Genomic DNA, 57,671 nt, shown 5'->3' with positions numbered 1-57,671 from the left:
TATTGCTGGCATGAGCTTCGCTCGCAGCCTTCGGCAAGGACTTCGTTCTTTTCTTACCTGTTCCCCAGCAGAGCCTGCTTCCTCTTGGGCTTTGAGACTAAATTAACATTTTTTGTTTTATATAACTTAAGTAAGTATAATTTCTGGGCAATATTTCCTCATTCGAGTTCCAAAATTTTGCAGTAACATCAGGCTGAATAGGTATGGGATGTTCCAACGACTATAATTTTCCCAAGTCGTTTTCCATTCAAAGAAGAGTGTTGTCTTTTCTTATTGTAAAACTGTCAGAGGATATCTTTTAGATACTTGTCTCACCGCTCAAGATAATTATAAAGAAGTTTTAAAATATTTTAAAATTCAAGACTAAATTGAAAAATATTGGAGACGATTACTTTTTCATACTATTACAGGTATCCAGACTCCTATACTTTCTATGTAATTTTCTTTAGAGTGTTCTAGGATTCCAGTTTCCTTCAATGGAATAATCTATATATTGAATTCCATGATTCGGGCTATCAGTTCTTTTTATAATTCTATAATAGATCGAAGTCAATTCGGTACGCACTGCATTCCAAATTGAGAAAGTTTTTACAATTAAGTTCTGTAAAGCCTTGATTCCGAATCTACATAATTTTATTAATTAAGTGATAAAGTTCTTGCTTAGCATTCAGGTGCTGTTCTTTCATGGTTTCAAGTGAACAAAAATTAGATGTTTTTGATGAAAAAAGCTATGGTTAATTAACTTCAACAGAAGGCCATCATATCCATTCCAAAGACACTTCAAGACCTACCAGGATTGATGATTTAAATTAATAATTATAAATCATCATTAATTTGAATCATCATGAAAAAGCATAAAGAACATAATAAGGGATCATATTCGGGCGTCAAAAAATATATTCCATCTATTGAATTAAAGAAAATTCCTCCTGAAAAAGCATTGCATTTGCTAAGAAAAGCTGGCTACGATATTAATGATGAGCAATCCGAAGAAATTATGGAATTTATATATATTATCGTAAAGCTCACCTTAAAAGAATTTTTTACATCTGACTGTTAATTTGTATCTTAGCAATATATCAGAATGATGAATTTCTATTGCATCAGTTTTGTCTTGATGCCAATCTAAAACTCAATTTTAACGAAATTATTACAACTATGGTTATTGCAGATTTGTATATAAGGGTATCGACCGATGAACAGGCTGAAAAAGGCTATTCCCAGAGAGATCAGAATGAGAGACTACGTAAATATTGTGAAAACAACAATATATTAATCAACAAGGTTATTTACGAAGATCATTCAGCTAAAAGCTTTGAACGCCCTGAATGGAAAAAATACCTCATTGAAATAAAAAAGAGAAGCCATAAAAGCAATTTAGTTTTATTTACTAAATGGGATCGGTTTAGTCGTAATACAGGGGATGCTTATCAAATGATAAGTTTGCTCCAGAAAAATCATATTATTCCTCAAGCGATTGAACAGCCTTTGGATATGTCCGTGCCTGAAAATAAATTAATGCTGGCAATTTATTTATCAACCCCTGAAGTTGAAAATGATAGAAGGGCATTGAATACCTTTCATGGAATGCGTAGAGCAAAAAAAGAGGGGCGATTGATGGGAATAGCTCCTTATGGATATGTCAACAGAAGTCACGAAGATGGTAAAAAGTATATTGCTATTAAAGAACCGGAGGCTTCAAATATTATGTGGGCATTTAATGAGATTTCCAAAGGGCATATTCCTGCTGACCATGTGAGATTGCAAATGAATAAAAGAGAAGGTGTTTCTATGTCGAGAAGTGCATTTGCCAAAGCCATGAGAAATCCGGTGTATTGCGGTAAAATTTATATAGAAGACTATAAGCAGGAGGAAGCTTATTATATTGATGGAAAACACGAAGCGTTAATTAGCGAAAGACTGTTTTATCAAGTGCAGCAGATCATGGATAAAAAAAGAAGAGTAGAAGGCCCGGCAGGACGTGTATTTGGAAATGACCGTTTTCCGCTTCGAGGTCTTTTGATCTGTCCGAGATGTGGAAAGAATCTTACTGCAAGTGGTGCCAAAGGGAAATCTAAAACCTATTATTACTATCACTGCCATTATAAGTGCGGGTTTAGATTTAACTCCGACAGATTAAATGAACTGTTTGAAAATGAAATCTCAAAATTGGAATATAATCCAATGATCAAAGATCTGATGAAAGAGATCCTTTTAGACAATTATAAACAGTTCACTTACGATATAGACGCGAAAAGAAAATCTATTTCAAAAGAGATCAGTTTGCTCAATGAAAAAATTTTTAGTGCGAGGGATAAATATCTCGCCGATAAGTTAGATGAAGATGATTATAAAGAGATAAAAATGCTCACAAAAACCCAAATCGAACAACTAGAATTGGAGCTTCAGCACATTGTCTCAGAAAGTAAAGAACTTGACATCAAGACAAAAATAGAAAAAGCTCTAGATTCAATGGAAAACCTTTCAAACCTTTACCAACGGGGTGATCTGCTTACAAAAAGAACGATAGGGTGTTTAATATTTCCTCAAAAAGTCGAATTTGACGGAAAAAGTTTTCAAACACCTAAAATGAATATTGTTGCTCAGTGTATCTATCAGTATAACAGTGGATTAGGAAATAAAAAAAACCGACATAAGAGAGTAAAAACTTCAAATGTCGGTCTAGTGACCTCGACAGGATTCAAACCTGTAACCTTCTGAGCCGTAATCAGATGCGCTATTCAGTTGCGCCACGAGGCCATTTGTTAACTTTTTGTTTAACGGTTGCAAATATACCACTTTTTTCCGTTCTTTGAAACATGAAACAGAAAATTTTACTTTTATTTACGGTCTTTTCGCTAATTGCCTGTAAAAGAGAATCAAAAATTTCGTCCGCAGACTGGACAAATATCTCCGCTCGTACCCAGTTTAAGGAGCATGATGGTACACTAGAGCTGAAATCAGGGAATTTTACTTACAATTTTAAACAAAATCAAACACCTTTCAAGAAAATAATTCTGCTGAATGCAAGTATGGCGGGCTATATTTCGGAGCTTGGGGCAGAAAATTTAATCATAGGTGTTTCTAGCCCGGAGTATATTTATTCAGATAAAATTCAGAGTCTGATTAAAGAAGGGAAAATCCAGAATGTAGGAAGTGAACAGAAATATGATGTGGAAAAAATCATCTCTATGAAACCGGATGCTATTTTTACCAATCACATTGCCAGTTTTGACAATACCTATGAACTTTTAAAAAACAACGGTATTCAGGTGATATTTCTGGATGAATACATGGAACAGAAACCTTTGGAAAAAACGGCCTATATAAAACTTTTCGGAGAATTTTTAGGAAAAGAGAAAGAAGCAGAAGTTAAATATCACGAAGTAGAGAAAAACTATAACGATCTGAAGCAGCTTGCATCAAAAGCAAAGGAAAAACCTGTTGTACTCGCCAATGAGATGTATGGGGATGTTTGGTATCTTCCGGGAGGGAATACTTCCGTAGCACATTATATTTCAGATGCCAATGCGAATTATATCATGAAAGATAATAAAGATGAAAAAGCATTGACAATGAGTTTTGAAGAAGTATATGCAAAAGCCGGAAGCGTTCAGTATTGGGTAAATGCAGGAAGCCACACTTCGAAAAAAGAGATGCTGGGCATGAATCCTTTCTATGGGAAACTGGATGTATTCAATAAAGGGAAAATTTATACCATTGTCGGAAAAGAAAAACTGAAGGCAAATGATTTCTTTGAAAGTGGTGTCGTAAGAGCAGATTTGATCCTCAAAGACTATATTAAGATCTTTCATCCTGAACTTTTACCGGATTATCAGCTTACTTATATGAAAGAATTGCAGTAACTCGTAGTATTTGCTTATTTTTGCCTTTCCTTTTTATCAAGTTATGTGGAAAAAAATTAAACAGCTTATCTTCATCATTCTTGTACTGAATGTAGTTTTTATCATCTGGGGCAGATTCTTCAATCCACCGATTACCCTTACCCAGATAGGAGGACTTTTTGAATACGGAAAACTGCACAGAGACTATATTTCCTATGACGAAATGGGAAATAATGTGAAAAAGGCGGCAATTGCTTCAGAAGATCAGAAATTTTTTGATCATGACGGTTTCGATTATAAAGCAATCGAAAAGGCTATGAAATATAATGAGAAAGGCAAAAAAATAAGAGGAGGAAGTACTATTTCCCAGCAGACGGCAAAAAATGTATTTCTATGGCAAGGCAGAAGCTGGGTGAGAAAAGGGCTGGAAGCTGTTTATACTTTCATCATCGAAAAAGTATGGACCAAAGACATCATCCTTGAAAGATACCTGAATTCCATTGAAATGGGGCAAGGCGTATTCGGAGTGGAAGCAGCCGCTCAATATTATTTCGGAAAATCTTCCAAGGATTTAAGTGTCTCAGATGCAGCATGGATTGCCGCTGTATTACCTAATCCAAAGAAGTATGATCCTAAAAATCCATCGCCGTATTTAAGAAAGAAACATAATTGGATCATGAGACAGATGAGGAATGTGAGTTTGAAATAGTATCTTTGTACTAATGAAATTCTTTAATTCCAGCACAAATTTTGAGTCAGTTCTTAAAAAATATTTTTCTTTTAAGAACGAAACTCTTTCTTTAGAGCCTTTTGCAGAGTTTTTAGAAACCATAAAAGAGGCGGACTTTACTGATGTGCTCAATTTTTTCAGAAGTAATCCCAACTTTGCTGAGAACTTTAAATACTATATTCACAATATTTTTAGAGGAAGACCTTTTAACCTTTCTCTGACAGAAGCTAATATTCTTTCAGAAAATGCCTTTTTTCCGGAACTTAAAAAGAGGATTCTGAACAAGGTTTTACCACCTGTTGAAAACGAGAAAACGGTGTGGTACATGATTGATAACGTCAGCCTTCGACCGAAAAAAGACCTGAAATACCTGCATAATCTTCCTGAAAATGAGATTAATGAATTTTTAAATATTTTAGGAGCTTCGGATTTTATTATTCGTCCTAATATTAAAAAAGAACTCATTTTCTCTATGAATATCCTTTCCTGGAGGGTTACAGGAATGGCCATGGAAGTAGAAGTGGTGAGAATGGCTCCGCAGTACAGAAATCTCGATAATCCGTTTCTGGCCCTGCAGAATGAACTGGAGACACTAGCTGAGGATCTGGCAAAAGATCCCTATGTACAGCTGCACTCCAAAGACAGCAGATATAAGCAGATCAAAATTTATACAGAACAGTGCCTTGAGTTCGTTAATATTGCTTTTAAGAATTCTGCCAAATACGGAATTTCAGGTAAGATTAACCAATCTCTTCTGAAAATCCGCCAGCAGACCGAAAGAATTTATGAGATCGTACAATTACTGGTAATCGATACTGATGAGGATGTTCTTATAAAATCTAAACAGCTGGTTTTTAATATTCTGAACTATAAATCTCATAAAAATAATATTTCAGATCTGATCAATGACAGCACGAGGCTGATCTCCCATCTTATTACCAATCATACCGCAGAAACCGGAACACACTATATCACTTCTACCCGTAAAGAATATATGACGATGTTCTATAAGGCTAGTGGTGGTGGGATTATTGTAGGAGCACTGTGCGTCCTGAAAATGCTGTATGGATATATCCCGGGAAGTGATTTTTCCCATGCTTTCTTGTACTCGATGAATTATGCGATGGGATTCGTGATGATTTATCTGATGGGCTTTACGCTCGCAACAAAACAGCCTGCGATGACAGCTGCTACCATGACAAAAGTACTGTCTGAAGAAGGAAATGCTCAAAGAAACAATACCGAATTTGCCCATCTGGTTTCCAAATTATTCAGAAGCCAGTTTATTGCCTTTGTAGGAAATGTATTGCTGGCTTTTCCCATAGCATTAGCCATCATTTACGGGCTGGATGTATTTTTCTCCCAGAATCTTGCTGTAGAAAGGTCTGATAAATTGTTAAAAGATCTTGATCCATTTAAATCCAAAGCGATTTTACACGCAAGTATTGCCGGATTTTATCTTTTTATTTCCGGGATTATTTCAGGAAATATCGGAAACAATTCCGTGTTTTACCAGATTCCGGAAAGGATTGCTAAAAATCTGTCTATCAGAAGCTTTTTCGGGAAGAAATTTGCAAAAGGATTGTCAAAATATTATGCTAAAAACTGGCCGGGAATCATTTCCAATTTCTGGTTCGGGGTTTTCCTTGGGGCAACAGCACCGGTAGGGATGTTTTTCGGGCTGGATCTTGATATCAGACATATTACCTTTGCTGCCGGCAACTTTGCATTAGGGTTGTATGGAAAGGATTTTTCGGTAGATTCCTACACCTTCTGGATATCTTTCTTAACGGTATTTCTGATTGGATTCTTCAACTTCCTGGTAAGCTTCAGTTTATCCATGTTCCTGGCATTCCGATCCAGAAAGATGAATTTCGGACAGGTAAGTGAGATCTATAAAGAAATCTTCAGATATTTTATTAAGCACCCGTTAAAATTCTTCCTGCCATTGAGTTCTGGACTGGATAAAAAGGCGGATGATCTGATGAGCAGTACGATTTCCAATAAATCAGAAGAACATTAATAAAAATAGAGTGCTGTCAATGGATAGCACTTTTTCTTTAAATATAGTAAGTTTAAAGTATTTGAAGATCTTTAAATTTATCCGACCCAAATTTATCCTGAAACTTTTTCAGATAAAAGCTTTTGCGCATCTTAAAATCATTTTTAAGTAAGGGAGAGTCAATTTTAATCACAATACATTCATTTTCAATATTGACGCTTCTGATTTCTTTGAAAAGACTTTCGTCAAGATATTCTTCAAGGAAATCTTTAATGTCAAAAGCAATAAGTTTATGTTCAAAACCATACATTCTGGCAAAAGATTTTACCAGTTCGGAGGATTGATATTCACGTTTTTTCTTCTTCATAGTTGGGATTCGAGTTTTTGGGATGCGTGATTCGGGGTTTTGGCTTTGGGATTTATTTTTTTACTGTAGATTATTTTTATTCCAATTTTCTATGACCCATTTTTTATAAATGTTGATTTTTCCGCCTAATGTGTTGTATTCATTTCTTAATGTTTCAAATTCTAAGAAAAAATTAGGATATAATATCATGATTTTTTCCAGATGGTTAATTGTTTCATCATTACTCGCATGGCTGTAAATCAGGAAGCGAATGTAGTCATTCCTATAAGTTGATCTACCATAGCCTTCAACAATATTTGTAATGACTGAGTCTGAAGATCTTCTTAATTGGCTGCCTAATTCAAACAGTTCATATTTAGGCAGAAGCAGGGAGGCTTTATGGGTTTTTAAAAATAAGTCGAAAGCTATTTTATAAATATCCAGATTTCTATAACTCATATCATTTGTGTTTTAGGATCTTAAGTTAAGACAAAAAACGATTCGATGATAAAGAATATTAGTCTTTTACTTCATATCTACATCCACACTTATTTACCTGCATTTAATACCTCGTAACTCGCATCCCGAAACTCTTACTAAACTTCAAAAATTATACTTTCCTCATTGATCTTTTTTACCACACTTTCTGTGCGTTCTCTGTGAGTATCTGTGATGAAAATCTGGCCAAAACTTTCACGATTAACCAGTTCAATCAATTGGGAAACCCTGATATCGTCAAGTTTATCAAAGATATCATCGAGTAAAAGGATAGGAGTTTTTTTTGTGAGTTCTTTTACAAGACTCATCTGAGCAAATTTTAAAGAGATCAGGAAAGATTTCTGCTGCCCCTGAGATCCGATTTTCTTAATTAAAACATGATCCATTTCGAAAAGAAGGTCATCCTTATGAATTCCTTTCGAAGTGTAGGTTAGCATGCGGTCTTTTTCAAGGCTTTCCTTTAAAAGATTTTCAAAAGAGTCTTCCAGTAAATGAGATTCATAAATCACGGATACGGTTTCTTTTCCACCGGAAATAATCTTATAGAAATTCTGAACAATAGGATTAAGCTGCTCTACAAACTCTTTTCTTTTATTAAATATTTTCGTCCCGAATCTGATAATTGGGTCATCATAGATTTCCAGCGAATCTTTGTCCCAGGCTCTGTTCTTGGCAAAATACTTGAGCAGGGCATTTCGCTGCTGAATGGTCTTCTGATACTGAATGAGGTCAAAAAGATACCCGGAATCCGTCTGGGAAATCATAGAGTCCAGAAACTTACGTCTGCTTTCCCCGGAATCCGAAATAAGATTGGAGTCGTAAGGAGAAATCATAACGCTCGGAAGATAACCGATATGATCCGCAAGCCTGTCATAGCTTTTATCATTTTTCTTAATCACCTTTTTGGCTTCCTTAGGCTGGGTAATTCTGATGAGATCTTCACTATCCTCATTCTGGATTTCAGCATCAATAGTGAAAAAATCCTCCTCTTTTTTTATATTGTTGAGATCTGTATTGCCTAAAAAGCTTTTTCCTACGGATAAATAATGCAGAGCATCCAAAATATTGGTCTTTCCCACACCGTTATTACCCACAAAACAATTGATCTGCGGGGAGAATTCAAATTTTTTCTCAGTATGGTTTTTGAAATTGTAGAGGGAAAGCTTCTTGATAATCATTCGTCAAAAATACTTCATTATTAGTAAAAATAAAAAAGGAAGTGCAGAACAAGTTTCCACCCCGAATGAAAAATAAGTGTCATCCCTTTTATTTTCAGAGAAATAAATAAGAATATAAGTTGCAATACCAGCCATAAAAAAAGCTTTGGCATATTGTAATTCAAGGAAGAAGATACCAATTATATTACTGATGAAAACGAGCGCATAGGCAATATATTTGGTGTTTTGTACCCCTATCAGCATAGGAAAGGTTTTTACGGTATCACTATCCATATCCCGGATATCAAAGGGAAGAACAAGTGCCGTAATAAAGAAAAAACTGATCAGGAAAATAGGAATGCTGAATTCCGGAAGCGTAAGCCAGCAGTTGACGAGTGCCCAGACCAGGCCTACATAAAAAACTTTCAGTAAGGGAATTTTCCGGATATAGACATCAAGAAAAAAACTGTTATAAAGCAATCCCAGCACAACAATAATGAACCATTTCAAAAGCCTTATTTCATTATGATTATGAATGATTAAAAAAGCACAAATAATCCCGGCTATGGCATTCATAACCAGTATTTTGAGGAAATGTCTGGTGTATTGATATTTGGTGTAAAGGTAACCGCTGAAATAAGTGATGAAAATAAGCAGACCAGTAGGGAAACGGAATGTGTTTTGCTCTTTCATGAAAAATACTGCAAAAAGAGTTCCCATAAGGGAGACATAGATCTGGCTGTCTATGACAGTTTTTTTCAGTACTTTTAAGATGTTCATTTATCAAAATTAATATATATGAAAAGATTTTCCAAGATTTTTCTGCTTTTGCTTGTAATGCTGAGCTTTTCAATGGTATCCGCACAGAAATATTACGATACCCAATGGAAAAAAATTGCTGAAAACAGTACAAAAGGAGCGTATAAATCTAATCTTCCCATTATTTTAGACATACAAAAACAAGCCATGAAAGAAAATAATGCCTTTGAGCTGATCCGTTCTCTGAAAGCGGAATTCAGTATTGTCAACCAAACGGTGGATGATGATCAGAATGATGCTGCTTCCCAATTTTTTAAAAAACTTAAGGATACGGAAGGAAAACTGGCAGGTGAAGGTAAATTGGTATACAAAGTCCTGCTGAACGGCTTCTTCATGGATTATTACAATCAAAACCTATGGAAAATAAACGGAAGAACCAACATCAATTCTCAGGATGTTTCTCAGATAGAAACCTGGAGTAAGCTTGATTACAAAAATTATCTTACCAAAAGTTTTCAGGAACTTGATCAGGAAAAACCTGAAATGAAAAAGATTTCACTGGAAAAATATAAGGATATCTTTTCCGGAACAAACGACATTGCCTATTTCCCGACACTGTCCGATTGGTATGCCCTTAAAAAAGTAGAATTTTTATCCGAAAACAATATTTTCACAAAAAATGAACTGACTGCCAACCGTACAGCGATCAATGCCATCTATGACGAGCTGATTGCACAGAACACGGGGAATCCAAAGTTATACTTTATGAAAGAAAAGATTACAGAGAACTGTAATTTCAATCATTGCAAAGACAGGCTTGAGCAGCTTCAGAATCTCTTAAAAACTAATGTGGAAGGAGATTATAAAGTGATGATTATGGATAATATCATGGATGAACTTGTTAACAGGAAGAAACCTAAAGAAGCCCTTGCAATAGCTGCCCAGGCAAAAAGTGAATATCCGAAATCTCCTTTTATTGAAAATATCAAAAGTAAGGAAGCGCAGATTGTGAATCCGTACCTGACGATCAAATATGAATCCCAGACTCAGAATAACCTGCCGATTCATTTTGTGGCGCAATATCAGAATGTATCAGAATTTACCCTGAACATTTATGAAGTAAAAGATGACTTCACTTCACTGCTTCAGTATGTTCAGAATTCTTACTCCGATACTTTCGGAAAGCTGAAAAAGAATCTTGTAAGAAAAGAAACATTCCAGCTTCCGGACCCTAAGGATTATCAGAGTCATAAAACTTCACTGGAAGTTAAGCCGCTTCCGTCAGGGGTGTATGTTGCAGAGTTTACAGTTGCAGGTGCTGATATGAAAGATACAGACTCAAGACAGAACTTTTATTTCCTGGTTTCCGGAAACAGGATTATTTATCAGAATAAAACGGACAGAAATCCTCTTTCTGATGAGCTGAAGCTGGTAAACAGTGAAAATGGAAAGCCGGTGACCAATGAAGGACTTAAGTTTTATGAATTTGTTTCCAATAAAACATTAAATAAAATAGATGGAACAACCAATGCAAACGGAGTGTTTAAGTTTCCTTCCACAGAAAGCAAAGACTATTACAGGACTTTTCTGATTCAGCAGCCTAAGACCAATGACTTCCAGATCATGCAGGTGTACGGAAACAGAGGCTATGATGACGATTACAATCCTAATAAACAAACCCGTTCAACGGCTCAGATCTTCATCGACAGAGGAATTTACCGTCCCGGGCAGACCGTTTATTTCAAGGTCATTAATACCAGACAGAATAAAGAGGTGGAAGCTGTTCTTTCCGGATTAAAACAGAAAATAACGTTACTGAATACCAATAATGAGGAAGTTTCTTCCCAGGAATTTACGACCAATGAGTTTGGTTCTTATCATGGAAGTTTCATCCTTCCAAAAGGAAAACTGAACGGTAACTTTTACCTGAGAATTGAAGGAGAAAGCCAGGGGTATAAAAATTTCAGGGTAGAAGAATATAAAAGACCAAAGTTTGAAGTAACCTTTGAACCTGTAAAGGACGAGTATAAATATGGCCAGACCATAGAGCTGAAAGGAAAAGCAGTGATGTTCTCCGGTGTTCCGCTGAACAATACCACGGTGAACTACGAGATCAAAAAACAGAATATCAGATGGAGATATTTCAGCTGGTATCCACAGAATGATGATAATGAAAACTCAATTCTGGGAGAAACAAAAACCAATGAAAAGGGAGAATTTGTCATTCGCCTGGAACTTAAAAAAGATGAAAAACTAGAAGGAATACAGATTGATAATTATGCCATCAATGCATCTGTAACAGATATCAATGGTGAAACGCAGACCGCGGATACCCAACTGAAAGTAGCATCGGTTTCGCATTATATTCAGGCAGAAAATATCAGCAATACTTTTGCGGATGAAAATGTAAAAGTAAAAGTTGAAACCAAAAATTATAATGAACAGAACCTTAAGAAATCCTATCAGGTTAAGCTTTCTAAGCTAAGTACTCCGGAAAGGATTTTCAGGGATAATTTTAAATCTGAGGTACAGAATCTTCCGAAATATTCAAAAGAAGAATTTATCAGTAAATTTCCTCACGATCTTTTTGATAAAAATGATGAGATCAAAAACTGGAAAACAGAAAAAGTATTACTTGAAAAACAACAGCAGCCATCTGCAGATAATGCTCAACTTGATTTAGGGAAGCTGGAAGCAGGAGACTACCTGCTGGAACTTTTCAATATCGAAGGAAAAGATACCATCAAAAGTGCTCAGAACTTTAGTGTTTGGGATAAAACAGCTTTAAAGCCAACCCAGAAAACATTCCTTACGGTTATTGCTCCGAAAGAAGAATTGTCAAGAGGAGAAAAAGCAAAAGTGTATGTGTTTTCAGCAGTTCCTGATGCTTTGGTGAATGTTTTTGTGCAGGATGGATCCGGAAAAACCGTTTCCGAAGTTCATCAGCTGAAAAAAGGGATATTGGAATATACTGCTGAAATTCCTAAAGATAAAAGTGTATCAGAACTGAACCTTCAGTTTCAACTGGTGGCATTTAATGATGTGAATACAGAATCTGTTTCCCTAAAGATCAAAGACACTGACAAACCTTTAAAGATTGAAACGGTAACCTTCAGAGATAAACTGGAGCCTAATGTTAAAGAAAAATGGACCGTAAAAGTAACCGGAAACGATAAAGAAAAGATCAATGCAGAGGTATTGGCCAATATGTATGATATGTCTCTGGATCAGTTTGCTGCCAACAGCTATAGCTGGAGAAAATTATATACCCCATTTGTGATTGTTAGTTCTTATGGCATTAACAATTACCTGCAGCAGCAAAACTATCAGAAAAGGCTGAGATATTTCGAGGATAAATATGTAACTGTTCCTCAGTTTAACTGGTTTGATGGAAGGTTTGGTATTGGATGGGATTATGATGGTGATGGTATTAGTGATAAAGATGATGCTTGTCCTACTGTTCCAGGATCCTCTCAATATAATGGTTGTCCTAAACCTAAGAGCGTAACTGCTTCAGAAGTTACAAGCTACAGATCTATGAGGGGTGCGAAAGTTGCTATGCCGGCTGCTCCCTTAGCAAAAGAAGAAGCCTTAGTAATGAAATCTGACGGAAGTGGTGCTTTAGGCAATGATGAAGCAGAAAAAGTGCTGGAAAAAGTGGCTGTCCGCCAGAATCTGAACGAAACAGCCTTCTTCTATCCGAATCTGAAAACCGATGCCGAAGGAAATGTCAACTTCGAGTTCACCTCTCCGGAAGCACTGACAAAATGGAAGCTGATGTTCCTTGCACACACAAAAGATGCAAGAGCAGCTACCCTGGAAAAAGAAGTGGTAACGCAGAAAGAATTCTCAGTGACTTCCAACTATCCGAGATTCCTGAGAGAAGGCGATGAACTGAACCTGCAGTCGAAACTTTCAAACCTTACGGATAAAAAACTGAACGGTTCTGCTGAATTACAGATTCTGGATGCCTTTACCAATGAAAATATTTCATCAAAATTCGGAATCAATTCAGCTGTGCAAAATTTCAACTTAAATGAAAACGGAAGCAGCGCATTGACATGGAAATTAAAAGTTCCGGACAATGTTTCCTCCGTTATTTTCAAAGTGGTTGCCAAAGCAGGTCAGTATTCTGACGGTGAGCAGAAGGCTATTGCTGTACTACCGAACAGAATGCTGGTGACGGACGCTGTTCCGGTTTTTGTGAAAGAAGGAGAAACCAAAACATTTGTACTTGATAATCTTAAAAATAATACCTCCACAACAGCGTCTAATGTTTCCAATACATTGGAGCTGACAACCAATCCGATCTGGGAAATCATGTTTGCCCTTCCAAGTCTGAAAAATGACCAGAATAATTCTGCGGATGTGATTTTCAATAAGTGGTTTGCAGATGTACTGGCTTCGGAAATATTCAAAGCCAATCCAAAAATGAAAACGGTTTTCGAAGAATATCAGAATAAAGGATTATTAAATTCAAATCTTGAAAAAAATCAGGAACTGAAACAGCTGTTGCTGGAAGAAACCCCTTGGGTACTGGAAAGCAAAAATGAAGGAGAACAGATGCAGAAACTGGCATTATTATTTGATGTCAATACGATGAAAAATTCAATTAATCAGGATTGGGAGGACTTCAAAAAACTGCAAAATCCGGATGGTGGCTTTTCATGGTATCCTGGTTATCCAAGTTCTAACGGAACATCATTGTACATCCTTAAAAACTTAGGGAAAATCAATTCCTGGCTGAAAGACAATGTGAAAGATTATCAAAGTGCTGATCAAAAAGCTCTTGTCGATAAACTGATTCAGTATGTAGACAATGAGGTTAACAGGTATTTTGATGTGAAAAAAGGAAATGTCTGGAACAACTGGGCAATAGACTATCTTGATACCAGAAACTATTGGGAAAAACAATATCCTTTAAAAGGAAAAGGAGCTACCCTGAAAACGCTGGTGAAACAAAAAGCCAAGACAGCTAAGATCACAGATTTTACCTTCTTCGGACTTCACCGGGCTGCATTATTAATGAATGACTATGGCCTGAAAGAGGTATCTGATAAGTTAATGACTTATCTTAAAGAAACTTCCACAGATACCAAAACACAAGGTGTTTACTGGAAACAAAATCTTAATGATTGGGGATGGTTCGGTTCTAAAGTGGTCAACCATGCTGGTGCCCTTGAAGCTTTCAATACGTTAAAACCTAATGATCAAAACTTTATTGAAGATATGAAGATTTGGCTCGTAACCCAGAAAGAAGTCAACTCGTGGGGAAGCTCAAGAGGAACAGCAGAGGTGATCTTTACTATTTTGAATTCAGGAAAATCATGGACAGGAACTGAGAGTGATAAAGCTACTATCGTTTGGGGAGGAAAAGAGTTGGTTCCTCAGACACAGGCAGCAGGTTATGTAAAATCAACTGTGAAGCCAGAAGCTATAGATAAAAGCTTAGCCTCAGTAGCCGTTACTAAACCTGGTCCCGGAATTGTTCAGGGAGGATTGTTCTGGCAGTACTACGAAGACCTTGATAAAATCAAATCTTCTGAAAATTATATCTCTGTAACGAAAGAACTTTATAAAAAAGTGAAAACGGTAAATGGAGAAGAACTTCAGAAGATCTCTTCCGAAACGCCATTGAAAGTAGGAGATAAAGTGACGGTAAGAATGATTCTGAATACAGACAGGGCAATGGAGTTTATTCACATCAAAGATATGCGCGCAGCAGGATTTGAACCGGTAGATGTATTATCCGGTTATCAGTGGAAGAATAACCTTGGATATTATCAGTCGACTAAAGATGCTTCTACCAATTTTTATATTCAATACATGCCGAAAGGAAAATATGTTTTTGAATACGATGTGGTAGCCAATGCATCCGGTAAATTTTCCAACGGAATAACAACGATGCAGAATTATTACGCACCGCAGATGAATGCACACACCAAAGGAAGCAATGTAACGATTTCAGAGTAACTGATAAGCATAAAACTGTAGTAATTTTTACTGCAGTTTTTTCTTTAACGATTTTTAGACAGGATAGAATTAAATCGAAAAATCAAACATATGTTTAATTTTGGAATGGTTTTTGAAATCAGATGAGTACAAATTAAAAAAATTATAAAGATGAAATTTTCTAAAACTTTAATTACAGGATTGGTATTGATGGCAGGGGTAAATGCTTTCGCTCAAAAGAAAGCAGAAAAGTTTGAAAAACTACAGATTGAAATGTTCCCAAAGGCAAAAGAAGGATATAAGCAGGTATATATTCAGCTTCCCGTAGCAAAAAACGAAAACGATTTAAAAGTTGAACTTTTTGTTGGGGCTGAAAAAATGTTAGACTGTAACAATTACTTCCTGATGGGAGAAATGAAAACCCAGGATCTTCAGGGTTGGGGCTATAACTATTATGAAGTAGAATCTAAAGGGGAAACTGCAGGAACCCTGATGGGCTGCCTGGATAAAAAACTGACTAAAAAGTTTGTGACCTTAAAGCCTGAAATCGTAAGATACAACAGTAAACTTCCGTTGGTATTCTATGTACCGAAAGATATCGAAGTTCGTTACAGAATTTTACGTCCGGATGCTGCGATGAAAAAAGCAGTTCAAAAATAAATCAGCTTATTATAATCATACAGAAAACTCCTCACAGTGATGTGGGGAGTTTTCGTTTATAATTCGTACTTTCTCTCGCAGATTTTGGTGATTAAGCAGGTAATTACCAAAGTTTATCCATCCAGTGTGTCATTCTGTAGGAATCCAGCTATTATATTTAATCTTTGAAAAACAATTCTGATGTTTTTGGGATAAGGTGTGCTGATCGGGAGAGTTTGAGGGGGTCGTGAATTAGGATGCTAGATATTGTTAGACTATAAATTCCTACGGAATAGACAAACTATTTGCTTTATCCATTGCATTGTCATTCTGCAGGAATCCAGATTCCAAATGATAAGTTGTTTTTTTCCAGAGAACGTTCTTTTTTTTCTTTGTTTCCTGCAAAAAGTGTCGCAAAAAGAATACAGAAAAGTAGAGTTAAAATTTTTTTCAAGTTTCTTAGTATTTAATTAACATTTAAACGCTTCGGACAAAACTTTATTTTATAAGGTTTTAAACTTAAACATATTTTAAACTTACTTTAAATTCACCACATTGTAGAATTATCTTTAAGCATTTAACCTTTTTTTGCATTATATTTGTTGTAAACATAAACCATGAAAAACAATTTATTGATTTTTACGTTTAATTTTTTTGCTTTCCCTGCTTTTGGCTGGGCACAGTCTGCGCCGGATTTTAAAGAACTTCTGGATAGTGCTATAGTTCGCGACTCGAACCTCAAAATGCAGATTACCCAAAACAAACTTACCGACCTTGATGAACATAAACTGAAAGATATCTTTCTTCCGACACTGGAACTGAGTGGTCAGGCCGGTTATCTCAACGGGACCGCAAGGCTTACGTCACCGGAATTCAATCTTGCGCCTTTTATTAATATTCCGGAGGGAACTTTCAACAATAATTTCAATGTATCCGGATTTTCAGGTATTGCTAAGGCAGATGCCAAAATGCTTCTGTATTCAGGCGGAAAGGTTAAATACATGAAAAAGGCGGTTGAAGAAAAGAAAAAATCTGAAGATATACTTCTGGAGAAAACAAAAGATGAGGTTATTGCCACTATTTCCAGGGCATATGACCAGCTGGCCCTGATTCATCAGTCTAAGAAGGTACTGGATGAGAGTAAAAAAAGACTGGATATCAACAGGAAAACAGCAGACAAAGCTCTAGGTTACGGTCTGATTACTCCTTATGATCATAAGAAGATTGAGCTGGCACAAGCTACGTTGAATGCTAAAATGGTAGAATATGAAGGTAAAAAAGAATTACTTCTTACCCAGCTTTATGTTTTAACCGGAATCAACAAGGAAAGGCTCAGAATGATTGATCCGGTATTATCTCCGGTGGAACTGCTGGCTGCAGAAAAAGGAATAGAGCAGAGAGCCGAAATTCGTGCTTTGGAACATGGCATCAGTGCAGCAGATTATAAGATAAAAGCCGAAAGAACATGGATGATTCCTAAAGTCCAGCTGATGGCTTCTGCTTATTATATCGGATTGTATGGGAACAGAATAAAATCCTCAGAAAATATAATCCCGGCAGTTCCATTGCTTGGATATGAAGGGAAAAAACTGGACTGGAGGCCCAATAATATCAATGTATTTCCATTGATAACAGCAGGAGTAGGTTTTAAATGGGAAATTTTTGACGGTAAAGAAGGAAAACATGCTGAAGAAACAGCCAAAGTCGGAAAAGAAGTATTGCAGAACCAGAAAGAGGATGCTCTGAAAAAACTGACACTGAATCTGGCCAATAACCAAACCAATTATGATATTGCTTCCGCACAGATTACCCTGAAAGCCAAAGAAAAAGAGCTTGCAAAAAATGCACTCGTACAGGCAGAAAAAGAATTCAGATACGGAATGAGCAAATCTTCACAGCTCATTGATGCAGAAAATGATCTTGAAGCTGCCGAACTGGAATACCAGAATGCTGTTTTCAACCAGAGAAGAGCGGGAATAGAACTGATGAGGTCTACTCAGGAGCTGGATATCACCAAATTTTATTTAATTCCTTAACCATTTAAATCATGCATAAAAATATATCTATACTCTTCGCCGTTCTGATTTTGTTAGGGAGCTGTGACAAAAAAAATGAAAAGATCAAAGAACCGGAAGGGAAAACCAAGAAAGATGTGATCTCTTTTGCCCCTAAAGTCACCGGAAGGATTTTAAAAATATATGTTTCCGAAGGGCAGACTGTGAAGAAAGGGGATACCCTGGCACAGCTTGATGTACCGGAAGTTTCTGCAAAAATAGCGCAGGCGCAAGGAGCAGTAAGTGCTGCTACGGCCCAGGAACAAATGGCTAAAAACGGAGCAACAGCCGATCAGCTGAAACAGCTTCAGGCCAAATATAAAGGATTGAAAGAGCAGTATGAATTTGCTCAGAAATCTTATAAAAGAGCCAATAATATGTTCCGTGACAGCTTAATGTCTCCGCAGGCTCATGATGAAATCTACGCAAAATTACAGGGGGCGAAAGCTCAGTATGATGCTGTAGTGGCAGAGCTGGATGATGTAAAAAGAGGAACCCGCTTCGAAAAAGTGGAGATGGCGGCAGGGCAGGCTTCACAGGCAAAAGGAGCTTTACAGGAGGCCAATGTTGCCTATTCAGAGAGATATATCATTGCGACCAATGATATGGAAATAGAAACCATCAGCTTAAACACTGGTGAGCTTGCAACAGCAGGATTTGCACTATTTAACGGATATATCCCCGAAAGTACTTATTTCAGGTTTACCATTCCGGAAAGTGCTATTTCAAAATATAAAAAAGGGCAGGAGGTGACGATGCAGGTGGTGTACAATAAAGAAAACCTGACAGGAACTATCGTGTATATCAAACAGCTGACAAAGTATGCCGATATTACTACTGCGTATCCGGATTATCAGCTGCAGGACGCGATCTACGAGATCAAAGTAAAGCCTAAGGATATGAATAAAGCTAAAAATATTCTGGTCAATGCCAATGTAATCCTTAAATAAAATGATACGAAGCGGATAGAATTTCAACGAAATTCCATTACGTTTCTAACCTATAAAAATATACAGATGAAAGAATTTTTCCGTCTTTTAAAACGTGAGTTTAAACTTTTTATCGGCAATTCTACCCTAAGAACGGTGTTCTTTCTGGCACCGGTGTTCTATGCAACCTTGCTGGGGTTTGTCTACAAAAGCGGAAAAGTTGAAAATACACCTGTATTGGTTGTCGACAGAGATAATACGCCTTTATCCAATCAATTGACGGAAATGCTCGAAGACAATAAAAGCATTAAGGTTTTCAGATACCTCCAGGAGCCTCTGAGTATCAAAGATGAGGTGATCAGACATGAGGCTGCGGCTGTAGTCATTATTCCTTCCAGGTTTGAAGGAGATATGCTTCAGAAAAAGTATCCCGAACTCAATGTTTATGTCAATACCGGGAATGTTTTAACGGCCAATTTTGCATCCAAAGCACTTCAGCTGACCATTGGAACATTCTCAGCCGGAGCTTCCATAAAAGCCCTCCAAAAGGCCGGAATGCCCGCTGCAAAGGCTGTTACCCAGTATGAACCTTTTAAAGCCAATTACATTACACTTTTCAATACTACCGGAAACTACCTTATTTTCATGTGGCCTGCAATGCTTGCCGTTGTTTTACAGCAGGTAATTCTGTTGGCTATGGCCGTAAGTTTTGCCGCAGAATTTGAAAGAGGCTCTTTCGTAAAAGAATACCTGAAAATGAAAAGATGGGCTTTCCCAACCATGCTGATTAAGGTAATACCAATCTGGGTGTTCTCTGTTCTTATTGTAGGCATTTATTACTTTATGCATATGATCTTCAGGGTTCCGATGCCGGAAGGGATACTCAATTTTATTCTTCTGACAGCGGTTTTTGTGGGATCCGTTTCATTTCTGGGTGTCTTTATCAGTATTCTGATCCCGGATGCATTGAAAGCAACGCAGATCCTAATGGTTATTGCTTCACCGGCGTTCATTATCAGTGGTTTTACCTGGCCTCTGAATGCGATGCCTGCTTTTGTTCAGTTTATCGCGAATATTATTCCGCTGACTCCCTTTCTGCAGGCCTTTAAAATTCTATTGATTCAAAAAGGATCGGTAGAACTTACTTTTCCTTACCTGAAACATTTAAGTATTCTTTTAGTAATATATGTTGTTATTGGCTGGATTGCTTTAAAGATCAAGCTTTGGTTTATATTCAAAAAAGCAGCTCCACAGGAAACTGTGGTAGAGAATAGTTCTCCGGAGGATAGTGAGTAGTTTTTAGTTGCTGGTTAATTGATTGTTGGTTTCTGGTTTCTGGTTTCTGGTTGATTGGTTACTGGTTAAGAATATTTGGATTAAATTATTCAAAATCAAATCCCGAAACCCGGCAACTAACACCCTGTATCCCGGAACTCAAAAGCTCACAACTCAGAACTCATAATTTGGAACCAATAAAGCACCATCCTGCAACACGCATCCCGAAACCATCCACACCCAATTTTTTCAACCGACTATAAAATCAAACAAAAAAACTGATATATTTGTCTGTTGTAAAATAGAAATTATATGGAAAATGTATTTGATGCAAAAGATGCTCAAAACTATATAGATAGAATCAACAGGTTGGTGGAAGATACCCATGGTTTGTGGGGGAAAATGACGGTGGATCAGATGCTGGCACACTGCTGTATAACCTACGAAATGGTATACGAACCGGAAAAACACAAAAAACCTGGAGCTATTGCAAAATTTATATTGAAGACTTTTGTAAAACCTAAAGTGGTAGGGGAAAAAGCCTATCCGAGAGATTCTCCTACGGCACCTCAGTTTTTGATTACCACCAGAAAGAATTTTCATGAAGAAAAAACAAGACTGATAGGTTTTATTCAGAAGACACAGCAATTGGGAGCAGATGCTTTCGATGGGAAAGAGTCTTTCTCTTTTGGAAAATTAAATGCTCAGGAATGGAACAATATGTTTGCCAAGCATCTGAACCATCACCTGGCACAGTTTGGAGTATAAACACAACAATACATGAAAAAACTTTTATTACTTTTTGTTCTGGCTGTCAATTTTGTAATGGGCCAGATGCCGGATATTTCCAATGCATGGCTGAATAATAGTAAACCTTATATAGGAACTATCGGAAACAAAGGTCAGGAGCTGAAACTGAAGATCAATATCTCTGAACAGAATAAAAAAAATGATCAGGAATATTTCGTTTCAGGGTATTCTCTTGTAGATACCGATTACACAAAATTTGAAGGTAAAATTACCATTTCAAAATATAAAGATTCCAGGAAGCAGGGAACAGTATATGGCGAATATGAACTGGCAGAAGAGAATAAAGGAAAGCATTCCGGACTTTTCAAAGGGAAATTTACCTATAATTTTAAATGGAATAAGAAAACAGAGAAAATTGAAGGGCAATACATTGAGCTTACAGGAGACTGGAAAAGCTATGACGGAACCCTTGAATTTAAAACCCATCTGAAAAATCAGTAACAGCCCCTCATCATCTTATACCGGACTTAAAAATACCTCAGACCTCAGGTCTTATCTTAAAAACTCACTAACACTATGAAACTAGGCGCATTTTCAATCAGCTTAAGCGTAAAGGATCTTCAGAAATCCAAAGACTTCTATGAGAAGCTGGGTTTTACAACAATGGCAGGAACGGAAGAACAGAACTACCTGATCATGAAAAACGGTTCCACACTGATAGGGCTTTTCCAGGCCATGTTTGATGGAAATATGCTTACTTTCAATCCGGGATGGGATGAAAATGCACAAAATCTTGATTCTTTTGATGATGTACGCGAAATTCAGAAAAGATTAAAAGAAAGCGGAGTGGAAATCGGCAGGGAAGCAGACGAAACAACTTCAGGACCTGAACATATCTATCTGAAGGACCCGGATGGGAATATGATTTTAATAGATCAGCACAGATAGGTCAGGATCATTTACAAAGATGGCTTAAAACAAACTTAACTTATAAAAAACAATCATGGCAACAGTAAACGTTTATTTAACATTCAACGGCAATTGCAGAGAAGCATTTGATTTCTACAAATCTGTGTTCGGTGGAGAATATCCTTATATCGGAACTTTTGGGGAAATGCCTCCAATGGAAGGAAAAGAAACTCCGGAAGAAGATAAAAACAAGATTATGCACGTTTCACTTCCGATCTCTAAGGAAACGATTTTGATGGGAAGCGATACCGGAGGAGAATGGTCTTCCAACTTCAAGGAGGGGAACAACTTTTCTATTTCAGTAAACGCAGAGTCTAAAGAAGAAGCAGATAAATTATTCAGTGGACTTTCTGCAGGAGGACAGGTAACAATGCCTATGGCAGATACGTTTTGGGGAGCTTATTTCGGAATGTTTACTGATAAATTCGGGATTAACTGGATGGTAAACTATGACGATCCTGCGAAAATGCAGCAGCATCCGTAAATTCATATTTGATTTCAAAATAATAAAAAAACCGACAAATAGCTGTCGGTTTTTTATTTACTGTAAGCTATTTGCAAGAAATAGTTCTTAGTTCTTTTTGATGATTTTATAGCTTGCTGTTTCTGTTTTGATGAGATAGATTCCTTCAGGCAGTTCGGTAATGTCAAACGTATTTTCATCACTTGTCACTTCCGCAGATTTTATGAGCTTTCCGGACTGGTCATATAAAGAGATTGTATCATTTTTTTTCAGATGATCAATATGGAAGATGCCGGTAGTTGGATTAGGATAAATATTCCCTTTGTCTTTGATGATGTTTTCTGAAGTTCCCAAAGTTGAAATTTTTGTCCAAGTAAATGCATCCAGACACATATAAACATATCCTCCGGTTGATTGCAGCTGGATCTCATCAATTACTGTATTGCTGTTGTTCTGGTTATTCAGGGTAGCAAGATCAATCAGTGTAAATCCATTATTAATCCCTGTTGTTCCTATTGTTGCATTGAATGTGGTATTAAAACCGGAAGTTTTTGTCGTGGTAAACTTTGTAATTCCTCCTAATTTTCCTGTAATAATAAGCGTCCCTGATGAGGTAGACTGATTTAAAGAAGTATTGCTCAGGAATACCCAAAATTTTGAAACTGTGAATGAAGAACTGCTCTTAACACTGAATGAAGGAGAATTGACATTCGTTGTTCCGGTATTGTCAATATAAACATTGTCATTAGCTGTTCCGTTCCAGCCGGTGTTAGGATAATTGCTTTGAATTCTGAAAGTTCCGGCTTGTGAAAGAATATTGAATGTATATCCATTGCTGATAAAACTTGTACTGCCACCAGATGAGGTTTCAAAAGTTACAGTGGTTGTCTGTGCATTGACCGGTGCAATAGTGTTTAAGAAAACAAAGGTGCCCCAAAAGATAATTTTTTTCATGATATAGATTTTTTTAAAGATTGCGGGAGATGAGTTTCCTTTTTATATCCTCACAGGGTGTTTCTGTAAGGGATACCACAAAGTAACAAGGAAACTTAAAGCCATTACAGCGTATTAAGTGCCAGATTTAAAAACGCGTAGAAATACGCAATTTTGTTCATTGTTATTGTTATATTTTTGAAAAATGGATATTATGTTATGAAAAATAAATTTATTTCATAGTATGGTTGGTTTTTTCATAACTTGTAGTGTGCAATTGCAGGAACTTTTTTTTAAACCTATTATATAATTTAAAACGAGAAAAACTATGGAATTACCTAAGCATGCAGTATCATTGGATGATGCTAAAACATGGATCAGCAACTGGCAGAATAGAAATGATATTGACGGGATGTCAATAAGAGCACATATTATTCCTGTACAAGATGTAAATGATATTTTCAACAAGGATAAAGGCTTTGAACAATATCGCGGATATAATGCGATCACTGATCAGGGAGAGTTTAAGTTTTTAATGGTAGGAGTGGATGCTTATGGGAATGATATTGTCAATTATGAGGACGGATTTTATGTATATGATATGACCACACCCTGCCCAAGTGTATGTTCTGCTGAGAAATGGTGGAATCTGTAACCTGAAAACCGGAGATCTTGGATCATTGGATTGAAATATTGTCATTAATTGGAAAAGGCATTCTGCTGATTAATCTGGCAGTATACTGTATAGGCTTTTCCGGTTCCGGAAAAGCCTATACATTTTTCATCAGTTATCTGGCCTGGATATTAATTTGTGAAATCGTATTCTATGTACTGAATTCCCGGAAGATTAATAATCTGTTTTTCTCACATTATTATCTGATAGGTCAGTTTTTACTGCTGGGATTGTTTTTTCATGAAATTTTAACGGAAAAGTATCAGAAAAAAGCAGCACGTATTCTTTTAATTACCATTCCTGTTATTCTCATCATACAGTATATGACAGATCCGGAAAAATATTATGTTTTTAATCTGTTTGAAATTTTTGTCACTTCTTATTCAATTATAATTCTGGCATTATTTCATTTGTATAATATATTGGATACTCAGAAGAAATACAATTATATAAGCCTGGGACTTTTGTTGTATCTCATAAGCAGTACGGTTATATTTCTGTCCGGAAATCTGTATACGGTGATGAACAGGAAGCTGCATAAAGAGATATGGGTTTTCAATGTTGTTATGTTTATTGTGTACCAGATTTTTATTCTGGCAGAATATCTTTCTTCCCGTAGAAAAAATGTGTAATTACTGTTATGATTTTACAAAATGAATGAAAATACAATTATTTCCACTATCGTTTATACCTTTCTGGCATTTACTTTACTGGCCGTTACGCTGATCATATTTTATTATTTTTCAAACAAGAAAATAACGAGAAATCTTATTCAGAAAAAAGAACTTGAACTCAGGTATGAGAAAGACCTTACCCATGCTATTATAAGCGCTCAGGAAAAAGAGAGGTTTAGGATTGCTCAGGATCTGCATGATGACATCAGTTCAAAACTGAGTGTGGTTTCTTTAAATATCCATCTTTTGGATTTTGATAATCTGCCCAGGGAAGAATATAATGAGCTGAAAAATAAAATAATACATCTGGTCAACAAAACAGCCGAAAGTGCCAGACAGATCTCTCACGATCTGCTGCCTCCCATTTTGGAAAAATTTGGACTTCATGCTGCCATAGATGCATTGTGTTCAGAAATTAACTTGTCCAAAAACCTGCAGGTTACCTACTCCAGCAGTTTGTACTTTGCAAAAGCAGAAGATGAAAAAAATTTACATATCTTTAGAATACTTCAGGAGCTTATCAATAATTCCATAAAGCATGGTGAAAGTACCCATATTGATATAGAATTTTTGGGAAAAAACGGAAAAAACACCTGTATTTATAAAGATGACGGCAAAGGATTTAATCTTGATGAAAATACCTTGAAAGGAGGACTGGGCCTGCGAAATATCAGAAGCCGTGTAGAACTGATCAATGGAACACTGAAAATTGAAAGTGAAAATAATAAAGGAACCACTGTAGAATTTACATTTTAAATATTGATGAGATGGAAAAAGATATCATTCGTGTAACAATTGTAGACGATGAAGCACTGTTTCGTCAGGGGATTTCATTGCTGATACAAAGGGAAAAAGACATTGAACTGGTGGGCGAATTCAGTAACGGGAAAGAACTGCTGGATGCGCTTATAGCTCTTCAGGAACTGCCGGATATCATTCTGATGGATCTTAATATGCCGGAAATAAACGGGGTAGAGGCTACCAAACAAATTCATATCAAATATCCCCAGATCAAAATCATTGCATTAACCAGCTATAATACAAAAGCATTTATCGTCAATATGATACAGTCGGGAGCTTGTTCCTTTCTTAAAAAAAACTCAAGCCCCGCCGAATTACTTACTGCAATCCGGGAAGTATATAGTAAAGGTTTCTTTTATAATAATGAAGTAATGGAAGCATTACATCAGAATCTTACAGAACCTAAAAAGAAGGTTTCCAGTATCTTTGATGCCAATCATATTTCCAAAAGAGAAAAAGAAGTATTGGAACTGATCTGTAAGCAATATAACACTGCCGAAATTGCAGACCTGCTTTTTATAAGTTCCAGAACCGTTGAAGGACACCGCAACAGTCTTTTGTTGAAAACCGGAGCCAAAAATACGGCAGGATTGGTGGTATATGCCATAGAAAGTAAAATTGCAGATATGAACTACTTAAAAGACCGCTTCGAATAAGCATTCATAGAATTATTCTACTAAAAACCCTAGCATCCTTTTATATTTCGATTCATTGAGTTTTTACGTTTCTATAATTTAAAAAACTTACATTGTAGCAGTCGGAAAAATACAAAAGGATGAAATCTGCTGTTCAAAAAGTTGTATCATGAGTGATATTCTGGCAAAATCCCACCTGCTTCTTATATAAATCAGATACAAAAGAAAAGTCTCTTTCTGTCATGGTATTAAATATTGTCTGCTATTATTGATTTAAAGTATTAATTTTGTTAAAAACGATAGATAATAATAATTGATAGGTATGAGAAAGGTTTTTACGAAGTTGGCATTCACAGTATTAAGTTTTGGATCCGTATTGACATTGGCTCAAAAGAGTGATCTGGGAGCATGGTATATGTATTTCGGAAATAACAGGATCAGTAAGAAGCTGAACTGGCACAATGAAATTCAGTACCGTAATTTCGATGCTGTTGGAGACCTTGAACAATTACTTATCCGTACAGGAATCGGGTATGATCTTACAGAAAATAACAACAATGTTTTACTGGGATATGGCTTCATTCTCAGCCAGCCCTATGTAAACGGTGAGAAAAGGGAGAATATTGAGCACAGGATTTTCCAGCAGTATATTACCAAACAGAAATTTGGTCGTTTCTATCTTCAGCACCGCTACCGCTTGGAAGAACGTTTTCTGGAAGATGATTTCCGGATGAGATTCCGCTATATGATTGGATTGAATATTCCGATTACTCAAAAAGAAATGCTGCCAAAAACGCTTTATGCCTCAGTATATAACGAAATTTTCCTGCATTTCAACAATCCTGTTTTCGACAGGAACAGAGTTTATGGAGCGTTAGGATATGTCATCAACAAAAATATGAGGATTGAAGCAGGGTATATGAATCAGATTCAGGAGAACCGAAACCGGGGACAGATTCAGATTGGTTTTTACAATAATATTCCGTTTACTAAAAACTAATGAAGCTGCTGCTGAATGCCCTGATGAAAACCATTATTTGAAATAAAAAATTAAACACAAAAAATAAACACTTATGCATTCAGGAAAAAGATTCGGAGCCCGGGAGTTCATTATCTGGACCAGACGGAGTATTTACGCTCTGATTGTATTATCAGTAATCCCTACAGTCCTGTACTTTCTGGGCTGGAAGTTTCTTTCCGTTCCATGGCAGCCGATTGCAATCATGGGAACAGCGGTTGCCTTTATCGTTGGATTTAAAAACTACAGCAGACTCTGGGAAGCAAGACAGATCTACGGGGCCATTATTAACGACAGCCGCAGCTTTGGGTATATTCTGAGAGATGCATTGCTTTCTAAAGATTCAGTTAAAGTCAAAGAAATGTTTCTTCGCCATTATGCATGGCTTACTGCATTGAGATTCCAGCTTCGTGAACCCAGAGCATGGGAAAACATGGGTACGGATCAGTTTGATGAATATGCCAAAAAGTATGATATTCCGGAAAGACTCTCCAGACTGGATGAGGAATTGAAAAAATACCTTTCTGAGCCCGAACTTCAGTATATTTTGAGCAAAAAGAACAGGGCTACACAATTGATGGCCAGCCAGAGCAAGGCTTTGTCAGAAGCTTATGAAAAAGGGACGGTCAATGATTTTCAATGGACGCAGATTAACCAGCAGCTGGTAAAATTTACCGATAATCAGGGAAAAGCTGAAAGAATTAAAAACTTTCCATATCCCAGAAATTTCTCTTCCATCACCACTTATCTTTTGCTTTTATTCATTGTCTTTGTGCCTTTTGGTTTATTGAAGGAATTCGATAAACTGGGTGACGGAACTATGGTGGAAGGATGGACTTTATGGTTTAATATTCCATTTTCTTTATTGGTGACCTGGTGTTTCCACACCCTGGACAGTGTAGGAGAAGCTTCGGTTAATCCTTTTGAAGGAAGTCCCAATGATGTTCCGATTACTCAAATCAGCCGTACCATTGAAATCGATATGAGAGATATGCTGGATGAATCTGATCTTCCGCCAGCCATTGCTCCGAAGAATAATATTGTGCTTTAATTCTTTCCGGTTGTAAAGAAAAGTCTAAACCTTGAATAGAATTAAACCTTATAGGTTTTTAAAAACCTATAAGGTTTGGATAATAATAAATATTGATATCCCAAAATAAAAAATAACACTTAAAAAAACTAACTTAAAATGATTCACAGCTATGTTATAATATCCATTGCAGTACTGCTGTCTGTGATGATATTGGTAATGATCGGCCAGAAATTAAAAGTTGCTTATCCGATTTTTCTTGTAATTGCAGGATTGCTGATAAGCTTTGTTCCGGGAATGCCACGTATTGAAATAGAACCTGATCTTGTTTTCCTGATCTTCCTGCCACCTATTTTGTTTGAAGCAGCCTGGTTTACCTCATGGCAGGATTTTCATAAATGGAGAAAACAGATTTTTTCGATGGCTTTCGGATTGGTATTTTTAACCTCAATAGTGGTGGCTTACCTTTCGTCTTCCATCATTCCGGGGCTTACCGTAGCCATGGGATTCCTGCTGGGAGGAGTGAATTCACCGCCGGATGCTGTTGCCGCCACTTCGGTTCTTAAACATATGAAAATTCCAAAGAAAATTACCAATATTCTGGAAGGAGAGAGTCTTATTAATGACGCATCCAGTTTAATTGTATTTAAGTTTGCTCTGGCGGCCGTTATTTCCGGACAGTTTATCTGGAGAGATGCCGTTCAGGATTTCTTTACGATGGCCATCGGCGGAATTGCAGTGGGAGTGGCAGTAGGTTTCCTGTTTGGTGCTTTATTAAAAGTTATCCCGACCAATTCCAATATAGATACCATTATTACCCTGATTGTACCTTACATTATGTATGTGGGTGCAGAGCATTTTCATTTTTCAGGAGTGCTTTCTGTTGTTGCAGGAGGATTATTGATGTCTTATAATTCACACTGTTATTTAAGCCATACTTCAAGGATTCAGTCTGGGAACGTATGGAGTGTACTCATATTCCTGATGAATACCATCATCTTTATCCTGATTGGTCTTGAGCTTCCTATTGTAGTGGAAGGAATGAAAGAATATACCATTTCTGAAGGTATTTTCTACAGTGTAGTTATTGGAGGTGCTATTATCGGAACAAGGATCCTGTACAGCTATGCACTGATGTATTTTCCAAGAGTCTGCTCCAAAGAATTAAGGTTAAAAGTTCCTAAACCGGATTGGCGGGAACCGTTCATTATCAGTTTTGCTGCAATGAGGGGAGTTGTTTCACTGGCCGCAGCCTTATCAATTCCTGCCTTTCTGCCAAACGGAGAGGCATTCCCGCACAGAAATATTATTCTATTTGTAACTTTCGTTATTATATTGATTACCCTGGTAGGACAGGGATTATTGCTTAGCCCGATTTTAAAACTGTTGAATATCCAGGATGCCGGAAGTGAATTACCGGAAGAAAAACAGGAAGTTATTCTTATGCGTAAACTGAAGGAAACGGCACTACACAAGCTGGATAATGACTTTTCTGAATTAACGGTAACCAACAGCCTGGTACGTCATCAGAAACACAAACTGGAAAATGAAATGATGCTGATGGCAGACAAAGCCCAATGCATGGCCTCCACAGGAGATTATGTGTCGGCAATCAATGAAAATAAGGATGTCTTACGGCAGATCATCCAGGCGCAGAGAAACGAATTGCACCGGATGAAAAGAGAAAAAATATTTGATGATCATGTGATGAGAAGTATTGAAATGCAGCTGGATTTTGATGAAGCGAAGATTACCGGCTTTTCACATGGATAATTAAAAGATAAACCACAAAAGTCACAAAAGAATATAGACTGGAATAAGCCCGAATGGTGGAGAGATCACAAAAATCCCCGGATTTTAAGGACTTAAGGGGGCTTCTCAAGAGTAGAAGCTTAAACTTTAAAACAGCTTGATTATTTAAAAACTTTTGTGACTTTTGTGGTTGAATATTACAAAATGTGTACATTTAAACATATTAAATTTATAATATGAGCACACCCATCACAGTTCAGTATACAATAAATGCTCCGGTTGAAAAAGTCTGGAAAGCATTGACCGATAAAAATGAAATGAAATCCTGGTATTTTGATATCCAGGATTTTGTTTTGGAAACAGGTAAGAAATTCAACTTCTTTGAGCCTGGAGGAGCCAATAAATATCACCATCAGGGTGAGATTTTGGAAGTGATTCCCAATCATAAATTAAAACATTCCTGGGCTTATCCTGATTTTTCAGATCAGAAAACAATGGTAACCTGGGAACTGCAGCCTGAAGACGGGCAAACCCTTGTAAAGCTGATCCACGAAGATATTGAAAACTTTAAGGACTTAGGAGAAGGTTTTGCAAGAGAAAATTTTACAGAAGGCTGGAATACGATCTTGGGACAGAGTTTAAAAGAATATTTAGAAAAGTAAAAAATGGTCACATTACACCCTTTTACGATAGAGGATGCTCCACTACTGATTTCAAAGATAAAAGACGAAAGAATGCTTCTTCAGTTTGCCGGACCTGTATACCGTTTTCCTCTTACAGCAGAACAGCTGGAAAAGGATTTGTCTGACGAAAACAGAACTTTATTTAAAATCACAGACCAGGCCGGAAATACAATCGGGCATGCCCAGATATTTTTAAAAGAGAAGACTTTTCTGTTGGGAAGAATTCTGATATGGGATGAGAACAACAGGGGGAAAGGGTATGGCAAAAAAGTAATGCATGAACTTCTGAGATATGGCTTCAGCCATTTTGATAGAGAAACAGCAGAACTCAATGTCTACGACTGGAATACCGGAGCTATTGAATGTTACCGGAAAGTAGGTTTTACTTTCGATCCTGAGGTAAAAAGCGAAGCAAAGATAGATAAAGAAACATGGGTTTCCCTGAACATGAAAATCCACAGAAATACTTTTGAATTACAGGAATCATGACACAGTTTACCGCACTAAGACCTGTTTTATGGACGGAAAATATTGATGAAACCATAGGATTTTATATGCGTGTCCTCGGATTTACGCTTATGGGTAGAAATGATGACTGGCAGTGGGCATCTCTCCGTAAAGATGATATATACCTGATGCTTTCTCAGCCCAATCAGCATGAAGCTGCTGCTGCAATCGGTTTTTCCGGCTCGTTCTATTTCAATGTGAATAATGTAAATGACCTTTGGGAAGACCTTAAAACAAAAGCCAAAATCTGCTATGAGATTGAAACATTTGAATGGGGAATGAGAGAATTTGCGATCTATGATAATAACGGTTATATATTACAATTTGGTGAAGCAGCAGATAATATTGGCAATACGGAATAAAATTTGCTATTTTTGGAGAAATATTTAGAAATTCAATGAAAAAAAATATAATAGCGGGTTTCGCAGCGATTTTATTATTGGCGTCTTGTAATAAGGATAAAGAGATTCTTAATACATTAAACACTTATAATACTTCAATGGAAGCGAAGGGATACCATTTCGGAGATAAGCTCGAGCTTCCGAAAGAGGTAACAGAAAATGCAGAAAGCGTAACCATCAGCTTTGGAGATAAAGAAACAACAAACCTTACCATTGATCCTAAATTTTTTACATTAGGTGATAATGCTGTAACGTTCAATATTAAAACAAAAGGAGGCGAAGTCCTGAATCAGGATGCAACCATTAATGTATTTGCAAAAAATCCTGAAAAAAATATTTCTTATCAGATTGTAGCGGAATATCCTCATGATCCTAAAAACTTTGTACAGGGATTCCAGATCGAAGGAAATACCATCTATGAAAGTGACGGGCAGAACGGATCTTCCCAGATTTTAAAGTACACGTTAGGAACAACAACTCCTCTTGCTTCCACAAAGCAGGCTCAGGAAGACTTTTCTGAAGGAAGTACCATTGTGGGAGACAAAGTATATCAGCTCACATGGCAGAGCAAAAAAGGATACATCTATGATAAAAACTCTTTAAAGCTGCTTTCGGAATTTGCTTATCCAAATGTGCTGGGTGAAGGCTGGGGACTGACATACGACGGGAAAAACCTTATTGCTTCTGACGGTAGTAAACTTTTATATTTCCTTGATGCTAATGATCCTTCCAAATTAATTAAGTATATCGCTGTTGCCGGAAGCTCCCAGGCATATGATCAGTTAAACGAACTGGAATATCACAATGGCTTTATCTATGCAAATGTCTGGCAGAAACCCATTATTTTGAAAATCAACCCGGCAAACGGAGAAGTGGTGGGAACTTTTGATTTCACAGAAATTGCAAAACAAAATACTAAAGGAAGTGATGATGTCCTGAACGGAATTGCTTTCAAAGGAGATAATATGCTGGTGACCGGTAAGAATTGGCCAAAGATTTATGAAGTTTTTATTAAATAAGAAAGTTTAGTAATAATTTTCATTTGAATAAAATAAAGTATGTAAATTGGTAGCGTTCCTAAGGGAACGCTATCTTTAGTAAAAAAGAATTTTGAGATTACTATATCTGATATTGATTTTCCTTTTCTGTACGGCTTCGGCGCAGAATATTCTTCCTTTGGATACTTTGAAATTAAAGGAAGCAAAGGATCTGCTTGCCGATGACTACGGAAATCTGTACATCTATAAAAACAAAGATTTCAGTTTTACCAAATATGATTCTTTGGGAAAGCAGATTGGAAAAATGATGCTTACCGTTCCGTACAAAGTGCAGACAGTACAAAACCCGCTGAATGTGCCGCTGTTTTCTGAAAATGCCCAGGAAATGAAATTTGTGGATCAGAATATGAATGAGATTCAACGGCTGGATTTTAAACAGAAATTCGGGTTCATCAGAATGGCTTATGCCGAAGATCTGCAGCAGCTGTGGCTTCTGGATGACAGTACAAAACGTTTGATACAGTACAATTTCAGGAATGATACCACCATTAATTCTTATCCTTTTGACATCAGCTTTGAAGATCTGATGGATATGCTGGTTTATGAAAATAAGGTCTATATTTTAACGAGAAAACATATCCGGATTTACAGCCTTAAGTTTGAAAAACTTTTCGAAGCCCCTTTGGAAAACGGAAAACGCTTTCGGAGAGAGAATGATATCATCATGGTTGTCGCCGGTAATTTCATCTCACAATACGTTCCTGAAAAAGGAATGACGACTATTTTCGAAGATCCGGATGCACAAATTGTGGATAAAAACATACTCTCTTATTTTGCAATCAAAGGGAACAAACTCTATCTTTACAGCCTTGAAAAAGTAAAGAAAGCCAAACAGCAAAAACAGCTGGAAGCTCAGCCGGAATCTCTGCAGCAGCCTACGGAAAAACCCGTAGAAAAGCCAGATGAAAATACGGCAGAGAAGCCTTCAGACAATACCTTACAGAAATTGATTGAAGAAATTTCCGAAGTTCAGACTGAGGCTATCGAAAAACTTATCAATTAATCAGTAAATACAAGGAAAAAGAATATTATGCATATTGCAGTTACAGGAAACATCGGAGCAGGAAAAACAACTTTGACAACGATGCTTTCCAAGCATTACGGATGGGATGCACAATTTGAAGATGTAGATCATAACCCTTATCTGGAAGATTTTTATTCAGATATGAGCAAATGGAGTTTTGCATTACAGGTGTATTTCCTGGGAAGCAGATTCCGTCAGGTAAAGGAAATCAGAGAAAGTGGCAAAAATATTATTCAGGACCGTACGATCTATGAAGATGCCCATATTTTTGCTGAAAACCTGAATGATATGAATCTTCTTTCAGACAGGGACTTCAATAACTATTCATCGGTTTTTGATCTGATGAAGTCTTTTGTATCCGCTCCGGATCTTTTGATCTATTTAAAGTCAGATGTTCCCAACCTGGTTAAAAAAATCTACAAAAGAGGCCGTGAATATGAAGCGTCTATCAGTATTGAATACCTTTCAAAGCTGAATCAGAAATATGAAAAATGGATTTCCAATTATACAGAAGGAAAACTTCTTATCGTTGAGGTAGATGATCTTGATTTCGTTGAAAAACCTGAAGATTTTGGATTCATTCTGGAGAAAATTGAGGCAGAACTTCACGGGTTGTTTTAACATATTTTTATCAGTACATTAAGAGAGACTCAGTGTAATTCTTTTTAAATTTGTTTAGGTCAAATTTATTTTTTGAATAATTATATCATGGTAGTTAAAGTTTTACATAACGGAAACTGTTCAAAGTCAAATGCTGTCTTAGAGTATCTTGATGAAAACGGTGCCTTTCGAGATCATCAATATTATTGAAGATCCGTTAAGTATGCTGGAGATCCGAACAGTATTGAAAAAACTGAATCAAAGTGTTTTTCATATCATCCGTAAAACAGATAAGCTGTATATAGAAAATTATGTCGATAAAAATTATTCGGAAGAAGAATGGATAAAGATCCTTTCTGAAAATCCATCTCTGATACAGAGACCCATTCTGGTAAAAGGTTCAGTAGCAATGCTGGGAAGGCCTATTGAAAATGTAAAGTTCTTTATTGAAAAATAAATCAATTTAATAAATAAAAAATCCGCTCTTTAAAAGAGCGGATTTTTTATTTATTGGAATCCATTTTCCTGGGTCCGTTTACCGCATTATATAAAGCTTCTAATTCTTTTGGAGGGCGTCCGGAATCAAAGTCCGAAGAAGTATATTCTTTTCCATCAGAAGTAATGATAATGGATGCTATCATTGCCTGATCAGAATGTCTGCCTGTAGTGGGAGATTTCAGTTCTGATATTCTGGATAAGTCAATAGTTCCAGCCAGTTGGGAAACAGTTTTCCATTCCGCAGGGGCTATCTTGGTATTCGAGATTTCTTCGTTGATATTGGCCTCTTTTGATAAAGGAGTAACGGTAATGCTTCTGCTGAACCCTCTTGTTCTTTCTACTAATTGAATCTTTTCAATCTTTTGCTGTTGCACAGTATTGGTAATATTTGTTGTGTTGTTTTTGCTATTATTTTTGTGGATGCAGCCTGTTGTGGATGTCCCTAAAATAACAGTAAACAGGATCAGTTGGATATTCATCATGTTTTGTTTTTATGCTTAAGTAATAAAAAACCGCTTCATTACTATGAAACGGTCTTGTTTTTACAATAGAATAACGCCTTCTATTTTTGCTACTTCTTTATAAATATTCACAACCTGATTGGCATCTAAAACAAATGCATTAATGTTACAGGCTGTGTATTTTCCATTTTTGCTTTCGCGGTTTCCCAGTGTAAATTTAATACCATCAAAAACTCTGTAAATTTCTGTAAGTTTTGCCTGGTCTGTAGGAATAATAAATTTAAATAAATAATCCTCCGGAAAATCATGATGATCTTCCAGCTTTTCCCTCAAAGACTTGTAAAAATCCTCAGGGCTTGCGTGTTGATTTCCTTGTAATATATCCATCTGCAATTGTTAATATAATATAAATATAACGAAAATTTCCCTATTTTCCAAATGGCCCAAGCAGGGATTTGGAGTTCTGGTGCTCATAATCTTCGATGATATTGAATAGTCCGTTTACCAGTTGTTCAGAAGCAAGCTTACTTAATCCTCCTGAATTGACTGTGTTGTTATTTCCGCCTAAAAGACTGCCCAGCAAATTGCTTCCCGATAATGCTGTATTAATGGTTTTTACAACCCCGTATTCATTCAGTTTTTCATCTACTTTAGGAGCAATGGCTGCAATAAGCTGCTGGGATGTTTTTTCCTTCAGAATCTGAGTAGCCGTAGTTCCCTGCATAATTCGCGTTACATCCTGAGCGTTCAGGCTGTTTACAGCATCCTGCAAAATAGGTTTTGAAGTAGTAACGGTATAAGCCGCTGCCTGAGCAATATAATCTCTTTCTTTTGCTACCAGGGAAGGGGCAATCTTCTCCAGGGTAGTATTGATGTCTCTCAATTCTTTAGGAAGGGCTTTGTCTACCATATTATTCTGCAGAAATGCTTCTTTATTACTGTAGATTCCCATTCCTTTATCAATACCATTAAGCAGGATTCTTTTAATTATAGACAGCCCCATATCGGATGTGGCCAATGTTGTGCAAGATTGAACACTGGTGGTAATAACAACACCGGTACCGATGATAAGAGCGGCTGCAATGATATATTTTTTCATTATCTTTTTATTATCTATTTCTAAATGCTTTTGTCAAAAAGCGCACCAAAGGTAATTACTATTCTCTATTTAACAAAATATTAAATTGAGTACATATTTCGGTGAATATTGTGTCAGAAATGTTAAATTATCATTTAAAGATATGATGAATAAAGGATAGTAATTTTAAATATAAAATTATAAAATTTAATTATTTGTCATTTTTCATTTAATAAAACCGAGTAATTTTTAAATGTTTAAGATAATTTAACATTGTTGGATATTTTTTATATTTTTGGCTAATGTCTTTTTTTGAGATTTTAAATAACTCCACTATTTAGAGACAGGTACAAATGTGAATTTATTTGAATAAAATTGAAACTATATGAAACAAAGTAATTTAAAGTATTCATGTCTCATTGCTGTTGTATACTTCGGTATGAACGTCAATGCTCAGACTACTCCAAAAGACACTGCAGCCAAAGAGCAGAAGATTGAGGAAGTAGTTTTGATCGGATATGGATCTCAGAAAAAAGAAAACGTTACGGGAAGCATCGGAATGGTTTCTGCAAAAGATCTTGCTGATAAACCGAATGCTAACCCAATAAGCTCAATTCAAGGTAAGTTGTCTGGTGTGCAGATTCTGAATTCCGGTACCCCGGGAAGGTAAAATTATATCTAATCCGTATGAATTAGAAAATTATTACAAATCTTTAGAACTTGAGGCAATCAATAAATTAACGGGAATTTGTGCGGGATTTGAACATAAAGAAAAGGTTTGGTTAAATACGAATCCATTAGTAGAATTAGGATATAATAATGGGGCACCCGTTTATTACGATAAAGTAACAGAGTATGTTGAAGATCAGAATAATATAGGGAATAGCTTAGGGAAAACTGAATATTTTTATTCTTCGCAAGGAATTGATTTTCTACCATCAGCTAATTATTATAAAACATATAACACTTTTATATATCCAAAATGGAAAAAAGGTAACTTATTAAAAAAAATCGATTATAAAAAGGAAAATATTCAGTTTCTGCCAACTTATTCTGAAGAAAATAAGTATATAGATCTTATAGAAAATAGAATTAGGAATTTTAATATTTTTGAAAAAGATTCTGAATATCAGAGTCCAGTATGTGCGCAAGGACAAGTGTCTGGATACTTAGATAATAACCCAAATAGGTTTTTATATTTTAATGATTATGTTTCTGTTGGAAAAAGAGTACTAGATACAAAAATAATAAAGCAATACTTATACAATAATGGAAATGTAAAAGAACCTACAACAGTAATTAGATATGAATATACCAATCCATCTCACTATCAGTTAACAAAAGAAATAGTAACCTCTCCTGATGATATAATAAGTGAGACGAGCTATAACTACGCTCACGAAAAGAATAACCAAAAACTAATAGATGCTCATATAATTGGGATTCCATTGGAAACGATCGTAAGAAAAAAACAAAATTTAACAGATGCAGGAAAAATTATTTCTAAGAATGAAACAAGATATGACAATCCTGCCAATTTATTCCCAAGTTCTGTACTGTCTTATGATATTCAAAGTAATAATCAGACTGAAGAAGTGATCTTTGATAAATATGATACTAAAGGCAATCTGCAACAGTATACTACAAAAGCAGGTGTTCCTGTCACAATAATTTGGGGATATAATGAAACTCAGCCTATTGCTAAGATAGAAGGAGCGAAATATGATCAGGTTTCGGGATTAATATCTGCAATTATCCGATTCTGATGCTCAGGCTTTATCAAATAATGATGAAACCTCACTTTTATCAGTACTCAATACATTCAGAAATAGTTTGCCAAACTATCAGATCACAACATACACATATGATCCGTTAATTGGCGTTCGCAGCATCACGCCTCCATCCGGAATCAGGGAAGTATATATTTATGATTCAGCCAACAGGCTTAAAGAAATCAGAGAAAACAACCAGACCGGAAACTTATTAAAAGAATTCAAATATAATTATAAACAATAAAAACTTAAATTATGAAAAAAATAATCGTCATTGCAGGAATTTTAGCCACTCAATTGTCTTTTGCACAATTATATACACCTTCAGGTGCCGTCAGTAAAACCTCTACACCTGCGTCAACTAACGTAGGAATTGGGGTTTATGATCCACATTCTAACTTAGAAGTGGGTAACCAAAACGGAGGTAAGATAACAATTTCAACCGCAGGAGCAAGTGGTACATCTGCTAGTCCTAAATATCCCACATTAGAATTTACAGGGTATTCTAATTCTCCTAAGGCAAGAATCACTGCTACTGAAGAAACAGGAAATATATACGGGTCGAAATTTTCTATTTTACTTAATGATAATACCAATGCAACCAATATGGCTGAAAGACTTTCAATCCTTTACAATGGAAATGTTGGATTGGGAAGTCCACAGCCCAGAGAAAAACTGGATGTTTTAGGGAATATTGTAGCAGGAGCTACAGATTCAGCATTAGGGATCAATGCATTTGCTATACGATACGTGAAAGGATCACTGAATAATTGGGGATCATTACGAAGTTCATCATCTTCCTACATGAGTTTTGGAGTAAAAGCGGACGGAGCAAATGTAGGTTGGTTATCCAGCAGCGGGGAAGCAAGTCTTGCAAAAACAGCTATTACTGTGGGAAATGAAGGATTTAGTTTTTTAACCACATCTTCTCAGCAGGTACCCATTGATTCTCCTGTAACACTGAATGAGATCATGAGAATTAATATCAACGGGAATACATCACTACAGGGTAAATTTGAAGCCAAAGAAGTTAAAGTAACTCTAACTCCAACAGCTGATTTTGTATTTGAAGAAAACTATAACCTTCCTAATCTGGAAGAGGTTGCTAAACATATTAAAGAGAAAAAGCACCTTCCTGAAATAGCCTCTGCAAAGGTGATGGAAAAAGAAGGAGTAAACGTTGGAGAATTTCAGATCAAATTATTACAGAAAATTGAAGAGCTTACCCTCTATGCTATTAAACAGGAAAGACAATTAAAAGACCAACAGGAAAAAATACAGAAATTAGAAGGAGAAAATTCTGACCTTAAAAATGTTGTTTCCGAAATTAAACAATTGAAAGAGCAATTCCTTATGATGAAATCCAATGCAACCCATTAATATAGAAAAATGCATAAAAAAATATATATAAGCATTGGGTTGCTGTGGAGTATTCATCACTTTGGACAGGTGGTTTTAACAGCTCCTCCAGCTCCGAATACTGAAGTGGCAGATCCCCAAAGTATACGGATGCTTCCGGGGTTCAAGTTCAGTTCCGCTAATGGAACCTTCCGGGCCTATATTGGAGGATCGTCTTCAGGTGGTAGTGGTACTTATACACCTATCACGGTAGATTATGCATCCAATATTCCGATGACGGAAAACTATATTTATACCAGGCAGTATTTAGTCCCTACTGCTGTTTCAGACGGATCTCTTCAACAGATACAAAGTGTCCAGTTTTTTGATGGCCTGGGAAGACCGAAACAGACTGTGAGTATTAAATCAACTCCTACAGGTAAAGATCTTGTAACCCATATTCCTTATGATAATTTTGGAAGGCAGGTAGACAGCTGGCTTCCGGTGCCTATGACTTCATTAAGCGGGAATATCCAGACTGGAGTAGAAGGAAGTGCTAACAGTTATTATCAGTCTAACGGCATTAATGATTCTTATCCTTTTACTCATAAAACGCTGGAGAATTCTCCGCTTGACCGTATTCTGAATCAGAAAAATCCAGGAACTGACTGGCAGAGCAAACCTGTTGTTTTTGGATATGAAGCCAATGCGGCAGGCGAGGTTAAAAAATTTACCACTGTTACCGCATGGGTGGATGGTGCTACATCTTCTCAGCTTGTATTATCCGGCACATATGGGGATGCGCAGTTGTATAAAAATACGGTAACCGACGAAGACAATAATAAAACCATAGAATTTAAAAACGGCAGAGGGCAGACTTTACTGGTAAGAAAAGTAATCAGTGCTTCAGAAAATGCAGATACATATTATGTCTATAATGAATATGATCAGCTTGCGTTTGTTATACCGCCTTTAGTTTCGGCTTCGGCAACAGTTTCCGCTTCCGCACTGGAACATCTTTGCTACCAGTATAAATACGATGGTAAAAACAGGCTTGTCGAAAAGAAACTTCCGGGGAAAGGCCTGGAACAAATGGTATATAACAAAAAAGATCAGGTTATTCTGTATCGCGATACTGCTCTCAAAAATGGAATAGCTAATTTTTCAGTGGATCAGTCATGGATGTTTACGAAATATGACCGTTTCGGAAGGGTAGTGTATACTGGGATTACCAAAGATACCAATCCAAGAAATACCATACAGAATACCATTGATAACCAATCTGCTGATACTTATGAAACCCGTGGAGGAAGCTTTACGCTGAATGGAACCAGTATTGAATATGGAAATGTGTCTTATCCTACAGCAGTTGATAAGCTTTTGACTGTCAATTATTATGATACCTATCCTCAGGGAGCTCCGGCAGTAACTACAGTCTTAGGACAGGAAGTACTGCCTCAGACCACACAGAGTTCAGAAGTGAGTACGAAAAGTCTTCCAACAGCTTCTTATACTAAGAATGTTGAAAATGATGGCTGGACAAAAGTTTATACTTACTATGATAAGAAAGGAAGATCAATCGCTACCCATTCTTTAAACCATCTCGGAGGATACACGAAGACCGAGAATTTCCTTAAATTTTCAGGTGTACCGGAGTATAGCCTTGTTGAACATAAAAGATCTGCAAATGATACCAAAGTAAATATCAAAGAAACCTTTGAATATGATCATCAGGAAAGACTCGTAAGACACTGGAACCAGGTAAATGGAGGGGTTCAGGAGCTTCTGGCTGAAAATCTTTACAATGATCTAGGGCAGCTGCAGACGAAAAATGTAGGAAATACCACTGGCAGCCCACTGCAAAGTATAAAGTACGCCTACAATATCAGAGGCTGGATGACAAAAGTGAATGATCCTTCCAATCTGCAGAATAAACTTTTCGCATACGAACTGCGTTATAATAATCCAAACAGCCAGTTTTCTGGTTCTGCGAGGTATAATGGAAATATTTCCCAGATGTCATGGATTACCCAAAACGATGCGGTATTGAGAAATTACTCCTACGAATACGATGCTCTTAACCGACTTAAAGAAGGACGCTTCTGGGATGCTATGAATTTGGAGAGAGGAGAATATCATGAGCAGTTGACTTACGATCTTAACGGAAACATAAAAACGCTTTTAAGAAGAGGAAGACAACTCCCGGGATATACAGCACCAGAAGTAATGGACAATCTGGAATACCATTATGAAAATGGGGAACAAAGTAATAAATTATCTTATCTAAAAGAAACCGGAACCGGAAATGCCATCAGTGGATATCCTTTAGCATCAGGAAGTACAGGAAGCACCATTACTTATGATGTCAATGGAAATATGACCACCCAATTGGATAAAGGAATTTCCTCCATCCAATATAATTATCTAAATTTACCGAGTAAGATTACCCAAAACTCCAAAGTTACGGATTACATTTACAGAGCAGACGGAGTGAAGGTGAGAAAGGTTTTCGGGACAGAAACAACCGATTATCTGGATGGTTTTCAGTATACTAATTCAATATTAAAGTTTTTCCCAACCGCAGAAGGATATTTTAATGTTGAGACCGGAAAGTATGTATATAATTATACAGACCATCTTGGAAATACCAGATTAAGTTATGCTAAAAGTGGAGCAGGGACAGAGATCATTGAAGAGAGTAATTATTATCCGTTTGGATTGAAGCATGAGGGATATAATATATTAACAGGAAATCCTGCATATAAGTACAAATACCAAGGGCAGGAATTGCAGGAAAATGGTTGGTATAGTTTTAAGTGGAGAAATTATATGCCTGATTTAGGACGATTTTTCAATGTTGATCCGCTTTCAGAGAAATTTCAATACAATTCTATTTATGCGTTTCAGGAAAATAAAATGGGTTTAGGTAAAGAATTAGAAGGAGCTGAGCTATTGCAGGAAAGAGGTTTAATAACATCAATAGGTATGACAGAATATGATGTATATACAAAAGAGCAATTACCAGATTATATGTCTTATTTAAATTATAAACCTTCTACTCCTGATCCAGAATTAATGACAGCTGAAGAGTATCCAACAAATTCGGCGGCAAAAGGAGCAGAGAATTCATCTTCATTTAAAGGAGTTATAGGTATTCTAGAATTATATAACGTTGTAAATAAAGGAATCGAAGGAGTGAAAGGGATGGTTGCTACCGATAAAAATGTAAAAGCAGTTAATTATATGGATAAATTAACAGGAGAGTTTAAGGATATGAAAACCGCATTAAGTGTGGTCAATAAAGCTGATTTAAAACTAGATAATAAAACTAAAACAGAAATTACTAATTATATATTTGATGGTTCTTTACCAAAAGATATCAATAAAAGAAATAATTCCGTAGTTAGTTTACAATCAAAAACTAATATTGTCAATACTGCAAACACTATTATGAGAAAAAATGGTATTATAGTTCGCAATGGTCCGGAAGTTAAAAAAAGGACTGAGTTAAATGAAGCTGCAAGACAACAAAAAGAAAAATTAAAAAAGGTGGGACAATGAGAATGTGGTTATTAATAATATTGTTTAGTGTTATATTAACATCTTGCAATAATAATACTTTGGCTGAAAGGAAAATAAAAAAAACAGTAATCACTTTTTTAGATGCTGTTGAAAAAAAGGATGGAAATAAATATAAATCATTAATTTATGAAAGTGAGGTTTATCCTGGAGTTATATCAATGGAAAAGAAATTTTTCTATAAAAATTACAAAAAAATCAATTCTGATGTAAATTTAAAGGAAAATATAAAAATAAAAGATACTATTTTCAATGGAGCCAAAAGGAAATATGTTCAATATCGTATTAAGAACAATAACCCAGATTATTTTCAAAAACCATTAATTATTACTTTTATATTTTATGATCAGATAGGATATGATAAGATTTATAACCATAGTATTTTTGATAATATGTTGGATTGGGAGTAAAATCCCCCCCGCTGGCACGAGCGTCTCACTCATGTCCTCAAATAAAAAAAACCTCTGCAAAAGCGGAGGTTTTTTATGTTATAAACTGCTTCAGTCGATTATACTTTCAACCAAAATAATTATCTAAATTTACCAGGAAAGATTAGCCAAAACTCAAAAGTAACAGATTATATTTACAGAGCAGACGGGGTGAAGGTAAGAAAGGTTTTTGGAACAGAAACAACCGATTATCTGGATGGCTTCCAGTATACCAATTCAGTATTGAAGTTCTTCCCAACAGCAGAAGGATATTTTAATGTTGAAACCGGAAAGTATGTGTATAATTATACGGACCACCTTGGAAATACCAGATTGAGCTATGCTAAAAATGGAGCAGGAACAGAGATTATTGAAGAGAGTAATTATTATCCGTTTGGATTGAAGCATGAGGGATATAATGTATTGACAGGAAATCCAGCATATAAGTACAAGTACAACGGGAAGGAACTACAGGAAAGTGGGATGTACGCAATGGATTTCCGTCACTATATGCCAGATATTGGAAGATTTACAGGAATGGATAGGCTTTCTGAATTAGCCCCAGCTATAAATTCCTATCGATTTGCATTTAATAATCCCATTTCTTACTCTGATCCTACGGGACTTTTTGAAACTAGAAAGGAGGCAAGAGAGTATAGAAAAGCACATGGTATCAAAGGTACTATAAATAAAGAAAGTGATGGTTCATATGCTATTAATGACAGAGCCAATTATGTGAGTTATAATCAAGGAACAGAATCTTCCGGGGATAGTCATCCAGGAGATGGTGTTTCAGAAAGGGCTTTATTAATAGGTAAAAAAGGAAACTCAAACAAGACGTATGACCCTTCTACTATTGGACAGAATATATTTTATTTATCTTATCCCGGGGGAAATAATCCCAAAAACAGATTTGATAAGAGGCTAGATGATTTTACTTATATTCCAATGCGTTTATCTGAATATCCTGCAATTGGTCATGATAGAAGATATGATAATTTGAAAATAGCAGGAGCAAAAGGTTTACTTACAAATACTAGAGCTATAGGGACAGATTATAAATTTGTAGCAGAGGAATTGGGTGTTGCATTAAATCCATTTAGTGGGGCAACAGACGTCGATCGATTAGAAGCGGCTTCATTGGGTATAGGTTTAGGCATAGCTGCATTGCCAAAAACATTATTTAAATATTCCGCATCAAATAATGCTTACGACTTTATTCAAGATGTAAAATCCGATTATAAAAAAGCTAGTCAAGGCGTTACAAATACTCCAACTGGTGCTACTCGTAATGAGATGATAAAAAGATGGCTCGAAGGACTTCAATAATAACATATGAAAAAAATAATTATTTTAATATTTATGACTTTTTGCTTATATTCTTGTAATTACTTTAGTGCTGGTAGTTATCCTTACGCAGAAGTTTATACTATAAATAAAAAAGAGGCTTCTTTTTTAAATGATATTGATCAATTTAAGAAAGAGCATCCACAGTTTATAGTTCCGAATAAATATAATATTAGAGACGGAAAAAGTTCACATTGGAATTTTATTTCTTTTTATGCAAATAGTAAAATTTATTGTACTTGGACAAGAGAGGCGGTTGATTCCACTAAAACGGATTTTGCATTTATTGGAATTTATAAAAATATAGATAAAAACAAGGATTATATAGAAATAAATAAGAATGATGATGAGGAAAATACCCGGGAAAAGAAATTTTTTGAAACAAAAATATTAAATCCAATTTTAAAAAAATAAAAGAAGATAGTACTTAATGTATTTTATTTGATATTCCCGCTGGCGCGAGCGTCTCGCTCGTGCCCACAAATAAAACAAAACCTCTGCAACAGCGGAGGTTTTTTATTCCTTGTTTCAAGAAGCTATATTGAATAATGATGATCATCAAAAGTTAATAAAAAAAATATCATTGTAAATTGTATAAAATGAACAAGTTATGTTTTTGTATTCCAAAAATCTGTATATTGTATTACCAAATTAAAGCGTAATCCGAAAAGCATATAGAGTAGGAGAAAAATCAAAAAAATGTTACTATGAAAAATCTAAGAAAACTTTCGAAAAGAGAATTAAAAACTGTTCAGGGAGGTATTCCGATGTGTCTTGCAGGATACTTCTGGTGCTCATTTGAAAAAAAATGCATTCCGGTAGGATCACCTTGCGGACTTATTATTGATTAACTAATTAAAAATAGTAAAAACAGGCTGTCTCAGAAATGAGATAGCTTTTTTATGTACTCACTACCAATCGACTTAGGAATCAGTAGCGTTAAGAAAATTTGAATGTAATCCGTTAAAAAATTTCCACTGTCTGAGCATGGGACTTGTTCAGAACCGAAGCAGAACCGAATGATCCATGAGAGTTTGGAAATTTTAGGAGTACATTCCAATTTTTAGCGGATGATTCCCGTCTTGAATTTTTGTATACTTTTACTTCAAGGTAAAAGTATAATTGGAAAAAAATGTTACTTTGCAGTCTTAATTACAGAACTTCGTGCAATCCAGAACCAATTATATTCTTGCTGTTTGTATTATTTTTTTGAATGTTATAATATTACTGGTAAATATATACATAATAAGAAATGGTTTTCGCCCCTTTGAAGGAGGCTTAAATTTTTCTATCCTACTAATGATTTCAAATGTTTTTATTTTTCCTGCAGTTGCAACATTTTTCAAAAGCTTAAGAAGTAAATTTATAATGTTAGCACTGAACATATTAGGAATAGTTGTAACTGTTTTAGGAACTTTTCTGGTTTTTCTGATGATGACAATTCAATGCTAAAGGTAGGTTATTGCGTTAATATCTGACTTAGGAATCCAGGAGCGTTAAGAAAATTTGAATGTAATCCGTTAAAAAATTTCCACTGTCTGAGCATGGGACTTGTTCAGAGCCGAAGCAGAACCGGATGATCCATGCGGGTTTGGAAATTTTAGGAGAACATTAAAATTTTTAGCGGATGATTCCCGTCTTGAACTTTTGCATACTTTGGGTTCAAGACAAAAGTATAAGTAAAAATCATGAATGAAAATCATCAAAGCTGGATTTTCATCTCTCACTGAAAAACCGTATTTTTGTACATCTAAAAAGTAAAAGAACGAATGAATTCCTACAAAAATCCATTGGAAGAGCGCTACTCCAGTGAAGAAATGTTATTTAACTTCTCTCATAGTAACAAATTCCAGAATTGGAGAAAGCTTTGGATAGCTCTTGCTGAAATCGAAAAAGACCTTGGACTTGAAATTACAGACGAGCAGATCGCTGAGTTAAAAGCTAATGCTGAAAACATCGATTATGAGAAAGCAGCAGAGTATGAGAAAAAATTCCGTCATGATGTAATGGCTCACGTTCACGCTTACGGGGATGTGGCGCCTTCGGCAAAAGGAATTATCCACCTGGGAGCAACTTCAGCTTTTGTAGGAGACAATACGGACTTAATTCAGATCCGTGACGGACTTTTAATCTTAAAGAAAAAGTTGGTTAACGTAATGAAAAACTTAGCAGATTTTGCTATTCAGTATAAAGACCTTCCGACTTTAGGATTCACACACTTCCAGCCGGCTCAGTTGACAACAGTTGGGAAAAGAGCTACCCTTTGGTTACAGAGTTTGGTTCTTGACATCGAAGAACTGGATTTCTTCCTTGAAACACTTCGTTTCAGAGGAGTAAAAGGAACTACAGGAACTGCTGCAAGTTTCCTTGAACTTTTCAACGGAGATTATTCCAAAGTAAAACACTTAGATAAAGAACTTTCAAAAAGATTTGGTTTTGATAAGGTTTTCGGAGTTTCCGGACAGACTTACGACAGGAAAATTGATGCGAAAGTAGTTGCTTTATTAGGAAATATTGCACAATCTGCCCATAAATTCACAAACGATTTACGTTTACTTCAGAACCTTAAGGAAATTGAAGAACCATTCGAGAAAAACCAGATCGGTTCATCGGCAATGGCTTACAAACGTAACCCAATGAGAAGCGAAAGAATCGGGGCATTGGCAAAATATGTAATGTCTCTGACGACAAGTTCTGCTATGGTAGCTTCTACACAATGGTTTGAAAGAACTTTGGACGACTCTGCAAATAAGAGATTAACCATTCCTCAGGCATTCTTAGCGGTGGATGCTATTCTGTTGATCTGGAACAATATCCTGAACGGAATCGTAGTATATCCAAACAGAATCAACAAACATATTATGGAAGAACTTCCTTTCATGGCGACAGAATACATCATCATGGAAGAGGTAAAAGCTGGTGGTGACCGCCAGGAAATCCACGAGGTGATCAGAGTTCATTCTATGGAAGCTTCCAAAAAAGTGAAAGAGGAAGGAAAAGAAAATGACCTTATAGAGAGAATCTTAAACGATGATTCTTTAAAACTAGACAAATCAAAACTGAAAGAAGTTTTAGATCCTAAAAACTTTATTGGTTTCGCGCCGATTCAGACGGAGGAATTCGTCAAGAACGAGGTACAGCCGATTATAGACCAAAACAAAGACTTAATAGGATTGGAAGCTGATCTTAAAGTATAAAACAATATGCAGTCTTTTCGGCTGCATATTTTATTTCCAGCCTCAACTATGAAAAAACTGTTTTTAACCATTTTATTGATGCCAGTCATGTCTTTTTCTCAGGAAAAAGAGGTGTTAAAATATTTTATTTCCAAGGACAGTTTGGTGGGGGTGAAAAATCAAAAAGGAGAGATTATTATTCCGGCGCAGTTTATTAATCTTACAGGAATGAAAGACAACGAAATTGTTGAGAGTACAAATAATACTGTTTTTTTTGATTCTTCTCTGGCTGATAAAAGTAAAATTGAGAAAAATTCCTGGGGAGTTGTCTTTGACAGAAAAGGAAATCTTCTTTACCAGCCCTATTCTTACGACAATGGAGCAGATTATTTCTCTGAAGGGCTGAGAAGATTCGTTAAAAACGGAAAGGTAGGATTTGTAGACAGAAATGCAAAAACAGTTATTGAAGCTGAACATGATTTCGTTGCTCCGTTTAATTATGGATACGCAGCGTTTTGTGACGGTTGTGACTGGGAGAAAACCGGAGATGAGCATAGAGCAATTGTAGGAGGGAAATGGGGAGTGATGAATGTCAAAGGACAAATTGTTCAGCCATTAACAAAACCAACAGCTCAGGATGTTGAAATAGAGGGTAAATACTACCCGAATCTGTTTCAGTACAATGAAAAAGAGAAGAATATCCTTCAGTTCTTTGAAAAGCAGAAGAAAAAACTTTCAGATCTTTATTATGTGAACTTTTACAATAAACTGTCTGAAAAAGAAAAGAATCTGTTTTTTGAAATTGTAGAAAGGCCAAAAGAAAATTTTCCCTATTATCAGATAAATACTTATGATTACAGGAAAAGAGATCTGGATATGCTTTATCGTTTCAAATTCCTGGTCTCAGAAGATGGTAAAATATTTTATGCCATAGAAGATTATAATGATAAAAAAGTTCCTTTCGAAAACTGGTTGAAAGAAGAAATAAAAAATGCAGAGGACTTTCAGAAAGAACATAAGGATAATCCCAACAAATTTATAAACAGATAAAATTGGAAATTCCAGGGTTCAAAGTTGAAGAAAATACGACTTATTCCTTTAAATTTGTACGGAATAATGGCTGGAGAGAAAATCTCTTTCAAAAATTTCCAATATAGATGGGTTTAAAGAAAGAAGCTTTAACTCAGAAAAGTAAAAAGAAAAATAAATCTAATATTAAAAATCTGACATCTAATGTCTAATAACAAAAGAATTTTCGTAGAAAAAAGAGGAATTTTCGATGTTGAAAGTCCAAAAATTTTTGATGAAGTAAAAGCGGTTGTCCCGGCAGTTCAAAGCGTGAAAGTATACAATGTGTATGATATTTTCAACCTGAACGACGGAGAATTTGAAAAAGTGGTGAACAACACTTTCGTAGACCCTGTTACTGATATTTTGCATACAGAAAACCCTGCAAAGTCTATTCATTTCGGAATGGAATTTTTACCGGGACAGTATGATCAGAGAGCAGACTCTGCGCAGCAGTGTATCGCTTTGCTGACAGAAAATGAAAAATCAAAAGTAAGAAGTGGAAAACTGATCGAATTCGAAGGAGTTTCCGAATCAGATCTGGTTAAAATCAAAGACCTTCTGATCAACAAAGTGGAATCTCAGGAAAAAGACTTATCAATTCTGGATATTCCTGCAGAAGAAACACCGTCAAAAGTAATCATTCACGAAAACTTCATCAGTTTTAATGATGCAGAACTTGAAACCTTCTATAACAACCATGGTTTTGCATTAGGATTGGATGACCTGAAATTCATTCAGGAGTATTTCAAAACTGAAGAAAGAAACCCTACGGAAACAGAATTAAAAGTATTAGACACGTATTGGAGTGATCACTGTCGTCACACGACATTCGAAACAGAATTGTCAGACATTCAGTTTGAAGGTCAGTTCAAACACACATTGGAAACTATTTTCAATGATTATATCGAAAAAAGAAAATTCTTAGGCCGTGAGCTGAAGCCGATTTCCTTAATGGATCTGGCAACAGTATGCGGAAAATATTTCCATAAAACAGGAAACCTTGAAAACCTTGTAATTTCTGATGAGATCAATGCCTGTACCATTCAGATCGAAGCAGAATATGACGGTAAAAAGGAGCCCTGGTATTTATTATTCAAAAACGAAACGCACAATCACCCAACGGAAATTGAGCCTTTCGGTGGAGCATCTACTTGTTTGGGAGGTGCAATCAGAGACCCTTTATCCGGAAGATCTTTCGTATTCCAGGCCATGAGATTAACAGGTGCTGCAGACGTTTTGGAACCGGTTGATAAAACATTACCAGGAAAATTACCTCAGAAAACAATTACGAAACAGGCAGCCAACGGATATTCATCTTACGGTAACCAGATCGGTCTTGCGACAACGATGGTTTCTGAAATTTATGACGAAGGATACAAAGCCAAGAGAATGGAAGTAGGTTTCGTTACCGGAGCTGTTCCAGTAGATTGGGTAAGACGTGAAAAACCAGCCAATGGTGATTCAATCATCATTTTAGGAGGTGCAACAGGTCGTGACGGAGTAGGAGGAGCAAGCGGAAGTTCAAAAGAACAGGATGAGACTTCTATCCACACCATGAGTTCCGAAGTTCAGAAAGGAAATGCCGTAGAAGAGCGTAAAATTCAGAGACTATTCAGAAATCCTGAAGTAACGAAGCTGATCAAAAAATCAAACGACTTCGGAGCAGGAGGTGTTTCTGTGGCAATCGGTGAAATTGCAGACTCTCTAGAAGTAAACCTTGATGTATTACCATTAAAATATGAAGGACTAAACGGAACCGAACTGGCGATTTCCGAATCTCAGGAAAGAATGGCTGTCGTGGTAGATCCTCAGGATAAAGAAAAATTCATCAGATTCTGTGAAGCTGAAAACATTGTTGCCGTAGAAGTAGCAAAAGTGACAGATTCCGGAAGAATGCAGATGTTCTGGAAAGGAGACAAAATTGTAGACCTTTCAAGAGCGTTCTTAGATACCAACGGATGTTCAAAATCCCAGGAAGTGAAAATCACTCACCTTGAAGAAGTAAAAGAAGAAACAAAAACTTTCACAGCAGAAAACTTCCTGAACATCCTAAAAGATAAAAACGTAGCTTCCCAGAAAGGATTGCTTGAAATGTTCGACTCTTCAATCGGGGCCACAACAGTAGCAATGCCTTTAGGAGGAAAATACCAGCAGACGCTGATGGAAGGAAGTGTGCAGACACTACCGGTTTTAGGTGCAAAAGATATTAAAACCGTTTCTTTGGCAAGCTGGGGATTCGATGCTGAAATTTCAAAACAAAACTCCCTGTTAGGAGCATCTTATGCTGTAGTGGAAAGTGTGGCGAAGATCGTTGCAATGGGAGGTGATTATAAAAACATCAGACTGAGCTTCCAGGAATACTTTGAGAAATTAGGGCAAAACCCTGAAAAATGGGGTAAACCTTTAGCTTCACTTTTAGGAGCTTACGATGCTCAGATCAATTTAGGTCTTGCTGCCATCGGAGGAAAAGATTCAATGAGTGGAACTTACCAGGATCTGAATGTTCCGCCAACCCTGATTTCTTTTGCATGTGCCAACGGAGACAAAGAAAATATCATCTCTCCGGAATTGAAAAACGCAGGAAACAAACTGTATTTCTTCAATCACATTGCCCAGGAAAACGGACTTCCAAACTATGATGCTTTAAAAGAAGTTTTCGAATTTATTTTTGAAAACATCAAAGCTGGAAAAATCGTTTCTGTGAAAACAGTGAAAGAAGGAGGTCTTGCAGTAGCCTTAGCAAAAATGAGCTTCGGAAACAGATTAGGTGCCGAGATCAATGCCGATGAAAATGTTTTATTGGCTAAAAATATCGGTAGCTTAATCATTGAAGCAAAAGAAGAATTAAGTTCGGTTGCTCTTCAACTCTTTGGAGAAGTAAAAGACTCTGGTATTGTAAAAATCAATGGTGTTGAATTTAATATTACAGATCTTGTATCTGCTAATACAAACACATTCGAGAACCTTTTCCCAACAGTTGAAAAAGAAAAGATCACAGTTGAAATTGATGAAAAATCAAACTCAATCAATCCAAGAAATATCATCATTAAAAAACACGGAATTGCTCAGCCAAAAGTATTCGCTCCGGTATTCCCGGGAACCAACTGTGAGTATGACACACTGAATGCATTCCAGAAAGAAGGTGCGATAGTAAGCAGTCTTCCTTTGATCAATATCAATCACCAGTTACTGGATGAAAGTATTGATGCCTGGGTAGAAGAGATCAGAACTTCTCAGATGCTGGCATTCTCCGGAGGTTTCTCTGCGGGTGATGAGCCGGATGGTTCTGCAAAATTCATCGTAAACGTTCTGAAAAACGAGAAAATGAAAAATGCAGTTCATGAATTATTAGACAGAGATGGGATGATCATTGGGATCTGTAACGGATTCCAGGCACTTGTGAAATCAGGATTGCTGCCTTACGGAAGAATCAAAGATCTGGATGAAAACTCTCCAACGCTAGCTCACAATGCGATCAGAAGACATATATCTCAAATGGTTACTGTGAAAGTAGTGAATGACGAAAGCCCTTGGTTAAAAGGAATGAAAGATCAGACTTTCACTATTCCGATTTCTCACGGTGAAGGTCGTTTCATGGCTTCAGAAGAAGAAATCAAAAAGCTGTATGAAAACGGGCAGATTGCAACCCAATATATTGATCTTGATGGAAACATTGCCCACGGGATGCCGTTCAACCCGAATAACTCATTATTCGGAATCGAAGGAATCACCAGTCCATGTGGAAAGATCTACGGAAGAATGGGACACCCGGAACGATTTGCTGAAGGTCTCATGAAAAATATACCAACTGCGAATTATCACAACATATTCAAAAACGGTGTTGAATACTTCAAATAACAATACAAGAAAAATGATCGTCATCCATGGCGGTCATTTTTCGTCTTTGGCAGGTTTCTATGAGGAAATTTCCAGCGTCATGATGAAAGATGCGGATTGGAAGGTAGGAACGCTTGATGGCTTTGATGATATTCTCTACGGTGGTTTTGGAGTATTCGAAAATAAAGAAGAAATTGAAATCATCTGGAAAGAATCAGAAAAATCAAAACAAGACCTTGGCTTTGATGCCACTCGTGAATTCTACAACAATAAAATCAGACAGGGAAAACCATTCAACATAGAATTGATTCAGCAGAAATTAGATGATTTGACCGAAGGAAAAGGGCAGACTCTCTTTGATATTCTGGTAGAAATTATACAGTCACATAGCAATATTGCATTGAAGCTGGAATGATAAGTAATAAGCAATGTGTAATTAGAATCTTAAACCATTAAGAATAGTAAAGTTTTTAAGTAAAGTTAAGATTCATCAATGATGAATGAAGCAGGCTGCTTAATAATAGCTTTAGCTGTTGCCTTAATTATTCTTCACCCCTTCAAAAATCTTAATGGTTCAAAAAAGTTTATTCAAATAGGGCACAGATTGATCTATTGCTGTGTGAAACGCCTTTGCGAACGAAAACATAAGAATTAAATATAAATACTTAGCGCCTTTTGCGTTAAAAACTACGCAAGTTGAAAGATATTAATAATTTTTCTCACTATTTTTACTTTAACAAAAAGGAAACAATAAGAATTGAATGAAGAAAATTACTTACGGGCTGTTCTTCGGTGACAGCATTACTTATGGGGAATATGACGGTGTTTTTGGAGGCTGGGTAGATATCCTGAAAAGATACGCCTTACAGAAATTTCATGAAGGAAACGGAGATGAACTGATTCTTTTCAATCTCGGAATAGGTGGAGAAACCACAGAAGGCTTACTCAAAAGAATTCCTCACGAGCTGGAAGCCAGAAATTCTGCTGACGGGAACATTATTTTTTTAAGCTATGGCGCTAACGATCTTGCTGTAAAAGATGGGAAGCAGGTTGTAGAACCTGAAAAATTTAAGAACAATATTACGACGGCTGTCAACCATGCCAGACAGTTTTCCAATGAAATTTATCTTGTCAGTATTCTGCCCTTTTCTGAAAAGGTAAACGGAGTTGTGGTAAGTTCAGGGAAATTGAGAACCAATGAAGAAGTGATTGTCTACAATCAGATTCTTAAAGATCTTGCTGCGGAGCATTCGTTAGGGTATATTGATTTTTATTCTGCTTTTCTGGAAGATAAGGAAATTTTATTATCTGCAGACGGAGTACATCCCAACGAAAAAGGCTATGGAATGATGGCTGAAGTAGCTATACCAATTATTGAAAAATATTTATAATGGCTTATTTGTTTTCTTACGGAACCCTGCAGAAAGAACAGGTGCAGCTTGAAACTTTCGGAAGACTTTTAGAGGGAGAAAGAGATATTTTATCCGGATATCAACTTCATATGCTTGAGATTAAAGATCCCGAAGTACTAAGAAAAAGCGGGCAGAAATACCATCCGGTGCTAAAGTTTTCAGGTAATGATATTGATCAGATAGAAGGTATGCTTTTTGAGGTGACCGAAGCGGAAATCCTTCAGGCAGACGAATATGAAGTGGATGACTACAAAAGAATTGAAACCATTTTTAAATCCGGAAAGAAAGGATTTATTTATATCGGAAAATAGTTTCTCATCTTTAAAACATCCCATACTGTCATTGCAAGCAAAGCGAAGCAATCTCAACAAGAATTAAAAGCACTAAACTCATATAGTTTTATCTTTGATCAACGCTCTCTTTGTCATTCCGAGCAAAGCAAGGAATCTATACTTTCATATACTCACAGATTAATAGTTATGCAGTTAGATTCCTAACGGAATGGACAAAGGCTATGGATAATTGAAACACGTTTTAATGCATTTAAACACTAATAACACTAATATTATACAAATATCACGAGTAAATATTCAATAGGAGTGGGCTTTAGCCCACTTACTTTATAAAACAAATCCACTGGCTTCAGCCAAAACTTAAAAAACTGCTGACAGACACCTGTCATAACCTGTTCCTATCTTTGTTCCATAACAAAATCAAAAAAATGAATAAAGTAAAAGTCGGTCCTTTTAATGTGATCGGAATCTCGGTAAGAACAACCAACGAAAATGGACAGGCAGGAAAAGATATCCCTTTATTATGGGAAAAAATGATCAGTGAAGATGTCCTCCATTCAATTCCGAACAGGATAGACAATACCATCTATTCTATTTACACTGATTACGAAAAAGACCATACCAGACCTTATACTACAGTTCTTGGATGTAAAGTGGAAAATCTTGAGAACATCCCGGAAGGTATGGTTGGCTATTCTTTTGATGGTGGAGATTACATAAAATTTACTACAAAAGGAGATCTTTCAAAAGACTTAGTGATCAATGAGTGGGTGAAAATCTGGAATATGGATTTAGACAGGTTATTTACTGCTGATTTTGAAGTCTATGGAGAAAAAGCACAAAATCCTTCAGACGCTGAAGTAGATATCTTCATCGCTGTCAAATAAGGAAAAAGCAAAAACTTCCTGCCTTCACAACTTTTGAACTGAAGACGTGAAATTCCCCTCCCTCGGAGGGGTGGCGAAAATTCAAAGAATTTTTGACGGGGTGGTTTAAAACTTCCAGCTTCCAGGTTCTTTCTTCCGGCTCAGCTGAAAACATATTTCCAATACACCAGAATTCCGACAGTTACCGCTGCAATGGCTGTCAGAACTACAGCTCCGGCAGCAATATCCTTGATAAAGCCTATTCTTTTATCAAAATCAGGTTGGATGATATCACATATCTTTTCAACAGCGGTATTAAAGATTTCAGCACTCAAAACAGCAAAAGAGACGATGAAAACCAATGCTGCATCCGTATTGTTCAGTCTGAAATAGAAGATAAAGAAAAGGTTGATGAAGAATATAAAAAGTTCAACTTGGAAATTTCTTTCTGTTTTAATCATCATGAAAACACCTCTGAAAGCATTGAGAAAACTTTTATGGATGGGAGGTTTTTGCATGATTTTCGAAGTTTTTTCACAAATATAGGTTTTGTATCTGATAAAAAAATGTATATCCGCAGAAATCTAAGTATAATATCAAGGCTCAAAACAAATTAAGGATCTTTGTTAAAAACTCCTCCATAATATTCTTTTCTTTATTGTATCTATTTATTATATTTGTAGAAACTTATTTTATAAATCTATGAAATTTATTATTTCAAGTGGTGAACTGCAGAAGGCTTTGCAAACTGTAAGTGGCGTAATATCAAGCTCTCAATCGAGACCGATTTTAGAAAACTATCTTTTTGAATTAGACGGAAATAATGTTACCATTACAGCATCTGACGGCGAGACAACTCTTGTTACTTCCCTGGAAGTAAAGTCTGATGACACAGGTAAATTTGCTGTTCCTGCTAAAATTTTTCAGGATTTTATCAAGACTTATGGTGAACAGCCTCTGACATTTGTTGTAAAAGACAATGCCGAAGGAACCGGAAGCCAGCTTGAGATTTTAGATGAAAAAGATAATTTCGCAGTAGCATTAGACAATGCTGATGACTATCCCGAATTACCGGAATTCGACGCTTCACAGAGTGTAACGATGCCGGCAGGAGTGCTGTCTGAAGCTTTGACAAACACACTATTCGCTACAAGTAACGATTCTCTTCGTCCGGTAATGACAGGAGTACTGTTCCAGTTTGGAGAAAATGAAACCAATTTCGTTTCTACAGACTCCCACAGACTGGTGGTATACAAAAGAGCAGACCTTATGAATGCTGAACCGATGGAGTTTATCATGCCTAAAAAGCCTCTTAATATTTTCAAAAATATCCTGGCAAGTTCCAATGAAGACGTTACTATCGACTTCAATGAGAACATGGCTAAGTTTACTTTTGGTAAACATATCTGGATCTGTAGATTGATCGACGGAAAATATCCGAACTATACTGCGGTAATTCCAAAGGAAAATCCAAACGTATTGACAATCAACAGAAATCTTTTGTTAGGAGCAATCAAAAGGGCGTCTATTATGTCTAACAAATCTACCAACCAGGTAAGATTCAAGCTTTCAGGCAATATTCTTCACCTTCATGCAGAAGATACTGAATATGCAAACAAAGCAGACATGCAGATTCCTTGTGATTACAACGGAGAAGATATCAATATCGGATTCAGTTCCAAATTCTTAACTGAAATGCTGACCATCTTAGGATCTGACGATATCACGATGAAAATGTCTCAGCCAAACAGACCAGGTATCATTGAACCTGTTGACGGTCTTGAAGAAAACGAAAACATATTAATGTTATCAATGCCGGTAATCGGATTGTAATAGTAATAAGAGATAAATTAAAAAAGCTGGATTTTTCCAGCTTTTGTTTTTTCATTACTTTGTTTCTGCAAAAAATAGTAAAAGTTTTTTCTTATATGTGTCTCAGAATACACAAATTACACAAACTTTTACAAATGGCACAAAACAAACAATTAAGTATGATGTTATTGGTGAATCATTAGAGTTATTCGTGTTGTGCTAAAATCATATGAACAAATAGATTCTAAATAGGAAATTGAAAAGATTAACGAAAATTTATTATCTTAAAATTGTTTCTAAATTTCTCTATTTCTCAAAAAAACACGACATTTGTAGCTCGAAAAATTACACTTGTATAAGGTGTGCAATTTCAAGTAAAAGTTTCAAATTGAGCAGATGAGCCCAATTCATCTGACGAATTAAATAAGTAGATAGATTAACAAATGAAAATATCAAACAACTGGCTGAAGGACTTTGTAAAAACGGAATTAAAAACTGAAAGAATCGGTGAGTTCCTTACAGATATCGGTCTTGAAGTTGAAGGGA

55 protein-coding genes and 1 tRNA gene are annotated in these 57,671 nt (G+C 36.2%); 45 read left to right on the top strand and 11 right to left on the bottom strand.

Annotated features, from left to right (window positions below; genetic code table 11):
* Positions 1–844: 844 nt before the first annotated feature.
* Together ACE3RB_RS12030 and ACE3RB_RS12025 are read left to right on the top strand one after the other, a co-directional pair.
* On the top strand, positions 845–1,060 hold the full coding sequence (locus ACE3RB_RS12030) for a hypothetical protein (RefSeq protein WP_374464429.1): 216 nt from the start codon (positions 845–847) through the stop codon (positions 1,058–1,060).
* A 98-nt stretch (positions 1,061–1,158) separates the two neighbouring features.
* A complete protein-coding gene (locus ACE3RB_RS12025; protein ID WP_374464428.1) occupies positions 1,159–2,721 on the top strand; it encodes a recombinase family protein in 1,563 nt (520 codons plus the stop codon).
* Here the strand turns inward: ACE3RB_RS12025 and ACE3RB_RS12020 are convergent.
* Positions 2,687–2,760 (bottom strand) — tRNA-Arg (locus ACE3RB_RS12020). The genes ACE3RB_RS12025 and ACE3RB_RS12020 overlap by 35 nt on opposite strands.
* A gap of 59 nt (positions 2,761–2,819) precedes the next feature.
* On the opposite strand from ACE3RB_RS12020, the gene ACE3RB_RS12015 reads away from it, so the two are divergent.
* From ACE3RB_RS12015 to ACE3RB_RS12005, 3 genes are read left to right on the top strand one after another with little or no spacing between them, the layout of a single operon-like run.
* Positions 2,820–3,866 carry an ABC transporter substrate-binding protein gene (locus ACE3RB_RS12015; RefSeq protein ID WP_374464427.1) on the top strand — a complete coding sequence of 349 codons (1,047 nt, stop codon included), beginning with the start codon at positions 2,820–2,822 and terminating at the stop codon, positions 3,864–3,866.
* A 43-nt stretch (positions 3,867–3,909) separates the two neighbouring features.
* Positions 3,910–4,554 (top strand): monofunctional biosynthetic peptidoglycan transglycosylase, encoded by a 645-nt coding sequence (gene mtgA, locus ACE3RB_RS12010; RefSeq protein WP_374464426.1) that lies wholly within the window; start codon positions 3,910–3,912, stop codon positions 4,552–4,554.
* Between the two features lie 13 nt (positions 4,555–4,567).
* Positions 4,568–6,598: a recombinase gene (locus ACE3RB_RS12005; protein WP_374464425.1), complete on the top strand. Its 2,031-nt coding sequence runs from the start codon at positions 4,568–4,570 to the stop codon at positions 6,596–6,598.
* A 52-nt stretch (positions 6,599–6,650) separates the two neighbouring features.
* Here ACE3RB_RS12005 and ACE3RB_RS12000 read toward each other — a convergent pair whose 3' ends face one another.
* The 4 genes from ACE3RB_RS12000 to ACE3RB_RS11985 form a co-directional block, all read right to left on the bottom strand.
* Positions 6,651–6,944 carry a hypothetical protein gene (locus ACE3RB_RS12000; protein WP_374464424.1) on the bottom strand — a complete coding sequence of 98 codons (294 nt, stop codon included), beginning with the start codon at positions 6,942–6,944 and terminating at the stop codon, positions 6,651–6,653.
* 60 nt (positions 6,945–7,004) lie between these two features.
* The gene (locus tag ACE3RB_RS11995) at positions 7,005–7,382 is read right to left on the bottom strand and encodes a four helix bundle protein (protein ID WP_374464423.1); all 378 of its coding nucleotides are present in this window, start codon (positions 7,380–7,382) and stop codon (positions 7,005–7,007) included.
* 137 nt (positions 7,383–7,519) lie between these two features.
* A complete protein-coding gene (gene recF / locus ACE3RB_RS11990) occupies positions 7,520–8,599 on the bottom strand; it encodes a DNA replication/repair protein RecF (RefSeq protein WP_374464422.1) in 1,080 nt (359 codons plus the stop codon).
* 3 nt (positions 8,600–8,602) lie between these two features.
* Positions 8,603–9,358: a hypothetical protein gene (locus ACE3RB_RS11985; protein ID WP_374464421.1), complete on the bottom strand. Its 756-nt coding sequence runs from the start codon at positions 9,356–9,358 to the stop codon at positions 8,603–8,605.
* A gap of 18 nt (positions 9,359–9,376) precedes the next feature.
* Between ACE3RB_RS11985 and ACE3RB_RS11980 the strand changes: the two genes are divergently transcribed.
* Both ACE3RB_RS11980 and eco read left to right on the top strand, forming a co-directional pair.
* Entirely contained in the window at positions 9,377–15,310 is a 5,934-nt protein-coding gene (locus ACE3RB_RS11980) for an alpha-2-macroglobulin (RefSeq protein WP_374464420.1), read from the top strand.
* A gap of 150 nt (positions 15,311–15,460) precedes the next feature.
* Positions 15,461–15,949: a serine protease inhibitor ecotin gene (gene eco, locus ACE3RB_RS11975; protein ID WP_374464419.1), complete on the top strand. Its 489-nt coding sequence runs from the start codon at positions 15,461–15,463 to the stop codon at positions 15,947–15,949.
* Between the two features lie 304 nt (positions 15,950–16,253).
* On the opposite strand, the gene ACE3RB_RS11970 is transcribed toward eco, so the two are convergent.
* Positions 16,254–16,382 carry a hypothetical protein gene (locus tag ACE3RB_RS11970; protein ID WP_374464418.1) on the bottom strand — a complete coding sequence of 43 codons (129 nt, stop codon included), beginning with the start codon at positions 16,380–16,382 and terminating at the stop codon, positions 16,254–16,256.
* 163 nt (positions 16,383–16,545) lie between these two features.
* Here ACE3RB_RS11970 and ACE3RB_RS11965 point away from each other — a divergent pair, with 163 nt between their 5' ends.
* The 7 genes from ACE3RB_RS11965 to ACE3RB_RS11935 all read left to right on the top strand — a co-directional run bounded on the left by ACE3RB_RS11965 (position 16,546) and on the right by ACE3RB_RS11935 (position 22,389).
* The gene (locus ACE3RB_RS11965) at positions 16,546–17,964 is read left to right on the top strand and encodes a TolC family protein (RefSeq protein ID WP_374464417.1); all 1,419 of its coding nucleotides are present in this window, start codon (positions 16,546–16,548) and stop codon (positions 17,962–17,964) included.
* Between the two features lie 11 nt (positions 17,965–17,975).
* The gene (locus tag ACE3RB_RS11960; RefSeq protein WP_374464416.1) at positions 17,976–18,932 is read left to right on the top strand and encodes an HlyD family secretion protein; all 957 of its coding nucleotides are present in this window, start codon (positions 17,976–17,978) and stop codon (positions 18,930–18,932) included.
* Positions 18,933–18,998: 66 nt separating this feature from the next.
* Complete coding sequence (locus ACE3RB_RS11955; RefSeq protein ID WP_374464415.1) at positions 18,999–20,207, top strand: ABC transporter permease; 1,209 nt, start codon at positions 18,999–19,001, stop codon at positions 20,205–20,207.
* 291 nt (positions 20,208–20,498) lie between these two features.
* On the top strand, positions 20,499–20,954 hold the full coding sequence (locus tag ACE3RB_RS11950) for a DUF1569 domain-containing protein (protein ID WP_002977932.1): 456 nt from the start codon (positions 20,499–20,501) through the stop codon (positions 20,952–20,954).
* Positions 20,955–20,966: 12 nt separating this feature from the next.
* The gene (locus ACE3RB_RS11945) at positions 20,967–21,437 is read left to right on the top strand and encodes a hypothetical protein (RefSeq protein ID WP_374464414.1); all 471 of its coding nucleotides are present in this window, start codon (positions 20,967–20,969) and stop codon (positions 21,435–21,437) included.
* Between the two features lie 75 nt (positions 21,438–21,512).
* Positions 21,513–21,884, top strand: coding sequence for a VOC family protein (locus ACE3RB_RS11940; protein WP_332387624.1), 372 nt, complete (start codon positions 21,513–21,515; stop codon positions 21,882–21,884).
* 55 nt (positions 21,885–21,939) lie between these two features.
* Positions 21,940–22,389 carry a VOC family protein gene (locus ACE3RB_RS11935; protein ID WP_374464413.1) on the top strand — a complete coding sequence of 150 codons (450 nt, stop codon included), beginning with the start codon at positions 21,940–21,942 and terminating at the stop codon, positions 22,387–22,389.
* Between the two features lie 87 nt (positions 22,390–22,476).
* Here the strand turns inward: ACE3RB_RS11935 and ACE3RB_RS11930 are convergent, their stop codons facing one another.
* Positions 22,477–23,322, bottom strand: coding sequence for a T9SS type A sorting domain-containing protein (locus ACE3RB_RS11930; RefSeq protein WP_374464412.1), 846 nt, complete (start codon positions 23,320–23,322; stop codon positions 22,477–22,479).
* A gap of 307 nt (positions 23,323–23,629) precedes the next feature.
* Here ACE3RB_RS11930 and ACE3RB_RS11925 point away from each other — a divergent pair, with 307 nt between their 5' ends.
* The 14 genes from ACE3RB_RS11925 to ACE3RB_RS11860 all read left to right on the top strand — a co-directional run bounded on the left by ACE3RB_RS11925 (position 23,630) and on the right by ACE3RB_RS11860 (position 34,614).
* Entirely contained in the window at positions 23,630–23,956 is a 327-nt protein-coding gene (locus ACE3RB_RS11925) for a hypothetical protein (protein WP_002977940.1), read from the top strand.
* A gap of 17 nt (positions 23,957–23,973) precedes the next feature.
* The gene (locus ACE3RB_RS11920) at positions 23,974–24,606 is read left to right on the top strand and encodes a hypothetical protein (protein ID WP_374464411.1); all 633 of its coding nucleotides are present in this window, start codon (positions 23,974–23,976) and stop codon (positions 24,604–24,606) included.
* Between the two features lie 21 nt (positions 24,607–24,627).
* Positions 24,628–25,404 carry a sensor histidine kinase gene (locus ACE3RB_RS11915; RefSeq protein WP_374464410.1) on the top strand — a complete coding sequence of 259 codons (777 nt, stop codon included), beginning with the start codon at positions 24,628–24,630 and terminating at the stop codon, positions 25,402–25,404.
* Between the two features lie 11 nt (positions 25,405–25,415).
* Complete coding sequence (locus ACE3RB_RS11910; RefSeq protein ID WP_374464409.1) at positions 25,416–26,105, top strand: response regulator; 690 nt, start codon at positions 25,416–25,418, stop codon at positions 26,103–26,105.
* Between the two features lie 301 nt (positions 26,106–26,406).
* Complete coding sequence (locus ACE3RB_RS11905) at positions 26,407–27,084, top strand: DUF2490 domain-containing protein (protein ID WP_374464408.1); 678 nt, start codon at positions 26,407–26,409, stop codon at positions 27,082–27,084.
* Between the two features lie 73 nt (positions 27,085–27,157).
* Positions 27,158–28,153: a bestrophin family protein gene (locus ACE3RB_RS11900; RefSeq protein WP_374464407.1), complete on the top strand. Its 996-nt coding sequence runs from the start codon at positions 27,158–27,160 to the stop codon at positions 28,151–28,153.
* A 138-nt stretch (positions 28,154–28,291) separates the two neighbouring features.
* Positions 28,292–29,905, top strand: coding sequence for a Na+/H+ antiporter (locus ACE3RB_RS11895; protein WP_131434879.1), 1,614 nt, complete (start codon positions 28,292–28,294; stop codon positions 29,903–29,905).
* Positions 29,906–30,120: 215 nt separating this feature from the next.
* Positions 30,121–30,546, top strand: coding sequence for an SRPBCC domain-containing protein (locus tag ACE3RB_RS11890; protein WP_374464406.1), 426 nt, complete (start codon positions 30,121–30,123; stop codon positions 30,544–30,546).
* A 3-nt stretch (positions 30,547–30,549) separates the two neighbouring features.
* Positions 30,550–31,056: a GNAT family N-acetyltransferase gene (locus ACE3RB_RS11885; protein WP_374464405.1), complete on the top strand. Its 507-nt coding sequence runs from the start codon at positions 30,550–30,552 to the stop codon at positions 31,054–31,056.
* Positions 31,053–31,436 carry a VOC family protein gene (locus ACE3RB_RS11880; RefSeq protein WP_374464404.1) on the top strand — a complete coding sequence of 128 codons (384 nt, stop codon included), beginning with the start codon at positions 31,053–31,055 and terminating at the stop codon, positions 31,434–31,436. Before ACE3RB_RS11885 ends, ACE3RB_RS11880 begins: the two co-directional genes overlap by 4 nt.
* Positions 31,437–31,471: 35 nt before the next feature.
* The gene (locus tag ACE3RB_RS11875) at positions 31,472–32,494 is read left to right on the top strand and encodes a glutaminyl-peptide cyclotransferase (RefSeq protein WP_374464403.1); all 1,023 of its coding nucleotides are present in this window, start codon (positions 31,472–31,474) and stop codon (positions 32,492–32,494) included.
* A 91-nt stretch (positions 32,495–32,585) separates the two neighbouring features.
* The gene (locus ACE3RB_RS11870) at positions 32,586–33,536 is read left to right on the top strand and encodes a hypothetical protein (RefSeq protein ID WP_374464402.1); all 951 of its coding nucleotides are present in this window, start codon (positions 32,586–32,588) and stop codon (positions 33,534–33,536) included.
* A 27-nt stretch (positions 33,537–33,563) separates the two neighbouring features.
* Positions 33,564–34,178: a deoxynucleoside kinase gene (locus ACE3RB_RS11865; RefSeq protein WP_002977952.1), complete on the top strand. Its 615-nt coding sequence runs from the start codon at positions 33,564–33,566 to the stop codon at positions 34,176–34,178.
* A gap of 151 nt (positions 34,179–34,329) precedes the next feature.
* Entirely contained in the window at positions 34,330–34,614 is a 285-nt protein-coding gene (locus ACE3RB_RS11860; RefSeq protein ID WP_374464401.1) for an arsenate reductase family protein, read from the top strand.
* A 46-nt stretch (positions 34,615–34,660) separates the two neighbouring features.
* Here the strand turns inward: ACE3RB_RS11860 and ACE3RB_RS11855 are convergent, their stop codons facing one another.
* From ACE3RB_RS11855 to ACE3RB_RS11845, 3 genes are read right to left on the bottom strand one after another with little or no spacing between them, the layout of a single operon-like run.
* Positions 34,661–35,137, bottom strand: a complete 477-nt coding sequence (locus tag ACE3RB_RS11855) for a hypothetical protein (protein WP_374464400.1) — start codon at positions 35,135–35,137, stop codon at positions 34,661–34,663.
* A gap of 60 nt (positions 35,138–35,197) precedes the next feature.
* A complete protein-coding gene (locus ACE3RB_RS11850; protein ID WP_002977955.1) occupies positions 35,198–35,503 on the bottom strand; it encodes a DUF493 family protein in 306 nt (101 codons plus the stop codon).
* Between the two features lie 40 nt (positions 35,504–35,543).
* Positions 35,544–36,215: a DUF4197 family protein gene (locus ACE3RB_RS11845; RefSeq protein WP_374464399.1), complete on the bottom strand. Its 672-nt coding sequence runs from the start codon at positions 36,213–36,215 to the stop codon at positions 35,544–35,546.
* 364 nt (positions 36,216–36,579) lie between these two features.
* Here ACE3RB_RS11845 and ACE3RB_RS11840 point away from each other — a divergent pair, with 364 nt between their 5' ends.
* The 16 genes from ACE3RB_RS11840 (at position 36,580) to ACE3RB_RS11765 (ending at position 55,334) form a co-directional block, all read left to right on the top strand.
* Positions 36,580–36,864 carry a hypothetical protein gene (locus ACE3RB_RS11840; RefSeq protein WP_374464398.1) on the top strand — a complete coding sequence of 95 codons (285 nt, stop codon included), beginning with the start codon at positions 36,580–36,582 and terminating at the stop codon, positions 36,862–36,864.
* Positions 36,865–37,351: 487 nt separating this feature from the next.
* A complete protein-coding gene (locus ACE3RB_RS11835; RefSeq protein WP_374464397.1) occupies positions 37,352–37,960 on the top strand; it encodes a hypothetical protein in 609 nt (202 codons plus the stop codon).
* 67 nt (positions 37,961–38,027) lie between these two features.
* Positions 38,028–38,210, top strand: coding sequence for a hypothetical protein (locus tag ACE3RB_RS11830; protein WP_374464396.1), 183 nt, complete (start codon positions 38,028–38,030; stop codon positions 38,208–38,210).
* Between the two features lie 11 nt (positions 38,211–38,221).
* Positions 38,222–39,346, top strand: coding sequence for a hypothetical protein (locus ACE3RB_RS11825; protein WP_374464395.1), 1,125 nt, complete (start codon positions 38,222–38,224; stop codon positions 39,344–39,346).
* Positions 39,347–39,355: 9 nt separating this feature from the next.
* Positions 39,356–42,865, top strand: a complete 3,510-nt coding sequence (locus ACE3RB_RS11820) for a DUF6443 domain-containing protein (protein ID WP_374464394.1) — start codon at positions 39,356–39,358, stop codon at positions 42,863–42,865.
* Positions 42,862–43,293: a hypothetical protein gene (locus ACE3RB_RS11815; protein ID WP_374464393.1), complete on the top strand. Its 432-nt coding sequence runs from the start codon at positions 42,862–42,864 to the stop codon at positions 43,291–43,293. The genes ACE3RB_RS11820 and ACE3RB_RS11815 overlap by 4 nt, the downstream gene beginning before the upstream one ends.
* Positions 43,294–43,482: 189 nt before the next feature.
* Entirely contained in the window at positions 43,483–44,640 is a 1,158-nt protein-coding gene (locus ACE3RB_RS11810; RefSeq protein ID WP_374464392.1) for an RHS repeat-associated core domain-containing protein, read from the top strand.
* A gap of 6 nt (positions 44,641–44,646) precedes the next feature.
* Positions 44,647–45,072, top strand: a complete 426-nt coding sequence (locus tag ACE3RB_RS11805; protein WP_374464391.1) for a hypothetical protein — start codon at positions 44,647–44,649, stop codon at positions 45,070–45,072.
* 293 nt (positions 45,073–45,365) lie between these two features.
* Positions 45,366–45,509 (top strand): hypothetical protein, encoded by a 144-nt coding sequence (locus ACE3RB_RS11800; protein WP_172617142.1) that lies wholly within the window; start codon positions 45,366–45,368, stop codon positions 45,507–45,509.
* Between the two features lie 918 nt (positions 45,510–46,427).
* Positions 46,428–47,855, top strand: a complete 1,428-nt coding sequence (gene purB / locus ACE3RB_RS11795; RefSeq protein ID WP_374464390.1) for an adenylosuccinate lyase — start codon at positions 46,428–46,430, stop codon at positions 47,853–47,855.
* Between the two features lie 48 nt (positions 47,856–47,903).
* Positions 47,904–48,884, top strand: a complete 981-nt coding sequence (locus ACE3RB_RS11790) for a WG repeat-containing protein (RefSeq protein WP_374464389.1) — start codon at positions 47,904–47,906, stop codon at positions 48,882–48,884.
* A 183-nt stretch (positions 48,885–49,067) separates the two neighbouring features.
* Complete coding sequence (locus ACE3RB_RS11785) at positions 49,068–52,763, top strand: phosphoribosylformylglycinamidine synthase (RefSeq protein WP_374464388.1); 3,696 nt, start codon at positions 49,068–49,070, stop codon at positions 52,761–52,763.
* On the top strand, positions 52,744–53,157 hold the full coding sequence (locus ACE3RB_RS11780) for a ribonuclease inhibitor (protein ID WP_374464387.1): 414 nt from the start codon (positions 52,744–52,746) through the stop codon (positions 53,155–53,157). Before ACE3RB_RS11785 ends, ACE3RB_RS11780 begins: the two co-directional genes overlap by 20 nt.
* A gap of 346 nt (positions 53,158–53,503) precedes the next feature.
* Positions 53,504–54,133: an SGNH/GDSL hydrolase family protein gene (locus ACE3RB_RS11775; protein ID WP_374464386.1), complete on the top strand. Its 630-nt coding sequence runs from the start codon at positions 53,504–53,506 to the stop codon at positions 54,131–54,133.
* Complete coding sequence (locus ACE3RB_RS11770; protein ID WP_374464385.1) at positions 54,133–54,465, top strand: gamma-glutamylcyclotransferase family protein; 333 nt, start codon at positions 54,133–54,135, stop codon at positions 54,463–54,465. Before ACE3RB_RS11775 ends, ACE3RB_RS11770 begins: the two co-directional genes overlap by 1 nt.
* A gap of 410 nt (positions 54,466–54,875) precedes the next feature.
* Positions 54,876–55,334, top strand: a complete 459-nt coding sequence (locus tag ACE3RB_RS11765) for a GyrI-like domain-containing protein (protein ID WP_374464384.1) — start codon at positions 54,876–54,878, stop codon at positions 55,332–55,334.
* A gap of 140 nt (positions 55,335–55,474) precedes the next feature.
* Here the strand turns inward: ACE3RB_RS11765 and ACE3RB_RS11760 are convergent, their stop codons facing one another.
* Positions 55,475–55,831, bottom strand: a complete 357-nt coding sequence (locus ACE3RB_RS11760) for a diacylglycerol kinase family protein (RefSeq protein ID WP_002977978.1) — start codon at positions 55,829–55,831, stop codon at positions 55,475–55,477.
* A 184-nt stretch (positions 55,832–56,015) separates the two neighbouring features.
* Between ACE3RB_RS11760 and dnaN the strand changes: the two genes are divergently transcribed.
* Positions 56,016–57,146, top strand: coding sequence for a DNA polymerase III subunit beta (gene dnaN, locus ACE3RB_RS11755; RefSeq protein ID WP_002977980.1), 1,131 nt, complete (start codon positions 56,016–56,018; stop codon positions 57,144–57,146).
* Positions 57,147–57,671: the final 525 nt, after the last annotated feature.

Origin of the sequence: Chryseobacterium sp. (assembly GCF_041914225.1) — a bacterium.
In the GTDB taxonomy this organism is placed as follows: domain Bacteria; phylum Bacteroidota; class Bacteroidia; order Flavobacteriales; family Weeksellaceae; genus Chryseobacterium.
Note: the sequence above shows the minus strand (reverse complement) of the source record. Positions and strands in the feature narration are given on the sequence as shown.

Coding starts and splice junctions, on each gene's coding strand:
- ACE3RB_RS12030 (WP_374464429.1), top strand. CDS start 845: ATGAAAAAGCATAAAGAACATAATAAGGGATCATATTCGGGCGTCAAA.
- ACE3RB_RS12025 (WP_374464428.1), top strand. CDS start 1,159: ATGGTTATTGCAGATTTGTATATAAGGGTATCGACCGATGAACAGGCT.
- ACE3RB_RS12015 (WP_374464427.1), top strand. CDS start 2,820: ATGAAACAGAAAATTTTACTTTTATTTACGGTCTTTTCGCTAATTGCC.
- mtgA (WP_374464426.1), top strand. CDS start 3,910: ATGTGGAAAAAAATTAAACAGCTTATCTTCATCATTCTTGTACTGAAT.
- ACE3RB_RS12005 (WP_374464425.1), top strand. CDS start 4,568: ATGAAATTCTTTAATTCCAGCACAAATTTTGAGTCAGTTCTTAAAAAA.
- ACE3RB_RS12000 (WP_374464424.1), bottom strand. CDS start 6,944: ATGAAGAAGAAAAAACGTGAATATCAATCCTCCGAACTGGTAAAATCT.
- ACE3RB_RS11995 (WP_374464423.1), bottom strand. CDS start 7,382: ATGAGTTATAGAAATCTGGATATTTATAAAATAGCTTTCGACTTATTT.
- recF (WP_374464422.1), bottom strand. CDS start 8,599: ATGATTATCAAGAAGCTTTCCCTCTACAATTTCAAAAACCATACTGAG.
- ACE3RB_RS11985 (WP_374464421.1), bottom strand. CDS start 9,358: ATGAACATCTTAAAAGTACTGAAAAAAACTGTCATAGACAGCCAGATC.
- ACE3RB_RS11980 (WP_374464420.1), top strand. CDS start 9,377: ATGAAAAGATTTTCCAAGATTTTTCTGCTTTTGCTTGTAATGCTGAGC.
- eco (WP_374464419.1), top strand. CDS start 15,461: ATGAAATTTTCTAAAACTTTAATTACAGGATTGGTATTGATGGCAGGG.
- ACE3RB_RS11965 (WP_374464417.1), top strand. CDS start 16,546: ATGAAAAACAATTTATTGATTTTTACGTTTAATTTTTTTGCTTTCCCT.
- ACE3RB_RS11960 (WP_374464416.1), top strand. CDS start 17,976: ATGCATAAAAATATATCTATACTCTTCGCCGTTCTGATTTTGTTAGGG.
- ACE3RB_RS11955 (WP_374464415.1), top strand. CDS start 18,999: ATGAAAGAATTTTTCCGTCTTTTAAAACGTGAGTTTAAACTTTTTATC.
- ACE3RB_RS11950 (WP_002977932.1), top strand. CDS start 20,499: ATGGAAAATGTATTTGATGCAAAAGATGCTCAAAACTATATAGATAGA.
- ACE3RB_RS11945 (WP_374464414.1), top strand. CDS start 20,967: ATGAAAAAACTTTTATTACTTTTTGTTCTGGCTGTCAATTTTGTAATG.
- ACE3RB_RS11940 (WP_332387624.1), top strand. CDS start 21,513: ATGAAACTAGGCGCATTTTCAATCAGCTTAAGCGTAAAGGATCTTCAG.
- ACE3RB_RS11935 (WP_374464413.1), top strand. CDS start 21,940: ATGGCAACAGTAAACGTTTATTTAACATTCAACGGCAATTGCAGAGAA.
- ACE3RB_RS11930 (WP_374464412.1), bottom strand. CDS start 23,322: ATGAAAAAAATTATCTTTTGGGGCACCTTTGTTTTCTTAAACACTATT.
- ACE3RB_RS11925 (WP_002977940.1), top strand. CDS start 23,630: ATGGAATTACCTAAGCATGCAGTATCATTGGATGATGCTAAAACATGG.
- ACE3RB_RS11915 (WP_374464410.1), top strand. CDS start 24,628: ATGAATGAAAATACAATTATTTCCACTATCGTTTATACCTTTCTGGCA.
- ACE3RB_RS11910 (WP_374464409.1), top strand. CDS start 25,416: ATGGAAAAAGATATCATTCGTGTAACAATTGTAGACGATGAAGCACTG.
- ACE3RB_RS11905 (WP_374464408.1), top strand. CDS start 26,407: ATGAGAAAGGTTTTTACGAAGTTGGCATTCACAGTATTAAGTTTTGGA.
- ACE3RB_RS11900 (WP_374464407.1), top strand. CDS start 27,158: ATGCATTCAGGAAAAAGATTCGGAGCCCGGGAGTTCATTATCTGGACC.
- ACE3RB_RS11895 (WP_131434879.1), top strand. CDS start 28,292: ATGATTCACAGCTATGTTATAATATCCATTGCAGTACTGCTGTCTGTG.
- ACE3RB_RS11890 (WP_374464406.1), top strand. CDS start 30,121: ATGAGCACACCCATCACAGTTCAGTATACAATAAATGCTCCGGTTGAA.
- ACE3RB_RS11885 (WP_374464405.1), top strand. CDS start 30,550: ATGGTCACATTACACCCTTTTACGATAGAGGATGCTCCACTACTGATT.
- ACE3RB_RS11880 (WP_374464404.1), top strand. CDS start 31,053: ATGACACAGTTTACCGCACTAAGACCTGTTTTATGGACGGAAAATATT.
- ACE3RB_RS11875 (WP_374464403.1), top strand. CDS start 31,472: ATGAAAAAAAATATAATAGCGGGTTTCGCAGCGATTTTATTATTGGCG.
- ACE3RB_RS11865 (WP_002977952.1), top strand. CDS start 33,564: ATGCATATTGCAGTTACAGGAAACATCGGAGCAGGAAAAACAACTTTG.
- ACE3RB_RS11860 (WP_374464401.1), top strand. CDS start 34,330: ATGAAAACGGTGCCTTTCGAGATCATCAATATTATTGAAGATCCGTTA.
- ACE3RB_RS11855 (WP_374464400.1), bottom strand. CDS start 35,137: ATGATGAATATCCAACTGATCCTGTTTACTGTTATTTTAGGGACATCC.
- ACE3RB_RS11850 (WP_002977955.1), bottom strand. CDS start 35,503: ATGGATATATTACAAGGAAATCAACACGCAAGCCCTGAGGATTTTTAC.
- ACE3RB_RS11845 (WP_374464399.1), bottom strand. CDS start 36,215: ATGAAAAAATATATCATTGCAGCCGCTCTTATCATCGGTACCGGTGTT.
- ACE3RB_RS11840 (WP_374464398.1), top strand. CDS start 36,580: ATGAAACAAAGTAATTTAAAGTATTCATGTCTCATTGCTGTTGTATAC.
- ACE3RB_RS11825 (WP_374464395.1), top strand. CDS start 38,222: ATGAAAAAAATAATCGTCATTGCAGGAATTTTAGCCACTCAATTGTCT.
- ACE3RB_RS11820 (WP_374464394.1), top strand. CDS start 39,356: ATGCATAAAAAAATATATATAAGCATTGGGTTGCTGTGGAGTATTCAT.
- ACE3RB_RS11815 (WP_374464393.1), top strand. CDS start 42,862: ATGAGAATGTGGTTATTAATAATATTGTTTAGTGTTATATTAACATCT.
- ACE3RB_RS11805 (WP_374464391.1), top strand. CDS start 44,647: ATGAAAAAAATAATTATTTTAATATTTATGACTTTTTGCTTATATTCT.
- ACE3RB_RS11800 (WP_172617142.1), top strand. CDS start 45,366: ATGAAAAATCTAAGAAAACTTTCGAAAAGAGAATTAAAAACTGTTCAG.
- purB (WP_374464390.1), top strand. CDS start 46,428: ATGAATTCCTACAAAAATCCATTGGAAGAGCGCTACTCCAGTGAAGAA.
- ACE3RB_RS11790 (WP_374464389.1), top strand. CDS start 47,904: ATGAAAAAACTGTTTTTAACCATTTTATTGATGCCAGTCATGTCTTTT.
- ACE3RB_RS11785 (WP_374464388.1), top strand. CDS start 49,068: ATGTCTAATAACAAAAGAATTTTCGTAGAAAAAAGAGGAATTTTCGAT.
- ACE3RB_RS11775 (WP_374464386.1), top strand. CDS start 53,504: ATGAAGAAAATTACTTACGGGCTGTTCTTCGGTGACAGCATTACTTAT.
- ACE3RB_RS11770 (WP_374464385.1), top strand. CDS start 54,133: ATGGCTTATTTGTTTTCTTACGGAACCCTGCAGAAAGAACAGGTGCAG.
- ACE3RB_RS11765 (WP_374464384.1), top strand. CDS start 54,876: ATGAATAAAGTAAAAGTCGGTCCTTTTAATGTGATCGGAATCTCGGTA.
- ACE3RB_RS11760 (WP_002977978.1), bottom strand. CDS start 55,831: ATGCAAAAACCTCCCATCCATAAAAGTTTTCTCAATGCTTTCAGAGGT.
- dnaN (WP_002977980.1), top strand. CDS start 56,016: ATGAAATTTATTATTTCAAGTGGTGAACTGCAGAAGGCTTTGCAAACT.